This is a genomic window from Aeromonas sp. S16(2024) (assembly GCF_041403065.1).
GTDB lineage: Bacteria > Pseudomonadota > Gammaproteobacteria > Enterobacterales > Aeromonadaceae > Aeromonas.
In genome coordinates this window covers 1-54605 of record NZ_JBGLQX010000022.1, presented here as the reverse complement: position 1 = coordinate 54605, position 54605 = coordinate 1, and the positions used below count along the sequence as shown (strand labels likewise).

The 54605-nt window shown below is 61.4% G+C and carries 55 protein-coding genes and 6 tRNA genes (1 of these 61 running past the window's edge); 30 read left to right on the top strand and 31 right to left on the bottom strand.

Annotated features, from left to right (window positions below; all coding sequences use genetic code 11):
• Positions 1-431 carry the 3' portion of a DNA topoisomerase IV subunit B gene (gene parE / locus ACB030_RS16120; protein ID WP_205643058.1) on the top strand. 1465 nt of this gene lie to the left of the window's left edge, so 431 of the gene's 1896 nt are visible here — the last part of the coding sequence; its start codon lies off the left edge, out of view; it ends in the stop codon at positions 429-431.
• 81 nt (positions 432-512) lie between these two features.
• Positions 513-2804, top strand: a complete 2292-nt coding sequence (gene parC, locus ACB030_RS16115) for a DNA topoisomerase IV subunit A (protein ID WP_371161150.1) — start codon at positions 513-515, stop codon at positions 2802-2804.
• Between the two features lie 52 nt (positions 2805-2856).
• On the opposite strand, the gene ACB030_RS16110 is transcribed toward parC, so the two are convergent.
• Positions 2857-3267 carry an SH3 domain-containing protein gene (locus ACB030_RS16110; protein WP_371161190.1) on the bottom strand — a complete coding sequence of 137 codons (411 nt, stop codon included), beginning with the start codon at positions 3265-3267 and terminating at the stop codon, positions 2857-2859.
• Between the two features lie 438 nt (positions 3268-3705).
• On the bottom strand, positions 3706-4080 hold the full coding sequence (locus tag ACB030_RS16105; RefSeq protein WP_371161148.1) for a hypothetical protein: 375 nt from the start codon (positions 4078-4080) through the stop codon (positions 3706-3708).
• 298 nt (positions 4081-4378) lie between these two features.
• Between ACB030_RS16105 and ACB030_RS16100 the strand changes: the two genes are divergently transcribed.
• Positions 4379-4591, top strand: a complete 213-nt coding sequence (locus ACB030_RS16100; RefSeq protein ID WP_205643060.1) for a hypothetical protein — start codon at positions 4379-4381, stop codon at positions 4589-4591.
• A 120-nt stretch (positions 4592-4711) separates the two neighbouring features.
• On the opposite strand, the gene ACB030_RS16095 is transcribed toward ACB030_RS16100, so the two are convergent.
• The 8 genes from ACB030_RS16095 to ACB030_RS16060 all read right to left on the bottom strand — a co-directional run bounded on the left by ACB030_RS16095 (position 4712) and on the right by ACB030_RS16060 (position 9679).
• The gene (locus ACB030_RS16095; protein ID WP_371161146.1) at positions 4712-5497 is read right to left on the bottom strand and encodes a CPBP family intramembrane glutamic endopeptidase; all 786 of its coding nucleotides are present in this window, start codon (positions 5495-5497) and stop codon (positions 4712-4714) included.
• A 222-nt stretch (positions 5498-5719) separates the two neighbouring features.
• Positions 5720-6094 (bottom strand): hypothetical protein, encoded by a 375-nt coding sequence (locus tag ACB030_RS16090; RefSeq protein ID WP_371161144.1) that lies wholly within the window; start codon positions 6092-6094, stop codon positions 5720-5722.
• Positions 6095-6164: 70 nt separating this feature from the next.
• Positions 6165-6416, bottom strand: a complete 252-nt coding sequence (locus ACB030_RS16085) for a hypothetical protein (RefSeq protein WP_371161188.1) — start codon at positions 6414-6416, stop codon at positions 6165-6167.
• Between the two features lie 197 nt (positions 6417-6613).
• The gene (locus tag ACB030_RS16080) at positions 6614-6790 is read right to left on the bottom strand and encodes a glycine zipper 2TM domain-containing protein (protein ID WP_338888817.1); all 177 of its coding nucleotides are present in this window, start codon (positions 6788-6790) and stop codon (positions 6614-6616) included.
• Positions 6791-7168: 378 nt separating this feature from the next.
• Positions 7169-8071, bottom strand: a complete 903-nt coding sequence (locus ACB030_RS16075; protein ID WP_371161142.1) for a hypothetical protein — start codon at positions 8069-8071, stop codon at positions 7169-7171.
• Between the two features lie 10 nt (positions 8072-8081).
• On the bottom strand, positions 8082-8843 hold the full coding sequence (locus ACB030_RS16070) for a hypothetical protein (RefSeq protein WP_371161141.1): 762 nt from the start codon (positions 8841-8843) through the stop codon (positions 8082-8084).
• Positions 8844-8856: 13 nt separating this feature from the next.
• Positions 8857-9387, bottom strand: a complete 531-nt coding sequence (locus ACB030_RS16065; RefSeq protein WP_371161139.1) for a hypothetical protein — start codon at positions 9385-9387, stop codon at positions 8857-8859.
• Positions 9388-9394: 7 nt separating this feature from the next.
• A complete protein-coding gene (locus ACB030_RS16060; RefSeq protein ID WP_025325592.1) occupies positions 9395-9679 on the bottom strand; it encodes a DnaJ domain-containing protein in 285 nt (94 codons plus the stop codon).
• 348 nt (positions 9680-10027) lie between these two features.
• Between ACB030_RS16060 and ACB030_RS16055 the strand changes: the two genes are divergently transcribed.
• Positions 10028-10447 (top strand): EF-hand domain-containing protein, encoded by a 420-nt coding sequence (locus ACB030_RS16055; protein WP_371161137.1) that lies wholly within the window; start codon positions 10028-10030, stop codon positions 10445-10447.
• A gap of 79 nt (positions 10448-10526) precedes the next feature.
• On the opposite strand, the gene ACB030_RS16050 is transcribed toward ACB030_RS16055, so the two are convergent.
• Genes ACB030_RS16050 through ACB030_RS16035 form a run of 4 tightly spaced genes read right to left on the bottom strand, consistent with a single transcriptional unit; the run spans position 10527 to position 14256 of the window.
• Positions 10527-11054, bottom strand: coding sequence for a protein disulfide oxidoreductase (locus tag ACB030_RS16050; RefSeq protein ID WP_371161135.1), 528 nt, complete (start codon positions 11052-11054; stop codon positions 10527-10529).
• 3 nt (positions 11055-11057) lie between these two features.
• Complete coding sequence (locus tag ACB030_RS16045) at positions 11058-11789, bottom strand: DsbA family protein (protein WP_371161133.1); 732 nt, start codon at positions 11787-11789, stop codon at positions 11058-11060.
• Positions 11786-13828 (bottom strand): protein-disulfide reductase DsbD family protein, encoded by a 2043-nt coding sequence (locus ACB030_RS16040; protein WP_371161131.1) that lies wholly within the window; start codon positions 13826-13828, stop codon positions 11786-11788. The genes ACB030_RS16045 and ACB030_RS16040 overlap by 4 nt, the downstream gene beginning before the upstream one ends.
• 50 nt (positions 13829-13878) lie before the next feature.
• Positions 13879-14256: a hypothetical protein gene (locus ACB030_RS16035; protein ID WP_371161129.1), complete on the bottom strand. Its 378-nt coding sequence runs from the start codon at positions 14254-14256 to the stop codon at positions 13879-13881.
• Positions 14257-14432: 176 nt separating this feature from the next.
• On the opposite strand from ACB030_RS16035, the gene ACB030_RS16030 reads away from it, so the two are divergent.
• From ACB030_RS16030 to pspG, 4 genes are all read left to right on the top strand, one after another.
• Complete coding sequence (locus ACB030_RS16030) at positions 14433-15161, top strand: 1-acylglycerol-3-phosphate O-acyltransferase (RefSeq protein WP_139438739.1); 729 nt, start codon at positions 14433-14435, stop codon at positions 15159-15161.
• 207 nt (positions 15162-15368) lie between these two features.
• On the top strand, positions 15369-16031 hold the full coding sequence (pspA, locus tag ACB030_RS16025) for a phage shock protein PspA (RefSeq protein WP_163147997.1): 663 nt from the start codon (positions 15369-15371) through the stop codon (positions 16029-16031).
• Positions 16032-16033: 2 nt separating this feature from the next.
• The gene (locus ACB030_RS16020; RefSeq protein WP_042649985.1) at positions 16034-16240 is read left to right on the top strand and encodes a PspC domain-containing protein; all 207 of its coding nucleotides are present in this window, start codon (positions 16034-16036) and stop codon (positions 16238-16240) included.
• 48 nt (positions 16241-16288) lie between these two features.
• On the top strand, positions 16289-16507 hold the full coding sequence (gene pspG / locus ACB030_RS16015) for an envelope stress response protein PspG (RefSeq protein WP_005331057.1): 219 nt from the start codon (positions 16289-16291) through the stop codon (positions 16505-16507).
• A 70-nt stretch (positions 16508-16577) separates the two neighbouring features.
• On the opposite strand, the gene ACB030_RS16010 is transcribed toward pspG, so the two are convergent.
• A complete protein-coding gene (locus ACB030_RS16010) occupies positions 16578-16922 on the bottom strand; it encodes a GIY-YIG nuclease family protein (protein ID WP_371161126.1) in 345 nt (114 codons plus the stop codon).
• Positions 16919-17812: an EamA family transporter RarD gene (rarD, locus tag ACB030_RS16005; RefSeq protein ID WP_319916848.1), complete on the bottom strand. Its 894-nt coding sequence runs from the start codon at positions 17810-17812 to the stop codon at positions 16919-16921. Before rarD ends, ACB030_RS16010 begins: the two co-directional genes overlap by 4 nt.
• A 101-nt stretch (positions 17813-17913) precedes the next feature.
• On the opposite strand from rarD, the gene ACB030_RS16000 reads away from it, so the two are divergent.
• Positions 17914-18495 (top strand): uracil-DNA glycosylase family protein, encoded by a 582-nt coding sequence (locus ACB030_RS16000; protein ID WP_371161123.1) that lies wholly within the window; start codon positions 17914-17916, stop codon positions 18493-18495.
• A gap of 1 nt (position 18496) precedes the next feature.
• Here ACB030_RS16000 and ACB030_RS15995 read toward each other — a convergent pair whose 3' ends face one another.
• Positions 18497-19354 (bottom strand): DMT family transporter, encoded by an 858-nt coding sequence (locus tag ACB030_RS15995; protein ID WP_371161121.1) that lies wholly within the window; start codon positions 19352-19354, stop codon positions 18497-18499.
• 91 nt (positions 19355-19445) lie between these two features.
• Here ACB030_RS15995 and ACB030_RS15990 point away from each other — a divergent pair, with 91 nt between their 5' ends.
• A complete protein-coding gene (locus tag ACB030_RS15990) occupies positions 19446-20336 on the top strand; it encodes a LysR substrate-binding domain-containing protein (RefSeq protein WP_025325605.1) in 891 nt (296 codons plus the stop codon).
• A 97-nt stretch (positions 20337-20433) separates the two neighbouring features.
• On the opposite strand, the gene znuB is transcribed toward ACB030_RS15990, so the two are convergent.
• Together znuB and znuC are read right to left on the bottom strand one after the other, a co-directional pair.
• Positions 20434-21213, bottom strand: a complete 780-nt coding sequence (gene znuB / locus ACB030_RS15985) for a zinc ABC transporter permease subunit ZnuB (protein ID WP_025325606.1) — start codon at positions 21211-21213, stop codon at positions 20434-20436.
• Positions 21214-21233: 20 nt separating this feature from the next.
• Positions 21234-21998 carry a zinc ABC transporter ATP-binding protein ZnuC gene (gene znuC / locus ACB030_RS15980; RefSeq protein ID WP_371161118.1) on the bottom strand — a complete coding sequence of 255 codons (765 nt, stop codon included), beginning with the start codon at positions 21996-21998 and terminating at the stop codon, positions 21234-21236.
• 94 nt (positions 21999-22092) lie between these two features.
• Between znuC and znuA the strand changes: the two genes are divergently transcribed.
• Both znuA and ACB030_RS15970 read left to right on the top strand, forming a co-directional pair.
• Positions 22093-23028: a zinc ABC transporter substrate-binding protein ZnuA gene (znuA, locus tag ACB030_RS15975; RefSeq protein WP_371161116.1), complete on the top strand. Its 936-nt coding sequence runs from the start codon at positions 22093-22095 to the stop codon at positions 23026-23028.
• A 76-nt stretch (positions 23029-23104) separates the two neighbouring features.
• A complete protein-coding gene (locus ACB030_RS15970) occupies positions 23105-23779 on the top strand; it encodes a transglutaminase-like cysteine peptidase (protein ID WP_371161114.1) in 675 nt (224 codons plus the stop codon).
• On the opposite strand, the gene ACB030_RS15965 is transcribed toward ACB030_RS15970, so the two are convergent.
• The gene (locus ACB030_RS15965; protein ID WP_371161112.1) at positions 23774-24715 is read right to left on the bottom strand and encodes a TAXI family TRAP transporter solute-binding subunit; all 942 of its coding nucleotides are present in this window, start codon (positions 24713-24715) and stop codon (positions 23774-23776) included. The genes ACB030_RS15970 and ACB030_RS15965 overlap by 6 nt on opposite strands.
• Positions 24712-26010, bottom strand: a complete 1299-nt coding sequence (locus ACB030_RS15960; RefSeq protein ID WP_371161110.1) for a LapD/MoxY N-terminal periplasmic domain-containing protein — start codon at positions 26008-26010, stop codon at positions 24712-24714. The genes ACB030_RS15965 and ACB030_RS15960 overlap by 4 nt, the downstream gene beginning before the upstream one ends.
• Positions 26011-26280: 270 nt before the next feature.
• Here ACB030_RS15960 and mepM point away from each other — a divergent pair, with 270 nt between their 5' ends.
• Positions 26281-27618, top strand: coding sequence for a murein DD-endopeptidase MepM (mepM, locus tag ACB030_RS15955; RefSeq protein WP_106885053.1), 1338 nt, complete (start codon positions 26281-26283; stop codon positions 27616-27618).
• 67 nt (positions 27619-27685) lie between these two features.
• On the opposite strand, the gene ACB030_RS15950 is transcribed toward mepM, so the two are convergent.
• The gene (locus tag ACB030_RS15950) at positions 27686-28630 is read right to left on the bottom strand and encodes a D-2-hydroxyacid dehydrogenase (RefSeq protein ID WP_342058654.1); all 945 of its coding nucleotides are present in this window, start codon (positions 28628-28630) and stop codon (positions 27686-27688) included.
• A gap of 161 nt (positions 28631-28791) precedes the next feature.
• Between ACB030_RS15950 and ACB030_RS15945 the strand changes: the two genes are divergently transcribed.
• Entirely contained in the window at positions 28792-29373 is a 582-nt protein-coding gene (locus tag ACB030_RS15945; protein ID WP_042649972.1) for a YjaG family protein, read from the top strand.
• Positions 29374-29421: 48 nt separating this feature from the next.
• On the opposite strand, the gene ACB030_RS15940 is transcribed toward ACB030_RS15945, so the two are convergent.
• A complete protein-coding gene (locus tag ACB030_RS15940) occupies positions 29422-29901 on the bottom strand; it encodes a MarR family winged helix-turn-helix transcriptional regulator (RefSeq protein WP_025325615.1) in 480 nt (159 codons plus the stop codon).
• A 163-nt stretch (positions 29902-30064) separates the two neighbouring features.
• Here ACB030_RS15940 and ACB030_RS15935 point away from each other — a divergent pair, with 163 nt between their 5' ends.
• Entirely contained in the window at positions 30065-30592 is a 528-nt protein-coding gene (locus ACB030_RS15935) for a hypothetical protein (RefSeq protein WP_371161107.1), read from the top strand.
• Between the two features lie 9 nt (positions 30593-30601).
• On the top strand, positions 30602-32200 hold the full coding sequence (locus ACB030_RS15930) for a BCCT family transporter (RefSeq protein WP_371161105.1): 1599 nt from the start codon (positions 30602-30604) through the stop codon (positions 32198-32200).
• Between the two features lie 70 nt (positions 32201-32270).
• Here the strand turns inward: ACB030_RS15930 and mutS are convergent, their stop codons facing one another.
• Entirely contained in the window at positions 32271-34841 is a 2571-nt protein-coding gene (gene mutS / locus ACB030_RS15925) for a DNA mismatch repair protein MutS (RefSeq protein WP_371161103.1), read from the bottom strand.
• 267 nt (positions 34842-35108) lie between these two features.
• Positions 35109-35516, bottom strand: a complete 408-nt coding sequence (locus tag ACB030_RS15920; protein WP_371161101.1) for a Spy/CpxP family protein refolding chaperone — start codon at positions 35514-35516, stop codon at positions 35109-35111.
• A gap of 242 nt (positions 35517-35758) precedes the next feature.
• On the opposite strand from ACB030_RS15920, the gene pncC reads away from it, so the two are divergent.
• The 12 genes from pncC to ACB030_RS15860 all read left to right on the top strand — a co-directional run bounded on the left by pncC (position 35759) and on the right by ACB030_RS15860 (position 43248).
• The gene (gene pncC / locus ACB030_RS15915; protein WP_307765340.1) at positions 35759-36250 is read left to right on the top strand and encodes a nicotinamide-nucleotide amidase; all 492 of its coding nucleotides are present in this window, start codon (positions 35759-35761) and stop codon (positions 36248-36250) included.
• Between the two features lie 80 nt (positions 36251-36330).
• The gene (gene recA / locus ACB030_RS15910) at positions 36331-37392 is read left to right on the top strand and encodes a recombinase RecA (RefSeq protein ID WP_106885048.1); all 1062 of its coding nucleotides are present in this window, start codon (positions 36331-36333) and stop codon (positions 37390-37392) included.
• A 40-nt stretch (positions 37393-37432) separates the two neighbouring features.
• Positions 37433-37933, top strand: a complete 501-nt coding sequence (locus tag ACB030_RS15905; RefSeq protein WP_371161186.1) for a regulatory protein RecX — start codon at positions 37433-37435, stop codon at positions 37931-37933.
• Positions 37934-38208: 275 nt separating this feature from the next.
• Entirely contained in the window at positions 38209-40833 is a 2625-nt protein-coding gene (alaS, locus tag ACB030_RS15900; protein WP_371161099.1) for an alanine--tRNA ligase, read from the top strand.
• A 16-nt stretch (positions 40834-40849) separates the two neighbouring features.
• Entirely contained in the window at positions 40850-42097 is a 1248-nt protein-coding gene (locus ACB030_RS15895) for an aspartate kinase (RefSeq protein ID WP_371161097.1), read from the top strand.
• A 93-nt stretch (positions 42098-42190) separates the two neighbouring features.
• Positions 42191-42379, top strand: coding sequence for a carbon storage regulator CsrA (gene csrA / locus ACB030_RS15890; protein ID WP_005315760.1), 189 nt, complete (start codon positions 42191-42193; stop codon positions 42377-42379).
• Positions 42380-42592: 213 nt separating this feature from the next.
• Positions 42593-42685: transfer RNA gene (locus ACB030_RS15885), tRNA-Ser, on the top strand.
• 4 nt (positions 42686-42689) lie between these two features.
• Positions 42690-42766: transfer RNA gene (locus tag ACB030_RS15880), tRNA-Arg, on the top strand.
• Positions 42767-42864: 98 nt separating this feature from the next.
• A tRNA-Arg gene (locus ACB030_RS15875) sits at positions 42865-42941 on the top strand.
• Between the two features lie 26 nt (positions 42942-42967).
• Positions 42968-43044: transfer RNA gene (locus ACB030_RS15870), tRNA-Arg, on the top strand.
• 25 nt (positions 43045-43069) lie between these two features.
• Positions 43070-43146 (top strand) — tRNA-Arg (locus tag ACB030_RS15865).
• A gap of 25 nt (positions 43147-43171) precedes the next feature.
• Positions 43172-43248 (top strand) — tRNA-Arg (locus ACB030_RS15860).
• A 380-nt stretch (positions 43249-43628) separates the two neighbouring features.
• Here the strand turns inward: ACB030_RS15860 and pbpG are convergent.
• From pbpG to pepA, 6 genes are all read right to left on the bottom strand, one after another.
• The gene (gene pbpG / locus ACB030_RS15855; RefSeq protein ID WP_371161094.1) at positions 43629-44456 is read right to left on the bottom strand and encodes a D-alanyl-D-alanine endopeptidase; all 828 of its coding nucleotides are present in this window, start codon (positions 44454-44456) and stop codon (positions 43629-43631) included.
• Between the two features lie 136 nt (positions 44457-44592).
• Entirely contained in the window at positions 44593-45258 is a 666-nt protein-coding gene (locus ACB030_RS15850) for a DedA family protein (protein WP_371161092.1), read from the bottom strand.
• An 18-nt stretch (positions 45259-45276) separates the two neighbouring features.
• Positions 45277-46569 (bottom strand): hemolysin family protein, encoded by a 1293-nt coding sequence (locus tag ACB030_RS15845; RefSeq protein ID WP_371161090.1) that lies wholly within the window; start codon positions 46567-46569, stop codon positions 45277-45279.
• Between the two features lie 242 nt (positions 46570-46811).
• Positions 46812-49664, bottom strand: coding sequence for a valine--tRNA ligase (locus ACB030_RS15840; protein ID WP_371161088.1), 2853 nt, complete (start codon positions 49662-49664; stop codon positions 46812-46814).
• 69 nt (positions 49665-49733) lie between these two features.
• A complete protein-coding gene (locus tag ACB030_RS15835; protein WP_025325629.1) occupies positions 49734-50189 on the bottom strand; it encodes a DNA polymerase III subunit chi in 456 nt (151 codons plus the stop codon).
• A gap of 156 nt (positions 50190-50345) precedes the next feature.
• Entirely contained in the window at positions 50346-51857 is a 1512-nt protein-coding gene (gene pepA / locus ACB030_RS15830; RefSeq protein ID WP_025325630.1) for a leucyl aminopeptidase, read from the bottom strand.
• Between the two features lie 172 nt (positions 51858-52029).
• On the opposite strand from pepA, the gene lptF reads away from it, so the two are divergent.
• Together lptF and lptG are read left to right on the top strand one after the other, a co-directional pair.
• Complete coding sequence (gene lptF / locus ACB030_RS15825) at positions 52030-53142, top strand: LPS export ABC transporter permease LptF (RefSeq protein WP_371161085.1); 1113 nt, start codon at positions 52030-52032, stop codon at positions 53140-53142.
• A gap of 134 nt (positions 53143-53276) precedes the next feature.
• Positions 53277-54347 carry an LPS export ABC transporter permease LptG gene (lptG, locus tag ACB030_RS15820; RefSeq protein ID WP_371161083.1) on the top strand — a complete coding sequence of 357 codons (1071 nt, stop codon included), beginning with the start codon at positions 53277-53279 and terminating at the stop codon, positions 54345-54347.
• Positions 54348-54605 lie beyond the last annotated feature (258 nt).

Here is a 54605-nt window from a genome sequence, read left to right as displayed (position 1 = left end):
CGGATGCGGACTCGGACGGTCTGCACATCGCCACCCTGCTCTGCGCGTTGTTCGTGAAGCACTTCCGCGCGCTGGTCAATCAGGGCCACGTCTATGTGGCCATGCCGCCGCTCTACCGGATCGACATCGGCAAGGAGGTCTTCTATGCCCTGGACGAGGACGAGAAGAACGGCGTGCTGCAGCGAGTCGAGGCGGAGAAGAAGAAGGGCAAGGTGATGGTGACCCGATTCAAGGGTCTGGGTGAGATGAACCCGAAACAGCTGCGGGAAACCACCATGGATCCCAACACCCGCCGCCTGGTGCAGCTCACCATGGGCGAGCTGGAGGAGGGGGACGAGACCCTGCAACTGATGGACATGCTGCTGGCCAAGAAACGCGCCCCGGATCGCCGCGAGTGGCTGGAAGAGAAGGGCAACCTCGCCATCATCTAAGCCGTCGACTGGCCCGCGCGGGCCAGCAAGTATCAGCCGGAGTCGCCCAGGGGCGGCTCCCGAACCGAAAGAGATAATCACATGAGTGATGCTATCGAGCTCAGTCTGGACGGGGTAGAGCGCCAGCCAATGCGCACCTTTACCGAACAGGCTTACTTGAACTACTCCATGTACGTCATCATGGATCGGGCCCTGCCCCATATCGGCGACGGCCTCAAACCGGTGCAGCGGCGCATCATCTACGCCATGAGCGAGCTGGGGCTGTCGGCGCTGTCCAAGCACAAGAAGTCCGCCCGTACCGTGGGTGACGTGCTGGGTAAGTACCACCCCCACGGCGACAGCGCCTGTTATGAAGCCATGGTGCTGATGGCCCAGCCCTTCTCCTACCGCTACCCGCTGGTGGACGGTCAGGGCAACTGGGGGGCGCCGGACGATCCCAAATCCTTCGCCGCCATGCGTTATACCGAGGCGCGGCTGTCTCGCTTCTCCGAGCTGCTGCTCTCCGAGCTGGGTCAGGGCACGGTGGAGTGGACGCCGAACTTCGACGGCACCATGAAGGAACCCGTGGTGCTGCCCGCCCGCCTGCCCCACATACTGCTCAACGGGGTGACCGGTATCGCGGTGGGGATGGCGACCGACATCCCGCCCCACAACGCGCGGGAAGTGGCCCTTGCCTGTGCCGAGCTGCTGGACAACCCCAATGCGGGGCTGGATGTGCTGATGACGCACATTCAGGGGCCGGACTACCCGACCAACGCCGAGATCATCACGCCGCGGGACGACATCCGCAAAATCTACGAGACCGGCAAGGGCTCCATCAAGCAGCGGGCGGTGTGGAACGAGGAGGATGGTGACATCGTCATCACGGCGCTGCCCCATCAGGCCTCAGGCGCCAAGATCATGGAGCAGATCGCCGCCCAGATGGTGGCCAAGAAGCTGCCCATGGTCACCGACCTGCGGGATGAATCTGACCACGAAAACCCGACCCGTCTGGTGATCATTCCCCGCTCCAGCCGGGTGGATGTGGAGGGGCTGATGGCCCACCTGTTCGCTACCACGGATCTGGAGAAGAACTATCGCGTCAACCTCAACATACTGGGGCTGGACAACCGCCCCCAGGTGAAGACCCTCAAGATGATTCTCTCCGAGTGGATCATTTTCCGCCGCGAGACGGTGCGCCGTCGCCTGCAGTATCGCCTCGACAAGGTGCTGGCCCGCCTGCACATCCTCGAAGGTTTGCTGGTCGCCTACCTCAACATCGACGAGGTGATCGAGATCATCCGCACCGAGGATGAACCGGGCAAGGTGATGGTGGAGCGCTTCAACATCAGCGAGACCCAGGCCGAGGCGATCCTCGAGCTCAAACTGCGCCATCTGGCCAAGCTGGAAGAGTTCAAGCTGCGTGCCGAGCAGGAAGAGCTGGCCGAGGAGCGCGACAAGCTCGAACTCATTCTGGGCTCGGAGCGTCGCCTCAACACCCTGCTCAAGAAAGAGCTCTTGGCGGATGCCGAGAAGTACGGCGACGATCGCCGCACCCCGCTGGTGGAGCGCGCCACCGCCGTGGCCCTGACCGAGAAGGAGCTGACCCCGAGCGAGCCGGTCACCGTGATCCTGTCTGACAAGGGCTGGGTGCGTGCCGCCAAGGGCCACGACGTGGACGTGGAAGGCCTCTCCTACAAGGCGGGGGATGGCTATCTGGCCCACGCCTGCGGCCGCAGCAACCAGCAGGCGGTGTTCCTATCCAGCCTGGGCCGCACCTATTCCCTGGAGGCGCATACCCTGCCCTCCGCCCGCAGTCAGGGGGAGCCGCTCACCGGCCGCTTCGCCCTGGGGGCGGGGGAAGAGGTGCGCCATCTGGTGATGGGCAACGAAGGGGAGCCGTATCTGATCGCCAGCGACGCCGGTTACGGCTTCGTCTGCAAATATGACGACCTGATTGGCAAGAACAAGAACGGCAAGGCGCTGCTCACCGTGCCGGAAGGGGGCCTGGTGATGGCGCCCCAGAAGATTGGCTCGCCGGAGACAGATCTTTGCATGGCCATCTCCAACGAGGGGCGCATGCTGCTGTTCCCGCTCAGCACCCTGCCGGTGCTCGGCAAGGGCAAGGGCAACAAGCTGATCAGCATTCCGTCGGCTCGCGTGAAGGCGCGGGAGGAGTTTATGGTGATGGCCGCCATTATCCCGCAGGGGCAATATGTCACCCTGTTTGCCGGCAAGCGCAAGCTGACCCTCAAGCCGTCTGACCTTGACTACTACCGCGGCGAGCGCGGCCGCCGCGGCGCCAAGCTGCCCCGCGGCTTGCAACGGGTGGACAGGATAGAGATTGAACCCGTGGCCGGTGAGACGGTTGCCGGGGAAAATCAGGAAGGGTAAAGGCCAACTGCCAACAGAAAGGAGCGATCAAATCGCTCCTTTCTTTTCTAAATCAGGTGACAGGAGAGAAAGACAGGTATTCATCTTTGACCCATCCATAAATTCCTCTCTTACTGACATAGGCCCACTTTCCTTCCACTTTATATAGCAAAACGAAATCACCCTTTATAAGTCGTGTCGCTATATATGATGACGTGTTTGGCTTTGCACGAACATTTAATTTCGAGGGGATAACGTATCTGACAAGTACATTACTTGACTTCAAAGTTGTCTCTTTTCTTTCATAAACCTTTGGTGTCGATGAGGTAGATGAGGCCGATGGGGTTGCCAGTTTGTAGCTATACGTGTTTATACGGCATGTTTTGCTCCATGAAATACATGAGTTTCCGCATGGCTGTCCCTTTTTGCAGTTTTTGGCGTGAGCCGGGATGATCAATAAAATAAACAATGACAGTAATAACACAGTTATTTTAATTGCCACTTTTATTCGCACCTAAATAAGATCTCTCATCGGGCATCGCACGACAATTTTTATTACAAAATTAAGAGATTAAAGAATTAATATATATTACTGCAGGCTAACATAACCAAGTGAGGCTCTTCGTGATCTAAGTCTATTTTATGTCTAGCGTCATATGGTTCTTGAAAACCGAGTGGATAAATATAAAAGAAGTCCAAGCTACATCCCCCCTCATCCCCAACCCTTCTCCCGCGAGGGGAGAAGGGAGTGCTGGTCGTAGCTATACAGGCTGGCGGCGACATAAGGGGGGATGCGTGGTTTAGATGAAGACAGCAAGAGCACTAGAGTGGTGCGATATGTTCCCTCTCCCCTTGGGAGAGGGCAGGGTGAGGGGAGGTAACTGTTGGGTGCAATTAACAAGGTGAATTGCGCCGCCGCATCTTAGTTATTGAAATTCCACTCGATGGGCAGCTCAAGATCGAAAACAAGCTGCTTCCCCTCGAGGGTAAATGCCACACTGGTCTGGTGCTGATCGTATTCGTCGATAAGACGGCAGCTCTCGGCGAAGTTGGATTCGTAGTTGAGGCGGGTGCTGCCCCTGGTGCGAGTCTCGTCGAGCTCCACCCCCAGCACCCGCAGCGGGTCTTTCTGGCTCAGCTTGACGCGGCTGTCCCCCACATCTACCAGCCGCTCCAGCAGGGGGAAGAAGTCCTGCTTGTGGGCCTCGATGGCGTAAGCAATGGCCTGCTTCAGCTCGGTGCGGCTGGCAAGGGGGCCTGCCAGCGTATAGCGGGTCTGTATTCTTCCCAGGGTCATGATCTGCTCCTCTCGGGTGTTGCCTGTGGCGGGATGGTTCGGCCTTGCTGGTACCCGTTACGCCCGGCAGCGACTCGGGCCCTCGGGTGGGCAATACGGCCATTGTGCACCAGCTGATTAGCGAAGCGTAATCAGACGCGCGCGAAAACCGGCTGCAGCTGTCTTGCTGGCAACCCCTCTTTTCCTTTTTCCAATCGCCACGGTGCCAATGGCGTGGACGATTACGCTGCGCTAATCGACCCTACTCGCCCCCGCTCGCTAAGCTTGAAAGGAACAGCACAGTGCCAGGAGGCCAAACATGGAAACGAAGAAAGCCATAGGGCTTATCGAGGCCCACGGGGCCTTTCACGGGGATCACTACAGCTTCAACAGCGACGAGTTCGTGCAGTGGTGCGAGCAGGATGCCCACCAGACCCTCAGCCTGGAGCAGGCGAATCACGAGCTCGCCCCCTTCTGCATCCGGGTCGGCTATGCAGAGCCGAGCAGGTCGTGGCGTTACTATCTCACCTGATCCCCACCTGACGCAGGCAAAGGCGAGGCAAGGGTCTCGCCTTTTCTATGGGCGGGGTAATGGAAAAAGGAGCCGTCAGGGCTCCTTTCTTGTGATCATGGCCCGGCCTTATATGCCGGTCTAGGCACCATGCAGCAGCACCATGCCGGTAAACAGAAGCCAGTCATTGATGATGTGCGCGCCGGTCGATACCCAGATGTTTTTGGTGATGATGTAACCACTTAGCAGCACGATGCGGGCCGTGCCGATCACCAGAAAACATTGCAGAAAATTCCAGTCATAAGTGGGCAGGTGCATGGCCCCGAAGATAAGGGCAGTGGATAGCCAGGCTATGATGATGGCGGACTTGCGGCTCAGGCTGAGCTTTGTGTGACAAAACCAGAGGATGGCCAGAAAAGGCAGGATGGAGACCACCTCCTCGCCAAAGAGCTGAGGGGCCGTTTTTAAATAGAAGAGGATGCGCGCCGTATTGGGGGCCTCTGCCAGCATGGCGCTGACCGGGTTGTCACTCATCTTGAACAGCTGCTGCAGCACCAGGGCAACGGCGACCGAGACCAGAATGTTGACGACGGCGATCGCCAGCATCAAGAGGAAATCCCGCCCCGTCGGCGTTCGAAACAGCGCTCGCCATGCCTTACCCGCCACCATGGCAAGCACGGCCAGGGGGATGAGAGGGAACAGGATGGCGGATACAAAGCCGCCCGCCGTGGTTTTATAAAATGCAAGGTGCGCCGTCAGCACGGCGAAACCCAGCACCACCCCCAGCAGGATCAGCACCCAGCTGCGGCCAGACAAGGCATTCGGGGGCTGGTGATAAAAGGGGAAGTCTCCGGCACTTTTACGCTCGAAGCCAAAGCTATCGCCGTCGTTCAATACCGGCCTTGCTGCAGATTGGTGCTCACCCATGCTGACCCCCGATAGTTCATTCAGTTGGCATGGAGTCAACCCTACACCAAGTGGGGCACCTGGGTAGCCACGCCAGCCTCTTTATTTAACTGCCATCCATCAAGCCGTTATCTCGGAGCTCCCGCCTTCTTGGCCATCGTTTCATTCAGCCCCTGGCACAGCCCCATCGATTTCACCCGGGTTGCCGGAGCCATGCGCTGCGCTTATCGCACCGCCGAAGTATTAATTATTGAAATTCCAGGGGATGGGCAGCTCAAGGTCGAAGACAAGCTCGCCCCCTTCCAGGCGAAAGGGCAGGCTGATCTGGTGCTGCTCATATTCGTCGACGATGAGGCAGCACTCGAAGAAGTTGGATTCGTAGCTGAGCTGGGCCTTGCCTGTGGCGCCTTCGGCGTCGAGCACTATGCCAAGCACTCGCGGCGGGTGCTCCTGGCTGAGGTTGACCGCGGGATTGCCCTCATCCACCAGCCGCTCCAGCAGGGGGAAGAAGTCCTGCTTGTGGTGCTCTATTGCCCGGGCTATGGCTTGCTCCCACTCGGCCTGAGTGGCAAAGGGGCCCGCCAGCTTATATCGGGTCTGGATCCGCTCCTGGGTCATCCTGGTCTCCTTCTCGCGTGTGCCCGTTCCGGGCCTGTCGGTAAACCTTATCAGATGCGGGTGCAGAGCATCAGGCGGGGATCCGGTCATTCTTCACCAGGGCCCGGCGGATGTTCTTGCACATCTTGCCGAAGCGGTTGAGCTCGTCGAAGCTGGGCGCAATGCCGCGCTGGATCTGGTATTGCCAGTAGCAGAGGTCCGTATCCACCAGCTCCATCAGCTTCTTGGGGCAGCCGATGCAGCCGTTGTCCGGCCCGCATTTGAAGGTATCTGGCTGATAAAGCGGGAATTCTTGTTTCACTGCGTCGATGATCTGCTGCATGGCGGTGATGCGGTCGGGTTTTCTGCTCACTGCGCTCCCCTGCGGTCGGTATGGGGGGGGGCCATTATATCCCTGACAAAATGTGGGCCAATGACGCTGAGGAGGTAGTTGGCGCCACCCAGCCGGCATTGGGGTCATGAGGCCAGGCAGAACAGCGCCCGACGGATCGGGCGCTGGATGAGAAGGTAGGGGGAGACCTATTTCTTGATCTCGTGGCCGATGACGCCACCGACGACGGCCCCACCTATGGTGCCAGCCGCGCTGCCTCCGGTCAGGACGGAGCCGCCGACGGCACCTATGCCGGCACCCACAGCGGTACTCTTGCCCTGTTGCGACATGCCGGAGCAGGCGGCCAGCCCAATCAGCAGGGCCATTGCCGCCACTCCTCGTGCCAAACCATGGAGCTTGTTCATGGGGTTACCTCTTGATGTTGTGCAATGCGTCTGGGGTATGCGGCAAGCCATCCCGGTGGGGTTGCCGATCTCGACCCGGACCCCCGACGCATCAGCCCGGATAGTGGTTGGTTCAGGTGGCGCCGGGGCGCAGGGGATGACGCGCCAGGGGCCGGATATCGGTTGGGCGCGACCTGCGCCTGTTCGTGATGGGCCATCTTCCCTCACCCCGGCAGGGGCGTCTGTACGCTAGCGCTTATAGGGGCACTTTTTATTGGCGGCGCCTGTGCGGGGGCCCAGAGATGACAACGCCCGGCGAGCCGGGCGTTGGGGGACAAGTTCTCAAGGCAGGCAACCGCCCTAGAAGTCGTGGTAGAGGGGCCAGCCGAGCAGGGGGTGCCTGAGGCCGGCGCGCATCTCGATGTTGTCGAGCTTCTCCGGCGAGGCGTTCTCCCTTTGCTGCTGCTGGTACTGGCGCACAAACCCCAGGGTGTGCAGCAGGTTGGGCACGAAGCCCGGGCTCAGCTCCAGGCGGAGGGCATCGGCCATGTCGGCGGGCAGCTCGGCGAGCATGAGGGCAAGCTGGGTGGTCAGATGCGCGGTGTCGTACCAGGCCTCGTCGAGCTCAATCTCCCGCGCCAGCCGGCGCTTGAGATCCTGCTTCACCTTGAGGGGGGCGGCGCCGCTGCCCTTGCCGCACAGGATGCGGTAGAGCAGGGCCTCGGCCAGCTTGTCCTCCATGGTGGGGTGATCGCTCTCGCAGGCGAAGAAGTGCTGATCGATGAGCCCCATCAGGCGGACCTTGTTGTGCTCGGCCAACGCCTTCTCGTACTCCTGCCACCCTTGCCACTCCTCCACATCGGGAGGGCTCGAGATCTTGTCCAGCAGACGGGCATCCACGTCGCCATAGAGGCTGTTGCCGGTCTGTTTGGGGCTGACGGAGATCAGCATGGACCAGCCCTTCTGGAACGGCTTGATGGGCCCTTCCGGCGCCTGCAGCAGGGCCAGGGCCCGGGCCGTGTCGCGCCCGGAGAGCTCCTGCAATCCTAAGCTCACCACGCCGATGACGTCGTGGGCGGCCTGCTCCAGCAGATGCATCTTGTACTTGTTGTAGTACTTGTCGGCGAATTTCAGGCTCATCAGCACCGCCTTGCCCTTGATGGCGGCAAGTTGCTGGGCGCTCAGCAGTTCACGCTCGGCGCCAAAGCGCAGCACCTGGGTGAGGAAGGGGCCTTCGTTGGCCTCGCGGATGACTAGTTGCATAGGGCTCTCCTCAATCCAGGAAGCTGAACATGTCGTCCACTTCGTCGTACTCGTCGCTGACCTGGTTCTTCTCCTTGGCCTGCATCACCAGCTCGTTGGCGAACTTGTTGATGATCCCCTCCCAGGTGGCGTTCTCGCTGCGCAGCAGCGACTTGATGGCTTTCTCCACCTCGGGGGCCTGCTCGCGAATGAGCATCAAGAGGCTTCTCGGGTCATCCAGCGGATAGTCGTGGGTGCCCTCGGCCTGTTGGCGTTCGCTGTAGCGCAGGGACTCCTCGAGATCTTCCTCCTCGGCGTGCAGCACGTCGCCAAAGCCCTCGTCGTCCTCGTAGCGATCGCCACGGTAGAACTCGATGAAGGGGATGGCGAGGTAGAAGAGCCCGGCGGGATCGTCGGCGATGCACTCCAGGATCTCGCGCTGCTTGGCCTCGCTGTCCTGGGTGCGGATCAGGTAGTTGAGGAAGTCGAAGGTGTGCTGCTGCAGCTCCTCGGCATTGTTCTTGATGGCCTCCTCCCAGTAGAGAGGCTGCTGGCAGACGATGTCGCGGATCCGCTCCGGGGTCATCAGCTCGGAGATGATGGACGGGAAGGAGATGTCGTGCTGGCCGTTGATCTGGGTCAGGGTGACGATATCAATGTTTTCAATGACTTCGGCCAACTGCTCGTCGGACATTGTCTTGGCGATCAGCTCGAATTTTTCGCTGGCCTGCTTGGGCTCGATCACGGCCAGCTCTTTGATCTCGATGGCGGTAATTTCTATCAGACTGTTCATGCTTTGCCTCAAATTAGAAACGCACTTCGTCGTACATGTCCTGATCGTCTTCCTCGCCATCACCGCCATGATAGTCGGCGTCGGCATCTTCCCCGTCTTCGTCATTTTCGTCGCGTAGCTCGTAGTCGTCATCGGCACGACGGCCACCGCGGGGCAGGGGGTTGTCCAGCAGGTAGAGCACGGCGCAGGCTTCGATCAGCTGATCTTCGCTCTGGGCCCGCACCGCCTTGACCAGCGGCAGATCGGCGTTGTTGAACGCCACCGACACCTTGAACTCGTCCCATGAGGGTTGTACGCCGTCGGCGAGCCACCTGGCCCACTGCGGCTTCGCCTTGGGCGGGAACTGCACCCGGCCATAGAGGGCGAGCGGCAGGTATTCGGGCATGAACTCCAGCATGCTGATGTCGGCCAGCAGCAGGGCCTTCATCTTGCCGGTGAACTGCTCGAGTGCCTTGGGCTGATCCTGATCCCGGTAGGATTCGATGTTCTCGCTGGCATCACTTTGCAGCGCCTTGAGTCGAGCCTGGTCCCATTTTTTTTGCATAGCGCCCTCAGGGGTAGAATTGGTCCCACATCTCCTGCATGGCAGCAGCGGGATCGGTCACGATGACGTTGTTGAAATCCTTGATAAAAGCGGCTCTCGCCTTGGGATCGGAAAGCACTTCGTAGGCCTTCTTCACCTGATGCAGCTTGATGGCTGCCTGCTCTTTCTCTTCTTCGCTCGCCCCGTGCAACTTGTCGGGGTGGTACTGGTTCGAGAGCCGTCGATAGGCTTTCTTGATGTCGTTTTCGCTGGCGTTGGACTTGACGCCCAGCACCCGAAAGTAGTTGTTCATGGCAGATCCTGCATCACTGGCATCATCAGAGTCACAATGCTGGCGCCTGATGGGGCTTGGGGGAACCAGGCACGGTAAAAACCCGTCATTTTAACGGAAACCACCGGCCACCGCCATGAATAGGACGCGATATGAGGGCGATCCGGGACGAACGGGGATCCCGAACGTCATTAAGCGGCTTGCCAGCCCGTCTGGCATGGGGACTACACTGACAGAGGGTATCCGTGACGGGCGACAGTGCGCTCATGCAGGTACCAAATCGCCGGGCGTGCATGTGACAAGGGACCTGCCCTGGCGATCCTCATCAGGCCTCGACAAGATCGCGGCCATCAAAAGGAATTCACCGCCATGTTCAAACGTTATCTTCTGCCTCTGGCACTGCTGGGCGGTGTCGCCATCGCCGCCGATGAGAGCCTCGATGAGCCCTTGATGTTTATCAAGGGGGATGTCACCAAGGCCCAGTTCATGGAGAGAGCCGAGCAGCGCTTCGCCCGGCAAGACAGCAACGGCGATGGCACCCTGTCGGTCGCCGAGAGAGAGGCCGCCATGGCCAAGATGCAAGAGGCGATGAAGCAATCGGGCAAGGCCATGCCGGGCAAGATGGGCAACATGAGGCCGATGCAGGATACGACCAAGGCGCAGTTCATGGAACGCCATGAGGCCGTCTTCACCAAGATGGACAAGAATGGCGACGGCGTGATCGACGAGGCCGAACGGGCCAGCGTCAAGGCCCGGGTCGGCCAGGGAATGATGTCACCGGCGCAATAGGGGGCGAATCAGCAAGGACGGCCTTCAGATAAAAAAAGAGCCCGGTCGTCATACCGGGCTCTGCTCATTGTGATGGGGCTCAGGCCTGCCAGTTGGCCCACAGCAACCGCAACTGCAAGCCCCAGCGACTGCTCCAGCCCGTGGTGCTGCTCACCACCTTGCCCTCCTTGATGATGAGGAAGCTGGGGGTGACGCTCACCTGCCAGCGGGCGGCAAGCGCCCCCTGCTCATCGTTGTAAGTCGGGAAGGTCAGCCCCTTCCTGGCCATGCCCTGCTGCAACCTGGCGTCGTCGCCGGAGCGCAGCGCCACCGTCAGCACATTGCCGCCGTCTTGCCAGAGCTGCTCCACTGTCGGAGTGGTAAAGCGGCAGACGGCGCACCAGCTGGCCCAGTAGTAGACCAGCAAGGGCTTGTCCCGGCTCATGGCCTGCAGGTCGGCCTGGGTGCCATCTTGCAGGGTCAGCACAGGCAGCGGGCTCCCCTCCGGCAGCGCCGGGCTGCGCCACAGATCTAGCACAGTCGAGATGACCAGGGCAAACAGCAGCAGCCAGAGCGCCTCCTTGCCCCAGCGTCGCCAGCGGGGTCGCGTTTTTACCGTCTCTGACATGGCTTACCCCTGCCTGGCCAGTTCGGCTTGCACGATTTGCTCCAGCTCTTCATAGGGGATAGCGCCCGACACCAGCTGGTTTCCGATCAATGTGGCCGGTGTCCCTTGCACGCCAAGCAGGGTACCGATGCGCAGGCTATTGCGCAGCTCCTCGGTGGCCTTGGCTTCGGGTTTGAGCGCCACATTGCCGGTGGCCGCCAGCGCCTTGTTGATGTCCGCCTCGGTCAGCATGCCCTGCTTGCTCATCAGCTTGTCGTGCAGGGCGAGGAAGCGGGCCGGATCCTGCTGCCACAGGGTCAGGCTGTACTGGGCCGCCTTGGCGGAGGTCTGCCCTTTAAATGGCAGCAGCTTGATTACCAGTCCGACATCATTTGGGTAGGCCTTCAGCAGCCTGGCCAGATGGGGATCGAACTGCTTGCAGTAGGGGCAGTTGTAGTCGGTGAAGGACACCAGGGTCAGCTTGGGGTTCTTGGCCCCCAGGCGCGGGCTGGTAGGGCTGTTGAACAGCACCTCTTTGTTGCCCTTGATGAAGTCGCCGAGCTGGGCCGCCTGATCCGCGGCGTTCTGTTTCTCCCAGGATTCGGCCGCCTCATCCAGGATCTTCGGGTTCTGGACCAGGGTCTCGCGAATGAGCTCCTTGATGCGGGCCTCCTGTTCCGGAGTGAAGGGGGCGGCGTGCAGGGCCGGGGTCAAGAGTGTGCCCAGCAGGGTCAGGGCGAGCAGGGTCGGTTTCATTTGGTTTCTCCTTGAAAGGGGGCAATGCCGGCTTGCGCCAGGGTGGCAAGCAGGGTCGATCGGTCCAGCAGGGGGGAGAGGATCTCGCCATCCGTCAGGCCGGGCCCGTAGATCTGGTTGAAGGGAATGGCCACGCTGCCGCGCTGGCGCAGGAAGCTGGCGATGCCGTCGGAGGGGCGGCTCCAGTCCCCGCGCAGGGCCACCACATCGGGAGCGCTCAGGGCCTGTTGCACATCATCGCGCAGCAGTACGTTGAATTTGTTGGCCTTGCAGGTGATGCACCAGTCGGCGGTCACATCGACGAAGACTCGCTTGTTCTGGGCCAGTGCTAGTTCGATGGCCTGCTCCGAGAGCGGCTGCCAGTCGACCCTGTCCTGCTGGGGCTTGCCGTCCAGGGTGAAGGCGCCGCCGAGCAGCAGAGCCCCGCCCAGCAGGCAGCCCAGCGCCAGCCCCAGAGTCAGCGCGCGTATGCCGTGGCGCCAGACGACGGCCAGCAGCAGGGCCGTCAGCATCAGCGCCATCAGGATCAGCATCCAGAAGGGGCCGACGTGGTTGCCGAGCAGGCTGAGTAGCCAGAGGCTGGAGCCCAGCATCATCAGGCCGAGCAGGGTGCGCAGGCGCCCCATCCAGCGGCCCGGCTTCGGCAACCAGAGCGCCAGGCGGGGGAAGGCGGCGATCAGCAGCCAGGGCAGGCTCATGCCGACACCGAGCGCAGTAAAGATGAGCCAGAGCTGGCCGAGCGGCGCCCCGAGGGCAAAGGCGACCGCAGTGCCGAGGAAGGGAGCCGAGCAGGGGGTGGCCAGCAGGGTGGCGAAGCAACCCTGCAGGAAGTGACCCCCCAGCCCCTGACCGCCGCTGGTGGCCAGGCGGGTATTGAGGTTGCTCGGCAGCCGCAGCTCGAACAGCCCCAGCAGGTTGGCGCAAAACAGCGCCGTCACCACCACCATGAAGCCGATAAACCAGACACTCTGGAACTGGATGCCCCAGCCGACCGCTCCCTGGGTGGCGCGCAGCAGGGTGCTCATCAGCGCCAGCGCCCAGAAGGAGACCAGGATGCCGGCACTGGCCGCTAGGAATTGCAGGCGCACCGGGCGGCGCTCCCGGCTCTCGAGCTGCAGCACGGATCCCAGCTTGAGGGCCAGCACCGGCAGCACGCAGGGCATCAGGTTGAGGATGAGGCCCCCCAGCAGCGCGGCTCCCAGCAGCCAGAGCAGCGACTGGCCGCCGCTCGGCAGGGTCAGGGGCTCACCAATGCGGACCTCGCTCTGCCAGGCCTGCTCGCCGCTTGCCAGCACCAACCCGAGTGGCTGGGTTCGGATATCGGGGGCATCCCCCTGCCAGCCGTCGCTGACCGGAATGCGGGCGATCAGGGTGTTGCCCTGTACCTCCAGGCTGGGCTCGCCAAATTCTGCCCCTTCCAGGCGCTGGAGGAAGACCTGGGGATCCTGCCAACCCTGGGGGTTGTCGGCGGTCAGCTGCAGCTGGTTCTGCCGGTAGCCCGCCTTGAGGGTGACAGTACCCGGCATGGCCTGTGGCAGCGTGCTCATCGCCTTCGCATAGGCAAGGTCGAACCCGTCAGGGGCAGCGCCATCCAGCGCCAGGGTGAAGGGGTAGTCGGTCAGGATGCAGACGTTGCTGCAGGTCGAGAGGCGCAGGGTGCCCGTCAGTGCTTCGCCGCCGCGGCGGGTGAGGCTGATGGGAAGGCTGACGTCCCCCTGATAGCCCTGGGTCGAGATGCCGCTGACGTCAAATCTCTCCGGCACGGGCCAGTGCCACTGCGCCGTCGGCTCGGGCTTATCCCAGAGGATCTCGGGGGCTATGCCACCTTCCCCCGGGTTCTGCCAATAGGTTTTCCAGCCGGATTCAAGCTGCAGGCTGAGCAGCACCCGGGGGGCGGCGGGATCCCGGGTGTCAGCTTGCAGCCGCACCTTGGCGTGATCGTTCTGGGGGCTGGTGAGCCAGCCGGTGTCGCTGGCCAATCCCATGGATTGCCACAGCAGACCGCTCAGCAACAGGGCGGTCTTGATGATGTTTGACATGTGTTTGTCTCTTGAAAATGAAAGTCAGGGTGGAGAAAACCGCCGCAGACTCATTCCCGCCAGACGCAGAGGGTGAGGTGCAGTCGCCGCTCGGGAGGCGAGATGTTGATGGGCGGAGGAAGCGCAGGGGCGCGGCGCGACAGGGGCGCCAGCAGGGCAATCACGAAGGCGATGGCAAAGAAGATCTGCTCGGCGCAGAGCAGGCTGGCGGCACTGAGCCACTTGCCGTTGAGCTGGCAACTGCTGGGCTGGGGCGTCGCGGCTTGCCCCTCGTCGGCATCGGCGCTGGACGAGGAGAGGGGGAGCATCTGGCAGCTCAGTGCCTGGTCGAGCTGTGCCAGCCTGGCCAGCGGCTGGGCCGCACAGTTGATCACCAGGATGCAGACCAGCAGCAGGAGTCTTGTCGCCACGCGTTGTCGCAAAATCATGCTCGTCCTACCCTGTTGAATGGTGCATATCCTATCGATCAATGGTGGCGTGAGCAAGCCAGCGGGATTCGATACGACCACATGCTCCCTCTGGGGTGGTCGGTTCTGTCTGGCGAACGCTTGTTCGCTAAAAGGGGGACCAGTATACTGCGCCGAGTCAAATTCCGAGGTGTTCGATGCTCAAACTTGCCCGTGTGCTGCTGCTTACCCTGCTGCTCATCTTCTGGTTCGTGTTTGGTCTGTTGCTCTGTCTGGTGCGTCCGCGCCACCCCAACAACGTCTATGTTTTCGCCCGCATGTACCATGCCGTCTGCCCGCTCATCGGGCTCAAGGTCCGGGTCACCATTCCGGACGAGGTCAAGTCGGTGGGGCCTGCCGTCTATGTCTGCAATCACCAGAGCAACTTCGACATCTTCACAGTGACCGGTGCCGTGCGCCCCGGCGTGGTGGCGGTGGGCAAGAAGAGCCTGCTGTGGCTGCCCTTCTTCGGCCTCATCTTCTGGCTCTCCGGCAACGTGCTGATCGACAGATCCAACCGCTCCCGCGCCATCGGCACCATAGGCCAGGTGGTGGATCGCATCAAGCACCACGGCACCTCCATCTGGATGTTCCCGGAAGGGACCCGCTCCCAGGGCCGCGGTCTGCTGCCGTTCAAGGCCGGCGCCTTCCACACCGCCGTCCAGGCCGAAGTGCCCGTGGTGCCCATCGTCTGCTCCAGCTATTTCGGTCAGGTGGACCTGAACCGCTGGGACAACGGCGAGGTGCTGCTGGAGATGCTGCCCCCCCTGTGCAGCAAGGAGCACGGCGCCGCCGGCATCCGGGATCTGTCGGATACCTGCCGGGCCAGGATGGAAGCCAAGCTGGCGGAGCTGGATGGCAAGCTGGGCCATCGCCCGGCCGCCTGAGGCTGAGCCCAACTTCATGAAGGGAGCCGCTGGCTCCCTTTTTATTGGTTAAAATCACCACATCATTGGCAATTCTCGCCAACTCATGGCCTTGAGATGGCAATGTCGAGTCTCCATCTATCTGTAAAACAACAATAAATTATCTTGGCACGGCTCTTGTAATGCCATGGGAAGAGAGTGACATCCCCATTAACAAGGAGCCAGACCATGAGCGTATTCAGCCGCCTGACCGACGTGATCAATGCCAACCTGCACAGCCTGCTCGACAAGAGTGAAGAGCCGGAGAAGATGCTGCGTCTGATGATCGAAGAGATGGAGCAGGTGCAGATCGAGATGAGAACCCAGGCCGCCCGCGTCATCGCCGAACAGAAACAGCTGGAGCGCCATCAGCAGGCGCTGCGCCACCAGATCCAGGAGTGGTCTGCCAAGGCCGAGCTCGCCATCCAGAAGGGACGTGAGGATCTGGCCCGTGCCGCCCTCACGGAGAAGCTGGCAGAGGTCAAGAAGTGCGAGCAACTGGAGCAGGACAAGGCCCGGGTGGCCGAGGTGCTGGCCCAGCTCACCGCCGACAGCGAGCGGCTGGCGACCAAGCTGACCGAGGCCCGCGAGAAGCAGAAGATGCTGACCCTGCGCGAACAGACAGCCCATAGCCGGATCCGTGCCCGCGCCCAGGTGGACAACCAGCGCATGCATGAGTTGATGGCCCGCTTCGACGGCTTTCAGGGCCGGGTCGATCAGCTGGAAGCCCAGCTGGAGGCGGCGACCCTGGGGCAGAATCCCTCCCTGGAGGCCCAGTTCCGCGAGCTGGAGTTGAACGACGAGATTGAGCGCGAGCTGGCTCGCCTGAAAAGCCGTAAGGCGGAGGCATAACCATGAGCCCCTGGCCCAAAGATCTGGCCCATCGCAAGCTGACCGGGGTCTGTGCCGGTCTGGCCAGGGGGCTTGGGATCTCGAGGGTGACGGTGCGGGTGCTGGCCTTGCTGGCGCTTATCCTGATGCCGCCCCTGGCCCTGGCCCTCTATCTGCTGGCGGTGCTGGTGATGCCGCCCCGTCGTGAATTGAAACGCTGGCTGGATTGATCCCCGGATCAGACCCGCTGGCCACTGCAAGCCTGTGAGGAGCACAACATGCTGGAATTTATCGTCTTGATGCTGGTGCTGGTGACCATGGCGCTGACCGGTTTTACCGTGCTGGCCATGCTGCTGGTGAGCGGGGTCTTCGTGCTGTTTGGCGCCCTGGCCGGCATGTTTGCCCTCATCATCAAGCTGGCGCCCTGGCTGCTGCTGGTGCTGGCGGTGTGCTGGTTGCTCAGCAACAGGCGCAAGCAGTCGAACACCTACCGTTAAGCCTCCCTGCTATCGGATCCTTCCTTGGCCGCTGCTCCCAGCGGCCTTTTTTATGGCGGGAGCGACTGGTTCAGGGGGACGGATCGATGGGGGCTGTATCGGCGCTCAGCCAGGGTTGGCTCCAGTCGTGCCAGAGTCCGGGGTCGAGCACCAGGCGCTCCTTGAATGCCTTGCTCTGCTGCTTGAGGCGATACTCGAGGCGCAGCGCCTCGCCCTTGTCCGCCACCCTCTGGCGCCACACCAGGGCCAGCGGCCCCTTGCCACGCAGGGCGCGGGCACCCTTGCCGCTCTGGTGCTGGCGCAGGCGCCGCTCGGGATCCGTGCTGATCCCCGCATAGAGCGAGCCCGCACCGGTGCGCACCAGATAGATAAACCAGTTAGATGCAGGCTTATCGGTACAGACGTCCGTCGTCATGACTCTTTCCACTGGACCCGGCCGCGCCTGAGCAGGTGCAGGGGCAGCAGGCTCACCAGCAGGCCGGCCCAGACGAAGGCGAAGCCCACCGATTTCACCGGATCCGGGATCTCCCCAAACCAGAAGATGGCGAGCAGGAAGGCGAGGCTCGGCTCTATGTATTGCAGCAGCCCCACAGTGCTCATGCGGGTGCGTGCCACTGCGTAGCAGAACAGCCCCACCGGCAGCAGGGTCGCGGGGGCGCTGCCCATCAGCAGCAGCTTGTCGGCCCAGTCACCGGCCATGAACTGGCTCATGCCGTGCAGGCCCAACCAGGCGAGGATCAGCAGGGCGACCGGAAGCTGGGCCAGGGACTCGAGGTAGAGGCTGACACCGGCATCGTGGCGCACCTTCTTCTTGATGAGGCCGTAGAAGGCGAAGTTGGCCCCCATGATGAGGGAGAACCAGGGCAGCTCGCCGTAGGAGAACAGCATGTAGGCCAGCCCCGCCAGGGCCAGGGCGACCGCCAGATGCTTCTGGGGGGTGAGCCGCTCCTTGAGGAAGAGCACGGCGAAGGCGATGTTGAACAGCGGCGTCATGAAGAAGGCGAGGCTGGTGGCCAGCACCTGGCCCGTGGTCAGGCACCAGGTGAACATGCACCAGCTGATGGACATGACGGGGCCCGCCAGCAGGATGAGACCGAGCTGGCGGGGTTCGCTGCGCAGGCGTGCCCAGGGGACCCGCACGCCGAGCAGCAGGAAGAGGCCGCCCAGCAGGACAACAGACCAGAGCACCCGGTGGGAGAGCAGCTCCCACATGTTGATCTCGGGCATGAACTGGTAATAGAGGGGCAGCATGCCCCAGAGCACGAAGGAAAGGGCCGCACTGCCGGGGCCCAGCCAGTTCTTCATCGCTTTCCGTTTATTAAATTAAACAAATGTGGCCGCATGATAAGTATCTGCCGCCGGTTCCACAAGCGGGATCCTGCCGGAAACTCTGTTACCATCAGGCCATGAACCGACTAGACCTGCTGTTTGAACAGATCCGGGCCTGCCGCCTGTGCGAGGCCCACCTGCCGCTCGGGCCCAGGCCGGTGATCCGCGGCAGCGAGCGCGCTCGCCTGCTGATCATCGGTCAGGCGCCCGGTACCCGTGTCCATGCCAGCGGCATCCCCTGGGACGATCCATCCGGTGATCGGCTGCGCCACTGGCTCGGGGTGGACAAGCCCACCTTCTATGACGAGTCCCGCATCGCCATCATGCCCATGGGGCTCTGCTACCCCGGTAAGGGCAAGTCGGGGGATCTGCCGCCGCGCCCAGAATGTGCCCCCACCTGGCACGACAAGGTGCTGATGCTGTTGCCCAACATAGAGTTGACCCTGCTTATCGGCCAGTACGCCCAGCGCCACTATCTGCGGGAGGCGGGCAAGGAGTCCCTTACCGAGACGGTACGCAACTGGGCTGACTATGGTCCCGGCTGGCTGCCGTTGCCGCACCCATCCCCACGCAACACCTTCTGGCTCAGGAAGAACCCCTGGTTCGAGCAGGCCGTGATCCCCCATCTGCAGCAGCGGGTTGCCACCTTGCTGCTTTGATTCAGAGCGCCGGCTCTGCCAGCGGTTTTGACTTGCCGCGCGCCATGGCGACCAGCGGCAAGATGATGCACAGGCACCCCAGCAGCAGCGGCAGACCCGGTTGTTCGTCGAACAGCCAGACCCCGATGGCGACCGCCATCAGCAGGCCCGTGTACTCCGCCGAGGCTATCTTGCTCGCCTCCGCCTTGCGATAGGCCACCACACACAAGCCCGCATAGACCATGATCAGCGCCGAGGAGCCGAAGGCGGGCCACCACATCTGCCACTGCCAGTTCCCCCCTTCCCACCAGGCCAGCGCCAGTATGAAGGGCATGCTCAGCACGTTGGTGAAGAACAGGGTCTGGGCGATGGGCTGCTTGAGCGGGATCCGCTTGATCAGCAGGTTGTTGACCGCCATGGAGAGCGCCACCCCGAGCGCGGCCAGGGCGGCCCAGTTCACCTCGGTCGGGCGCAGCACTATCAGCACACCGATGAAACCCACTAGGGCCGTCAGCACCTTCTGGCGCGACAGCGCCTCTCCTGCCAGCCAGACCGCGAGCGGCACCATCAGCAGCGGGGCCGCATAGAAGAGGGCGTTGGCGGTGGCCAGCGGCAAGCGGGTGAGGGCGACCACCATCAGGCAGACGCCGATCGCCCAGATGTGGGCCCGCAGCAGGTGCCACTTGATGGCCACCGGCGGGTTGCGCCGCCAGGACCAGAGCAGCCAGGGCGCCAGCAGGAGGGCGGCGGAGAGCTGGCGGAAGAAGACGAACTGGAACACGGGCTGGCTCGGCTCCAGCACCTTGACCAGTGCATCGGAGAAGACCGCCACCATGTTGCCCAGCACCAGATAGAGGATGCCAATCCCGACTGCGTTCATACCACCTCCCACGTTAGATGAGGGAAGGGTAGTCTGACGCCTGTTATCCAGTAAAATGATAAAAAATCACCATCCATGAGAATTTTGGATAATGAAACTGCCTCCCCTGCGCGCCGTTCAATACTTCGAGGCGGTTGCCCGCCTGCTCAGCTTCTCCCGTGCGGCCCTGGAGCTCAATGTCAGCCAGAGCGCGGTCAGCCACCAGATCCGCCTGCTTGAGGACTTTCTGGGGGAGCGGCTGCTGCTGCGCCAGGGGCGACTGCTGTCACTGACCGCCCAGGGGGAGAGCTATTTCGAGGGGATCTCCGCCGGGCTCGGCCAGATAGCCCAAAGCAGCGAACAGCTGCGCGGCGGCGGCGAGATGCGGCTGCGGCTAGCGGTCTACAGCTCGTTTGCGGTGAAGTGGCTGATCCCCAGGCTGGCCGGGCTGCGCCAGCTCTACCCCGAGCTGGATCTGAGCCTCGAGATGGTGGCGGAAGATCCCGAGCTGTCCGATCGGGTGGCGGACTGTTTCATTACCGTCTCCCCCCACGGGCGCGGCTATTGCCACGATCTCATCTATCGGGAGCGGCTCTTTCCGGTCTGCAGCCGTCGCCTGCTGCAGCAGGTGGAGGGGGAGTGGCCTGCCGCCATCTGGCAGTTGCCGCTGCTCTCGGTGCAATCCATCTACAAGGCGCGGGGGGAGGATTGGCAGCGCTGGGCCAAGGCGGGGGGGCTGGTGATTCCGGACGAGGCGCGGATGCACCACTTCAGCCATGTGCTGCTGGCGATGGAGGCGGCGGCCTGGGATCAGGGGGTGGCGTTCGTGAACGATTACATGCTGCGACCGGACGATCCCCAGCTGGTGGCCTTGCCGGTGCACCAGCTTGAGACGGGAGATGCCTTCTACTTCACCTGCAAGCGCTCCCGGGCCCATGAGCCCGCCATCAGCCGGCTGCGCCAGTGGCTGATGATGGAGACGCGCCAGAGCATGCCGCTCTAGCCGGTGGGCTGCCGGCTCAGGATAAACAGGGGGCAGGGGATGAACGAGGAGGCGAGATTGGGAGTGGCCTGACAGCTGGGATCAGGCCACTCCAGGATCAGGCTTTCTTGAACTGGCTCAGGATAAAGAGGCTGGTGGCGCAGACCACGACCGAGGGGCCTGCGGGGGTGTCCTGGTACCAGGAGAGGGTCAGGCCCCCCAGCACGGCGAGACAGCCGATCAGGGCCGCGAAGCCGGCCATCTGCTCCGGCGTCTGGCTGAAGCGGCGGGCGGTGGCGGCGGGAATGATCAGGAGCGAGGTGATGATCAGCGCCCCGACAAATTTCATGGCCACGGCGATCACCAGGCCTATCAGCAGCATCAACACGCAGCGCAGCACATCGACCCGTACTCCCTCCACCCGCGCCAGCTCTTCCGAGATGGTCATGGAGAGCAGGGGATCCCACAGCCGCCACAGGGTAAGCAGCACCAGGGCGCCGCCGCCGTAGATCCAGAGCAGATCCATGGGTTGTACCGAGAGCAGGTCACCGAACAGATAGGCCATCAGATCCACCCGCACGTTGTCCATGAAGCTTAAGGTGACCAGGCCCAGCGACAAGGCGCTGTGGGCCAGGATGCCGAGCAGGGTATCGGTCGCCACCTGCTGGTTGCGGCTCATGATCACCAGCAGCATGGCCATGGCGAGGCAGCAGACCACCACCGCCAGGGTGAGATCCACCTGCAGCAGTATGCCGAGGGCGATGCCGAACAGGCAGGCGTGGGAGAGGGTGTCGCCAAAGTAGGCCATCTTGCGCCACACCACGAAGCTGCCGAGGGGCCCGGCCAGCAGGGCGATGCCGAGGCCGGCCGCGAGGGCGTATAACAGAAAGCTGTCCACTTGAATGTCCTTAACTGCGCTTATGGATTGCGAGACGGCAGGCGGATGACGGGGACCTGCTGCTCATGATGATGGTGTTCGCCGTCGCAGTGATGATGGTGGGTATAGACCGCCAGCACCTCCCGCTCCGGGCGTCCGAACAGGCGGGCAAATTCGGGGTGGCGCGCCACGCTCTCCGGCTCGCCGTGGCAGCAGACATGGCGATTGAGGCAGATCACCTCGTGGGTGCTGGCCATCACCAGGTGCAGATCGTGGGAGACCATCAGCACGGCGCAGTTGAACTCGGCCGCCAGCTGGCTGATGAGGGCGTAAAGCTCTATCTGGCCCGTGATATCCACGCCTTGAACCGGTTCGTCCAGCACCAGCAGCTCGGGCTTGACCAGCAGGGCACGGGCCAGCAGCACCCGCTGCATCTCGCCGCCGGAGAGTTTCTGCATCCGGTTGTCCAGAAGATCCTGGGCGCCGACCCGCTCCAGCGCTTCCTCGATGGAGAGGCGGCTGTTCTTGCCGAGCTGCAGGAAGCGGCGCACCGTCAGCGGCAGGGTGGGGTCCAGATAGAGGCGCTGGGGGACATAGCCGACCCGCAGATCGCGACGACGAATGATCTTGCCGGAGTCCGGGTTGAGCAGGCCCAGCACCAGCTTGCTCAGGGTGCTCTTGCCCGCCCCGTTGGGGCCGACCAGCGTGGTGATTTTGCCTTTGTTCAGGGTAAAGGAGACCTTGTCGAGCACGGATCGTCCGTCAAACGACAGACAGACCTCTTTCAGCTCCACCAGTTGGGTCATGACAGCTCCGGGGTTTACAGCCTGTGAGAGTTATAATATAACAGCGACGTTGGTTTGTTATATTATCACACACTCACTCCCTGACGAGACCTCTATGCGAATTCTTACTCTGATCACTGCGCTGCTGGCGGTGAGCCTGCCTGTCCGCGCCCTCGAGGTGCTGACCACCATCAAGCCCCTTGGTTTCATCGCGGCGGCCATCACCGATGGTGTGAGCGAGCCGAAAGTGCTGCTGCCGACCGGCGCCTCTCCCCACGACTTCTCCCTGCGACCTTCCGATATTCGCAGCATCAACGACGCCGATCTGGTGGTCTGGGTCGGCCCCGAGCTGGAAGGTTTCATGGCCAAGCCGCTGGCCGAGCATCCCCACAAGCTGACCCTGACCCAGGTCCCGGGGATGCCGCTGTTCAACTACGCGACTCAGGGCAGCCAGGATCCCGCTCATCATGACGACCACGACCACGACCACGACCATGAGCACGATGACCACGATGAAGGTCATGAGGGGCATCACCACGAGGGGGTGGATCCTCATATCTGGCTGGGGCCGACCCAGGCCAAGGTGATTGCCAAGGCGATCGCGACCGAGCTTGGCAAGCAGGATCCGGCCAATCAGGCCCGTTATGCCGCCAACCTCGCCGCATTCGATGCCAAGGTGGACGCCAAGGACAAGGTGATCGCCGAACAGATGAAGGCGGTGAACCAGAAGGGCTATTTCGTGTTTCACGAGGCCTATGGTTACTGGGAGCGTCACTACGGCATGAGCTCCAAGGGCCACTTCACCGTGAGCCCGGAGCGTCGCCCCGGCGCCAAGACCCTGGTGGAGATCCGCAAGGCGCTTGAAGAGAAACAGGCGAGCTGCATCTATGCCGAGCCGCAATTCTCGCCGGCGGTGATCGAATCGGTCGCCCGCAACACAGGCGCCAAGGTGTTGCTGCTGGATGAAGTGGGTGAGCAGGTGTCGCTTGGTCCCGATGCTTATCCGCACTTCATGCAACAGCTGGCCGACGCCTTCGCCCAGTGCCGTTGAGTCATCCAAGACTCGCCCTATGGGGTGGCTGCGGCCAACTATACTGACCTCCAGCGTCTGATATGGAGTGTCAGTTATGAAATGGTTGTTTGTCCCCACCTGCACCCTGGCACTGCTCTGTGCCAGTGTGCAGGCCACCCGCCTGTCCGAACACATTGCCAGCCCCGAGCTGAAGGCAAAAATGCAGGAAGTCTATGGCGCCAGGGCCATCCAGCGCGCCGAGGCCTTTTCGCGCCTGCTCGCGCCCAGAGCGGGCACCACGGATCAGCAGAAGCTGGAACTGGTCAACAACTACTTCAACAATCTGACCTACAGCGAGGATCCCAGGCTTTGGGGGGACGAGGACTACTGGGCCAATCCGCTGGAGTTCATCGGCGCCAGAGGGGGTGACTGCGAGGATTACAGCATCTCCAAGTACTACACCCTGATGGAGCTCGGCGTTGACGAGAAGAAACTGCGGCTGGCCTATGTGAAGGCGATCCGCTACAACCAGTTTCACATGGTGACGCTCTATTTCCCGACGACCAAGTCCGACCCTCTGGTGCTGGACAACATCAATGGTCGCATCCTGCCCGGCAGCCAGCGCAATGACCTGCAACCCGTGTACAGCTTCGATGCCAAGAGCATCTGGGTCATGAAGTCACGCCGTGAGGGGACCCTGGCCGGCAGTGCCGATCGCCTGACCCAGTGGAAGTCGATGCAGAGCCGCTTCTCCAGCGAGCATCTGCGCTCCCCCCGCCGCCAGTTATAGCTTGCCTGCGGCTTTCAACTCCTCGAAATACCTTGCTGCCCCCGGGTGCTGCGTGACGCTGAGCACTGGGCCTATCTTGTTGCGCGCCTTGTGGAACAGGTTGGCATAGCCATAGGTCTGCTCGTTGAAACTGGTCTGCTGGCTCAGCATGGCCTTGGTCAGGCGATAGGCGTCTTCATCCGGCGTGGCGGCATTGGTCACCAGGGTGGCGGCGATGGCAAAGGTGGGGGTGGCTTTCAGGTTGCCGGGATAGATGCGGGCCGGTACCTGACTGCGCTGGTAGTATTTGACGCCTTGCAGCAGTTGATCCCGGATCGCGCCCTCGATGGCCATGAAACGGATGGCGCAGCGCTTGGATGTCTCCAGCACGATCCGGTTCGGGTGCCCCATCACCAACCCATAGGCATCGATCTGTTTGCTGCACAATGCTTCGGACAGATTGGCCACGCTCTTCAGATCGAGATCCTGCTCCTTTGCCCCCAACAGGTTGAACAGTGCCAGCGCCGTCTGGCGAGTGCCCGAACTCTTCAGCCCCATGTCGATGGGGGCCAGCTTGAGTTGCTCCAGGGTGGTGATGTCACCATCGGCACGCACCACTATGGTGAAAGGCTCAGCATGGGTGGCAAAGAGGGTTCTCAATTCGGGCTGGGGTTGCTTGGCAAATGGTCCCGTGCCTTGGCTGGCCTGATAGAGCCAGTCAGACTGGACGAGGGCGTAGGGGATGTCTCCGGCTTGCAGCTGCCGCAGATTCTCGATGGAGCCCGAACTGGCCTGCGGTTTGCATTGCAGTGTGGGGTCGCTCTTGTGAGCTAGTCGGCAGAACTCCTTGATGACCTGGTAATAGATCCCCTGTTCTCCTCCCGTGCCAATGGTCACGGATACTGCGTGCAGACTGGGCTGCCACAACAGGGCAAGCAATAGGATGGGGAGTTTCATGATGCCTCCTGGCTGGCATAGCCATCGATGCCCCAGCTGCGCAGGGTATCCACGTCGTTGATGTCGCCGGCTTCTGCCAGCAGGGTATAGCCGGAGGCATGCAGACACTGGGAAAGCAGGTTCCAGTAAAGGGGGGCCTGGGTCAGCTGGCAACTGATGAAGACCGGCTTGATGGGGTCTAGCTTTGTCAGGTTGTCGTTGTTCATGGGCACATTGCTGAATGCCATCTCGACCCCCTGGACCTGAAGCGCACTCAGACGCTCCTCGGCCAGGGGAGGGAAGCTTGCCAGATCCCAGCGCCAGTCCAGGGTCTTGCCCCTGGCACTGGCCAGGGAGGGAGCGAACTGTGCCCAGTCGGGATGATTGAGCAGGCTGAGGGGGAGCTGTAGCCCTTCCGTCTTCTGGGTCAGCCAGTCGTTGAGCAGCGCCCGGATCTCGTCCGGCGAGCTGTCCGTGGTGGGGGGAGTCTGGGGCAGCAGCCGGCTGTAGAGCCGGATGTTTCCCTGGGTGGAGAAAAAGTGTTGCAGGTACATGCCGTTGGCGATGTCGGTCAGTCCCGCGAGTTTCTGATGGGCCTGCAGGCTGTCATGTTTGCCGAGCTGGGTGATCTTGAGTCTTTGCTGCAACAGATCCCGCTTGCGCTCGGAGACCAACTGGTTGATGGAGGTCACGACCTCCTGCAACTCGCGAAGCCAGGGGGTTGGCAGATTGCCGCTGAACTGGCGTCTGCGGATCTGCACCAACTGCTGGCTGACTTGTTCGAGGGGACGCAGCAGGCGACGACATACCCAGGTGATCACCAGGGTGAAGACCAGCAGACCCGCGAGCAGTGCCAGCCCGGTGCGGCTGATGGCGTTCCAGAGGTGTTGGTAGGCGTATCCCTCATGGCCTTCGAGGGTGAGGGTGCCCAGAATGCGCCAGCCATCGGTGAGCTCCTGCTCGATCTTGACCGGTGGCATGTGGACGACAGCGGGCAGCCAGCTGGGGATGTTCTGCTGGGCCGTGTGGAAGACTTTCTGGAACAGCAACTGGCCATCCGGATCCAGCAAGACCACCGAGCTGACGAAGCCGCCATCGAACATGGCGTTGACTATGGTTTCCGCCAGCACCTTGTCCTCGTTGAGCAGGGTGCCTTGCAGCACCAGGCCGAGGGCCGTGATGGCCGTCTCCAGGTTGGCCGACATCTGATCGAGGATGGATTGCCGTACCGTGGTGATCTCCAGCATGAGCAGCAGGATGGCACCAAGGGTGAACAGGATCAGGATGATTACATTTAACAATCTTGCCAATGACATACCCACTCCCTGGAAATGTTTTTGCAACATCTGACAGCCCGGGGGTGAACGCAACCGGACTTGGTTCTTAAAAATAGAAAAAAATGGCTGAAAAAGGCGATCATTTCTGCCCATGCGGGAAGGTTATGCATAAAATGTGAGTTTCGTGCATATCGCGATGAACTTTTTGTAAGTATTTAGGTCTAAAACCCAGATATTCGGTTTTCATAATAAAAAATCATAAAGACAGACCCACAACTACCACCCTTAGATCTAATAACAGGATAGCGGATGAAACGTCTCCGTCCCTTGGTAGCACAGGCTGCCAACTGGGAACCCCCGGTTCCCCGCAAACATTTTTACGCCATGCTATTGCTCACGGCCATGACGCTGTCTGCGGTAGCCGTATTGCCGGCTCCAGGTGACATCCTTGAGCGGCCATTGCGTCTGGAGTTGCCCATTGCCACCACTGGCACCGCAACCAACGAAGACAATACGGATTTTAACGACATCCCGGATCATGAACTGGTGGAAGCCGCGGCGCCGGAAGATGACATTCCGGCCGATGCCACGCCCCAGTGGCAGGATTACCGGGTACGCAACGGCGAGAACCTGACCACCATCTTCAACAATCTCGGCCTCTCCACCACCACCCTCTACAAGGTGCTGGATGCGGATGCCAAGAACAATCTGGCCCGCCTCAAGCCCGGCCAGACCATAGAGTTGCTGATCGATCAGGACAACATACTGCAGCAGCTGAAGATCCGCCTGAACATCAAGCAGACCCTGGTGTTGGAGCGTACCGACGACACTTACAGCGCCAACATGCTCAATGAAGAGGTGCAGTGGCAGCAGAAGAGTTATGACGGCGTCATCAATGGCAGCTTCTACGTCAGCGCCCGCAATGCGGGGATCCCGGCCAACCACATCCAGAAGATTGCCAACCTGTTCCAGTGGCGCCTGAATTTCGCCAAGGATCTGCAAAGAGGCGACAAGTTCAAGGTGTTGGTGAGACAGGAGACGGTCGAGGGCAAGAGCACCGGCAACACCCAGCTGCTGGGGGTGGAGGTGTTCAGCCAGGGCAAGACGGTATCGGCCTGGCTGTCGGAGGATGGCAACTATTATGACGGTCAGGCGAACAGCCTGGAGCGCGGCTTCCGCCGTTATCCGACCCATAGTCGCTATCGGGTCAGCTCCAACTTCAACCCGGCCCGACGCCACCCCATTACCGGCCAGGTTCGCCCCCATGAGGGGACTGACTTCGCCCTGCCGGTGGGGACGCCCGTGATGGCGACCGGCGACGGTGTCGTGCTCAAGGCGACCCGCCACCCCCTCGCGGGCACCTATGTGGTGATCAAGCACGGCCGCACCCTGATGACTCGCTATCTGCACCTGAGCAAGTTGCTGGTCAAACCCGGCCAGAAGGTGAAGATGGGGGACAAGATAGCGCTCTCCGGCAACACGGGTCGCTCTACCGGTGCCCATCTGCACTACGAGGTGCGGGTCAACAACCGTCCGGTGGATCCCATGAAGGTCAAGCTGCCGATGGCGGAGCCGCTCTCCGGCAAGGACAAGCGCCAGTTCCTTGCCAAGGTGAAGAGCTATCGCAAGGAGATGGAGGCGGGTTGATCCCCCCTCTGCGGATACAAAAAAGGCCCCGCCAATCTGGCGGGGCCTTTTTGCTGCTGGCCTGGACTCAGTAACCCTTGTCGAAGTCGATACGGCCATCGAGTTGCTGGCCGTCGATGAAGCGGATGTAGTTGCGAATGAAGATCTGGGCCACATCTTCCGGGAAGCTATAGGCGCTGTTGTGGGGAGTGATGATGAGATTGGGCTGATGCCAGAGCGGGCTGTCGGCGGGCAGGGGCTCCTGCTCGAACACATCCAGCACCGCAGTGCCCAGCTTGCCGCCGCGCAATGCCGCCAGCAGATCCCCTTCATGGACCGCATTGCCCCGGCCAACGTTGAAGAAGATGGCCCCCGGCTTGCAGTGGTTGAAGCGATCGGTGGTGAACAGATGGCGGGTCTCGCGGGTTGCCGGCAGCACGCTGACGATGGCGTCGGCCTGAGCCAGCATCTTGTTCAGCGTCGGCAACTGATACACCTGATCGAAGCCCGCGCGCTCATTGCCACTGTGGCTGATGCCGAGCACCCGCATGCCGAAGTGCTTGGCGGTGTGGGCTATGTGCTGGCCTATGCTGCCGGTGCCCAGGATCAGCATGGTGCGTCCCTTGAGCCCCTGATAGGGATGGCTCTGCCACAGTCGCTGCTGCTGCTGTTCGCGGTAGAGCGGCAACTGGCGCGACAGGTTGAGCAGGTGGCCGAACACGTACTCGCTCATCAACGGCCCGAAGATGCCGCGCACATTGGTGAGCAGGTAATCGCGGCGACAACTGGCATCCAGCAGCACGTCGACCCCGGCGTAGGTGGACTGGAGCCAGCTCAGCCTGTCGGCTTTGGCCAGCAGGGGCTTGGCCCGTGCCGGTTCGGCCATCAGGATGTGGGCATCACCGATCAGCTTCTCGGCGTCGCTCTGGTTGTCGGCCCGCAGTATGTGCAGATGGGGAAGGCGGGCGGCCTTGAGCAGGCGCTCATAGTGGTTGTTGTCTTGGCTGAGCAGAAGCAGGGTACGTTGGCTCATACTCTTGTTCCTTATCATGTTTGCGGCACGGCGGAGGAGGTGTCTGTCCTCATCTTACCCCAGTTGATCGGGCAAGATAGTCGACCAGGGCGCTTTTTCGTTTTCGCCACGCCCCTCGTGGGCTACAATCTGCCCCACATTTTGCAAAGGATCCGACTCCAGTGTTTGGTGACAAGTTTTATAAGCGACTGGCCGAGCTGCAGCCTTGGCAGCAGACCGTCTACACCCTCGCGCTGGCAGAGCGCATGTACCCCAACTATGCGCTGTTTACCCAGGCCTCCGGCTTCGGGGATGCGAAGGCATTTCGCCACGCGTTGGATCAGATGTGGAATTACCTGACGGTGAAGGGTTCCCGCGTCAATCTTGGGGCGATCCTGGAGGCGTTCGAGGTTTATATTCCCGAGCCTGGCAAATTTGAGTCTTACGGCGCCTATCCGGCGCTGGATGCCTGCGTGGCCCTGGGCTGCGCCTATAACTCGGTGATCTGCCGGGTGGGGGAAGAGGCCAACGATGCCAGCCATGCTTCGGTCGGTACAGTGGCCGGTTTCATCGAGATGCTGGAAGAGCGGGATCTCAGTGACGAAGAGCTCTACGAGCATGAGTACATGGAAGCCGAGCTGGAGTTCCAGGTCGAGTTGCTCAAGCGGGTCGCCCATGAGCGCGACAGCGATCGCATCCTGGCTATCCGCACCTTTGCGGCCCAGGACGGCGTCTCCAACATAGGCATCAGCCTGGAAGAGTGATCTCCCCCCACGCCTCCCATAAAAAAAGCTCCCATCCGGGAGCTTTTTTTATGCCCGCTCTTCGGTGAGCGGCCTGACGCTCAGCACGGGAGCCGCATCTATGCCGTCGGCATTCATCATGGCCGAGATCCGTTGCAGGGAGGAGAGCAGCAGTCCCTGCTCCCAGTTTTCCAGGGCCTGGAAGCGCTGGATGAAGCTCTCCTGCAGCGGGGTGGGGGCCTGGGCGAGCAGGGCGCGACCCGCGTCAGTCAGTGTCGCATGCACCTTGCGCTTGTCGGTTTCGCTGCGGATGCGTTGCACCAGCTGGCGGCTCTCCAGCCTGTCCATGATGGTGGTCGCGGTGGCCTGGCTCATGTTGGTGTGATCGGCGAGCTGGCGCATGGAGATCTGGCCAAGCTCGTTGATCCCCTTGAGCAGCAGGAGCTGCGGCGACGTCAGCCCGGCCTCCTTGATCAGGCGTTTGGAGTGCATGTCGATGGCACGGATGATCTGGCGCAGAGCAATCAGCACTTCATCATGTTTTTCCATGGAGTCGGGGTCATCGCAGGGCAGTGGAGAGGCGCAAAATTCTCCGCCTAATCCACAGCAAGGTCAATATGGTTTTTGGTGTAATCATTTCTGCTCTAATGAATTTTATGTTAGGTTATTGGACAATTGCCGCATTTAAACCCGATATTTGAGGAGTGACATCATGTATGACGACCTGGATATCAAGTCCCTGGTTGCCGACCTTCGCGTGGTCAGGGTCCGCTATGAACTGCCAGATACCTCGGCTTTCGTGCGTTATCAACCCGCCTATGACGAGGATCCCAACAACCTGCAAGTCCATCACTACGATGGTGAGCTGCCACTCTCCTGCAGTGACACAGGTTCTTTCAGTCTAAAGGAGTTGGTGAACGAATTGCGCTACGCCTATGTGCTGGTGCATCTCTTCCCCGACGAGAGCGCCATGAACTTCTACCTGGCCGGTCTGGACAATGGCCTGGCCCAGCTCGAGTTCATCGGCGGCTCCTATGACTTCAACCGGCTCTGGATCACCAGCGGGGTCTCCAGTCTGGGGGTGCCCATGGCCATCTTCCTCGGCAAGCGCCACGCCGTGAACGGCCAGCCTTCGGTCACCCTGGTGGATCACCGCGAGCGGGTGGCGGGTCGACTGGTCTATCGCGCCATCGGTGGTGCGGGGGATCACGTGGGTGAAGATTTTTTCAACAATGACTAAGGAGGCCAGATGAGAGCAACCAAAGGGCTTTTGAAAGGCCTCAATCCCACCATGGCCATGACGGCCCTCACCGTCGTGACCCTGTTCCTGCTGTTCGGGGTGTTTGACCCGGATACCGCGGGAACCTGGTTCACCGGCGCCAAGGACACCATCATTGCTGGCTTCAAGTGGTACTACATTCTGGTGGTTGCCCTGTTCCTGTTCTTCGCCGTCTACCTGATGTTCAGCCGTTTTGGCAGCATTCGACTGGGCGACGACGACCAGGTACCGGAGTTCGGCTACTTCGCCTGGTTCTCCATGTTGTTCAGCGCCGGCATGGGCATAGGCCTGGTGTTCTGGAGCATCGCCGAGCCCATGTATCATCTGCAGGGCAACCCCTTCGTCACCGAAGGGATGACGCCGGAAGCGGCCCAGATCGCCATGCGTCTCACCTTCTTCCACTGGGGTCTGCACCCCTGGGCCATCTATGTGATCGTCGGCCTGTCGCTGGCCTTCTTCAGCTATCGCCGCAAGTTGCCGCTGGCCATTCGCTCCGTGCTCTACCCCATTCTCGGCGAGCGGATCTACGGCTTCTGGGGCCATGCCGCCGACGTGCTGGCGGTGTTCGGTACCGTATTCGGGGTGGCCACCTCCCTGGGGCTTGGCGTCTCCCAGATGAACACCGGCCTGAACCAGATGTTCGGCATGGAAGTCTCCCAGCACAGCCAGCTCTGGCTCATCGGCGGCATCAGTCTGATCGCCACCCTGTCGGCCATCTCAGGCGTGGGGCGCGGGGTGAAGATCCTCTCCGAGCTTAACATCTGGCTGAGCGTGTTCGTGCTGGGTCTCTTCCTGGTGCTGGGGCCCACCACCTATATCCTCAACGCCTATGTGCAGAACATCGGTGATTACCTGCAAAACATCGTCAAACTGAGCTTCTGGACCAACACCGAGGCGAACGGCACCTCGGCCTGGCAATCGAGCTGGACCGCCTTCTACTGGGGCTGGTGGATAGCCTGGGCCCCCTTCGTCGGCATGTTCATCGCCCGCATCTCCAAGGGGCGCACCATTCGCGAGTTCGTGCTCGGCGTGCTGCTGGTGCCCTCCTTGCTCGGCATGTTCTGGCTCACCGTGTTCGGCGGTACCGCCATGCATCTGGAGCTGTTTGGCGGCGGTGGCGTGGTGGCGGCAGTCAACCAGGACGTGACCCTGGCGCTCTACAAGACGGTGGAGCTGCTTCACTGGGAGACCTTCGGCTGGATTGCGAAAGGGGTGTTGACCCTGCTCATCTGCACCTACTTCATCACCTCCAGCGACTCGGGCACGCTGGTGATTACGACGCTGCTCTCCATCGGCGATCAGGATCCCCCCGTGCTGCACCGCGCCATCTGGGGGCTGGGTCAGGGGCTGGTGGCGGCCATCCTGTTGGTTTCCGGCGGCCTGGCGGCCCTGCAGGCGGCCAGCATCATAGCCGCGCTGCCCTTCTCGCTGATCATGCTGGCCATGTGCTATTCGCTGATGCAGGGGCTCAAGCAGGAGAGCCAGCACCAGTTCGAATACCGGCAGAAGCTCAAGCGCCATCCCGGCTCGGTCAATCTGAGCCTGCTGGATCGCATAGGTCCGGGTTGATGGCAGGTTAAGGCAAACGAAAGGGGAACCTCGCGGTTCCCCTTTTTCATGCCTGAGCGGCGGCCGGTGCTTACAGCATCTGCTTGAGGCGATAGAGCAGGTCCAGCGCCTGGCGGGGCGTCAGCTCGTCCGGACGTACCGCTGCCAGCTCTTCCACCACCGGATGGGGTTGCGGGGCGAGAGTCACCGGAGCTGGGCGGCTTTCACCAGCGGCCACCGGGGTGGCGCTCTCCAGCTCGTGCAGTTTGTGGCGGGCCTGCTGGATCACCGATTTCGGTACTCCCGCCAGCGCCGCTACCTGCAGGCCATAGGAGCGGCTGGCCGCCCCCTCCTGCACCGCGTGCATAAAGGCGATGGTGTCACCGTGCTCAACGGCATCCAGATGGACGTTGGCCAGCCCGCTCATCAGCTCCGGCAGCCGGGTCAGCTCGAAGTAGTGGGTGGCGAACAGGGTGTAGGCGCCAATCTTGCTCGCCAGCTGTTCGGCGCAGGCCCAGGCCAGCGAGAGGCCGTCGTAGGTGCTGGTGCCGCGGCCAATCTCGTCCATCAACACCAGACTGCGGGCGGTGGCGTTGTTGAGGATGTTGGCGGTCTCGGTCATCTCCACCATAAAGGTGGAACGGCCGGAGGCGAGATCGTCCGACGCCCCGATACGGGTGAAGATGCGGTCGATAGGGCCGATGCGGGCGCTGTCGGCGGGCACGAAGGCGCCGATATGGGCCAGCAGCACGATGAGCGCGGTCTGGCGCATGTAGGTGGATTTACCGCCCATGTTGGGACCTGTGATGATCAGCATCCGCCGTTCCCGCTCCAGCCGGATGGGGTTGGCGATAAAGGGATCGCTCATCACCTGCTCCACCACCGGATGGCGGCCCGCCTCGATCAGGATCTGATCCTCGTCGATGAGCGTCGGGCAGCGGTAGTCGAGGGTCTCGGCCCGCTCCGCCAGATTGGCCAGCACGTCCAGCTCTGCCAGCGCGGCCGCGGACTCCTGCAGATCGCCGAGATGGGGCAGCAGGGTGTCGAGCAGCTCCTCGTAGAGCCGTTTTTCCAGCGCCAGCGCCTGGGCCTGGGCGGTGAGCACCTTGTCCTCGTATTTTTTGAGCTCGTCGATGATGTAGCGTTCGTTGTTCTTGAGGGTCTGGCGGCGGATGTAGTGGGCTGGCACCAGATGGCTGTTGGCGCGGCTCACCTCGATATAGAAGCCGTGCACCTTGTTGTAACCCACCTTGAGGGTGTTGATGCCGGTCAGCAGCTTCTCCCGCTCCTCGATGCGGGCGAGGCTGGCAGTGGCGCCGTTGGCCAGATCCCGCAGCTCGTCCAGCTCCTGATTGAAGCCGTCACGGATGACGCCGCCATCGCGGATAAGCACAGGTGGTACCTCCATCACCGCGCGCTCCAGCAGGTCGAGCAGCTCGGGGAAGGTGCTGGCACGCTCGGCCAGCTGCTGCACCGCTTCGTGCTCGTTGCCTGCCAGCAAGCGCTGCAACTCGGGCAACTGGGCGAAGGCCTGACGCAGGCGGGTGAGATCGCGGGGCCGGGCCGAACGCAGGGCGAGGCGGGCCAGCACCCGCTCCACATCGCCCACCTGACGCAGCAGGTTGCCCAACTCATCGTAGAGGTTCTGCTCGATGAGCTCCTTGATGGTGCTCTGGCGACCTTTGAGGATCACCCGATCGCGGATCGGCTGGTGGATCCAGCGCTTGAGCAGACGGCTGCCCATGGGGGTGGCGGTGCGATCCAGCACTTCGGCCAGGGTATTTTCATAGCCGCCCGCCAGATTCTGGGTTAGCTCCAGGTTGCGGCGGGTGGCGGCATCCATGATGACGGCGTGATCGGGCTGCTCGAGGCGCACGCTGCGGATGTGGGGCAGGGCGGTGCGCTGGGTGTCTTTGACGTACTGCATCAGGCAACCGGCGGCGCACAGGGCGGTCTCGCTCTGCTCGACGCCGAAGCCCACCAGATCCTGGGTGCCGAACTGCTGGCACAAGAGCTTGCGGGCGGTGCCGAGCTCAAACTCCCACTCCGGGCGGCGACGCAGGCCGCGGCGCCCCTCGACGTGGTGCAGGAACTCGAAAGACTCGGGATAGAGCAGCTCCGCCGGATTGGTGCGTTGCAGCTCTGCTAGTAAAGTCTCTTCTTTCTCGAACTGGTTGATGAAGAAGCGGCCGGAGCCTATGTCCATGGTGCCGTAGCCGAAGCGGCGGCCATCGTGGTAGACGGCGGCGATCAGGTTGTCCTGTCGCTCGCTGAGCAGCGCCTCGTCGGACACGGTGCCCGGGGTGATGATGCGGATCACCTTGCGCTCCACCGGCCCCTTGCTGGTGGCGGGATCCCCTACCTGCTCGCAGATGGCGGCGGACTCGCCGAGCTGCACCAGCTTGGCCAGATAGCCCTCGATGGCGTGATAGGGCACTCCTGCCATCGGGATGGGGCTGCCCGCGGACTGGCCGCGCTTGGTCAGGGAGATGTCGAGCAGTTGGGACGCCTTGCGGGCATCGTCGTAGAACAGTTCGTAGAAGTCGCCCATCCGGTAGAACAGCAGGATCTCCGGGTTCTCGGCCTTGAGGCCAAGGTACTGCTGCATCATGGGGGTGTGGGCGCTCAGGTTGGCGCTGGTGGCTTGGTGCTGTGCTGTCATGTTCTATTCCAGAAGGTGCTCTTGCGGGCAAGCGTCTGCCGTAATGGGTCTGAATCTGGTGGCCATTCTACATGGTCGGGCCGAGATGGTGAGGGGTTATCTCGCGTTGGGGAAGGCTGTCCTGGGGGTTCACTGGCCTGGGAGGGAAGTGGCAAGCCGTGTCGGGAGGGCGGGAGCGGGGAGTTGTGTGCGAGGCGTGCCGGGGGGGAGGGGCAAGATCCCCGCCATCAGCGCGGGGATTGGCATCACAGAAACGGGAGCCGTCTCTCAATACATGGCTTCGTTGCCACTGAGCATCTCGTGCAGCTTGGTTTTCTGCTCCGGGGTCAGCACCTTGCTGACTTCGAACAGGTAATGGGCACGGTAGTAGCGGGCCTCGGCCTGTACGTTGCTGATGGTCTGCAACTGCTTCCTGGCGGCTGCCTCGTCCCACTTGCCGGTCTTGATCATGTTGATGATGACATCCTGACCGATGGCGTCGAGCTTGACCGCGCCGAGCTCCTTGGCCGCCTGCTCACGCAGGCTCTTGATCTGCTCGACCTGTGCGGTGGAGAGGTTCAGCTCTTGCGCCAGTGTGGTTTCGCTCTGCAGCTCCGGGGTGCTCTCGGCGGCGAAGGTGTTGGTGGCAAAACAGATCGCCAGGGCAGTCATGGCGACTTTAAATTGATGCTTCATCTGCTTTCTCCAGTATCCAAAAAGATAGAAACCGCATAGATGGCGGTGCCTGCTGATTATAGGAAGCCCCCATGTACTGGAGCTTAAGCGCGGGCGACTTGTCGCTTTGGTGCGGGAATGTCCGGCAGGACCATGCCGGTCGGTCGCTGACGCAGCCGGTCCCGGGTCGGTTGCTCGCGATTCGGGGCGACTGCATAATGACCCCCATGTTTCCCCCGCAAGGGGCCAGAGAGGACATGATGATGGGGCTTGAGGCAGAGATCGACCGTTTATCCCGGGAGCTCGGCGAGGCATTGCAGGCACGAGGCTGGCTCGCCGCCACGGCGGAGTCCTGTACCGGGGGCGGCGTTGCCACGGCCATCACGGATATTGCGGGCAGCTCAGGCTGGTTCGACCGCGGCTTTGTCACCTACACCAACGAGGCCAAACAGCAGATGCTGGGGGTGAGCATCGACAGCCTGCTGCGCCATGGCGCCGTCAGCGAGGCCGTGGTGCTGGAGATGGCAAGAGGGTGCCTGGCCCGTTCCGATGCGGGGATCTGCGTCGCCATCAGCGGCATCGCAGGGCCCGGTGGCGGCAGTGATGACAAGCCGGTCGGCACCGTCTGGTTTGCCTGGGCGGATCGCACTGGCCGCCATCAATCCCTGCTCGCCCGCTTCGATGGCGACCGCCATCAGGTGCGCCAGCAGGCGGTCAGGCAGGCCTTGTCCGGACTGCTGGCCCTGCTCAGATAAATTGGGCTTGATACTGTATGCATAAACAGTATACTTAGCCCAACTTCACTTCTACATCACGATTCCCAGCGGAGATTGGCATGGATCAGAACAAACAGAAGGCACTGGCGGCTGCGCTGGGCCAGATCGAAAAGCAGTTTGGCAAAGGCTCCATCATGCGTCTGGGCGACAGCAAGACCATGGACATCGAAGCCATCTCCACCGGCTCCCTCTCCCTGGACGTGGCGCTGGGTATCGGCGGTCTGCCGTGCGGTCGTATCGTCGAGATCTACGGCCCGGAATCGTCAGGTAAAACCACCCTCACCCTGCAGGTGATTGCGGAAGCCCAGAAGAAAGGCAAGACCTGTGCCTTCGTCGATGCGGAACACGCCCTCGACCCCATCTATGCCGCCAAGTTGGGGGTCAACGTCGACGACCTGCTGATCTCCCAGCCGGATACCGGTGAACAGGCCCTGGAGATCTGCGACATGCTGGTGCGCTCCAACGCCGTTGACGTCATCATCGTCGACTCGGTGGCAGCCCTGACGCCGAAAGCGGAAATCGAAGGCGAGATGGGTGATTCCCACGTCGGCCTGCAGGCCCGTCTGATGTCCCAGGCCCTGCGCAAGCTGACCGCCAACATCAAGAACGCCAACTGCCTGTGCATCTTCATCAACCAGATCCGGATGAAGATCGGCGTCATGTTCGGCAGCCCCGAGACCACCACAGGTGGTAACGCGCTCAAGTTCTACGCCTCGGTACGTCTGGATATACGTCGCATCGGCGCCATCAAGGACGGCGACGAAGTGGTCGGTAACGAGACCCGCGTCAAGGTCGTCAAGAACAAGGTGGCCCCGCCCTTCAAGCAGGCCGAGTTCCAGATCTTCTACGGTGCCGGCATCTCCAAAGAGGGCGAGCTGGTGGATCTGGGGGTCAAGCACAAGCTGATCGACAAGGCCGGTGCCTGGTACAGCTACAACGGCGAGAAGATAGGTCAGGGCAAGGCCAACGTGATGAAGCTGTTCGCCGAGAACAAGGTGATGGCCGCCGAGGTGGAAGCCCGCCTGCGGGAGCTGCTGCTCTCCGGTGCCGTGCCGGTCGAGAAGCCGGTGGCCGCGGTCGCCGAAGAGTTTGAAGATGAAAGCGAACAAGAGTTCGAATAAGGAATAAGGAAGGCCGGGTTGATACTCGGCCTTGTCATTTATGGTCGATGAATCCTCCCCCAAACCCGCTGAACTCTCCTTTGAAGAGCTGTTTGCCGCCGCCCGTGCCTTTGCCATGCGCAGTCTGGCTCGTCGCGAGAGCGCAGAGTCTGAGCTGGCCAACCGACTGCGCCAGCAAGGCTTCAATGAAGAGGTGATCGAGGCGGTTGTCGAGTATTGCCGGGGCTACAACTGGGTCAATGACGAACGTTACGGCGCCATGGCGGTACGGGCCGGTGCGGCCAAGGGCCATGGCCCCATCAAGATCCGCTTCGATCTGCGCCGCAAGGGGCTGGACGATACGCAGATAGACGCCGCATTCGACCAGCCGGAGCTGGACTGGTTCGAGCTGGCGTTCGCCCTGCTGGTGCGGCGTGCCAGCGTCGCCGATCTGGCGGACTTCAAGCTGCGGATGAAATGGCTCAAGTATCTGCTTGGGCGGGGCTTTACCCAGGATCAGGCGCGTTACGCCATCTCGACCCTGCAGCAGGGAGAGGAATAAAGGGCCGGTGCTGGTCATGGCGCCATGCATGTTCCTGCGACGCGTGAAGATAAGAGATGACTTTTCCCTGTTTTATCCTGTTTCTGATGGCCGCAGCACCATGATCCGCCACCCAGCCGACTCCCCTTTCAGCCTGCTCCTGTACGGCGTCCTGCCGCCGCCCCGTCCATTGGGGGCTTTTTCACCCGTGACGGGCCCGCGCGTTTTACTTTACCCCGCAGAAAACTTACATTATTGCGATTAAAAGTCCGTATCCGAATCAAGCAGGATTTTCCATGTATATGTCCACGTCAGAGTTACGCGCAGCGTTTCTCGAGTATTTCCGCTCCCAGGGGCACCAGGTTGTCTCCTCCAGCTCGCTGGTGCCGCACAACGATCCGACCTTGCTGTTCACCAACGCAGGGATGAACCAGTTCAAGGACGTGTTCCTTGGCGCAGAGAAGCGTGCCTACAACCGCGCGACCACGGCCCAGCGCTGTGTGCGGGCCGGCGGCAAGCACAATGACCTGGAAAACGTCGGCTATACCGCTCGTCACCACACCTTCTTCGAGATGCTGGGCAACTTCAGCTTCGGTGACTACTTCAAGCAGGACGCCATCCGTTTTGCCTGGGAATTCCTGACCGGTACCCTCAAGCTGCCCAAAGAGCGCCTGCTGGTGACCGTCTATGAAACGGACGACGAAGCTTTCAATATCTGGGCAAACGAGATCGGCGTGCCGGTCGAGCGCATCGTGCGTATCGGCGACAACAAGGGTGCCGCCTTTGCCTCAGATAACTTCTGGCAGATGGGTGATACCGGTCCCTGCGGCCCCTGCACCGAGATCTTCTACGACCACGGCGATCACATCCAGGGTGGCCCTCCCGGCTCACCGGAGGAAGACGGCGACCGTTTCATCGAGATCTGGAATGTGGTCTTCATGCAGTTCAACCGTCAGGCTGACGGTACCATGGAGCCGCTGCCCCGTCCGTCCGTGGACACCGGCATGGGCCTGGAGCGCATCTCCGCCATCATGCAGGGCGTGCACTCCAACTACGAGATCGACATCTTCCAGGCGCTGATCAAGAAGGCCGCCGAGATCGTCGGCACCGAGGATCTGAGCAATCAGTCCCTGCGCGTCATCGCCGACCATATCCGCTCCTGCGCCTTCCTGGTGGCTGACGGCGTCATGCCCTCCAACGAAGGCCGTGGCTATGTGCTGCGTCGCATCATCCGTCGCGCCGTGCGTCACGGTCGCAAGCTGGGTGCCACCGACGTCTTCTTCTACAAGCTGGCTGCCGAACTGGCTGTCCAGATGAAGGATGTAGCTGCCGAACTCATCGCCCAGCTGCCGCTGGTCGAGCGCGTGCTGCGCATCGAGGAGGAGCAGTTCGTCCGTACCCTGGACCGCGGCCTGCTGCTGCTCGAAGAGGTGCTGGCTAACCTGGGCGATGCCAAGGTCATTCCGGGTGAAGTGGTGTTCAAGCTGTATGACACCTATGGCTTCCCGGCGGACCTGACCGCCGATGTGGTACGCGAGCGCGAGATCGGTATCGACGAGGAGGGCTTCAAGGTCGAGATGGAGAAGCAGCGCGCCCGTGCGAAAGAGGCCTCCAGCTTCGGTGTGAACTACAACGAGGTATTGAAACTCGATTTCGAGACCCCGTTTACCGGTTACAAGCAGCTGAGCCAGAAAACCAGCGTCGTTGGCATCTACAAGGATGGCGTCGAAGTGAATGGCCTCATCGCCGGTGAAGAAGCCGTAGTGGTGCTGGCCGAGACTCCCTTCTACGCCGAGTCCGGTGGTCAGGTGGGTGATTGCGGTGTGCTCAAGGTGGATGACGGCATCTTCGCCGTGACCGATACCCAGAAAGCGGGCAAGGCGATCATTCACAAGGGTTATCTGGAGCTGGGCACCCTGGAGAAAGGCGCCCTGGTCGAAGCCGTGGTCGATGGCGAGCGTCGTCAGGCTGTGGCCCTGAACCACTCTGTGACTCACCTGCTGCACGCAGCCCTGCGCCAGGCGCTGGGGGATCACGTGACTCAGAAAGGGTCTCTGGTGGGAGCCGAGCGCATGCGCTTTGACTTCTCCCACTTCGAAGGCCTGACCATGGCGACCATTCGCCGGGTCGAGGAGCTGGTCAACGCCCAGATCCGTGCCAACCACGATGTCGTCACCCAGGTGATGGATCTGGAAGCGGCCAAGTCTGCCGGCGCCATGGCGCTGTTTGGCGAGAAATATGAAGATGACGTGCGTGTCGTGCGCATGGGCGACTACTCCACCGAGCTGTGCGGCGGTACTCACGCCAAGCGCACCGGTGACATCGGCTTCTTCAAGATCATCGCCGAGAGCGGCATCGCCGCCGGGGTGCGCCGCATCGAAGCGGTGACCGGCAAGGGTGCCATCGATTTCATGCACCAGATGGGTGAGCAGATCGAAGAGGCTGCGGCTCTGGTGAAGGGGGATCAGTTCTCCATCGCCGATAAAGTGCGCCAGATACTGGACAAGTCCAAGATGATGGAGCGCGAGCTGGAGCAGCTCAAGGCCAAGCTGGCCGCCCAGGCTGGTAGCGACCTGTTGAGCCAGGTGATCGAGATCAATGGCCAGAAGGTGTTGATAGCGGCGCTGGAAGGGGCCGATCCCAAGTCACTGCGTGGCATGCTGGATGAACTGAAAAACCGGATGAAGTCCGGTGTCGTGCTGCTGGCAACCAGCAGCGATGACAAGGTCAACCTGATCGCCGGTGTGACCAGCGATTTGACCGGCAAGGTCAAGGCCGGTGAGCTGGTCAATCTGGTGGCCCAGCAAGTGGGTGGCAAGGGTGGTGGTCGTCCTGACATGGCTCAGGCGGGTGGCACTCAGCCAGAAGCTGTGCCTGCGGCACTGCAATCCGTTCACTCCTGGCTGGAAGAGCGCCTGTAAACGGGCGAGGTGATCTGTGGCACTCTATGTACAGAAGTACGGCGGCACCTCGGTCGGCACACTGGAGCGGATCGAGGCGGTGGCTGATCGCGTTCAGCTGAGCCGCGCCCAGGGACACGATGTGGTGGTGGTCGTGTCCGCCATGTCAGGCGAAACAAACCGGTTGCTGGGCATGGCCCAGCAGCTGGATCCGGATGCCAACCGGCGCGAGATGGATGTGCTGGTCTCGACCGGTGAACAGGTCACCATAGCGCTGCTGGCCATCGCGTTGAACAAACGGGGTTGTCCTGCGGTCTCAATGACCGGTGATCAGGTTCGCATCCACACCGATTCCGCCCATGGCAAGGCGCGCATCACCCGGATCGACACCGAGCAGGTTCAGGCCGAGCTGGGGGCGGGCAAGGTAGTGGTGATCGCCGGCTTCCAGGGCCGTGATGAGCACAACGCCATCACCACCCTGGGGCGAGGTGGTTCGGACACCACGGCGGTTGCCGTGGCGGCGGCCATCAAGGCCGATGAATGCCAGATCTTTACCGATGTGGATGGGGTCTATACCACGGATCCGCGCATCGAGCCCAAGGCACGCCGCCTCTCCACCATCACCTTCGAGGAGATGCTGGAGATGGCGAGTCTGGGGGCCAAGGTGCTGCAGATCCGTTCGGTGGAATTCGCGGGCAAGTACCGCGTACCGCTGCGGGTGCTGTCGAGTTTCGTCGACGGAGAGGGAACCTTAATCACATATGGAGGTGAGAGGATGGAAGCACCCCTGGTATCCGGCATTGCGTTCAATCGCAACGAGGCCAGCCTGACCATTCTGGGTGTGCCGGACAGGCCCACAGTTGCGGCGCAGATCCTGAATCCGATCAGCGATGCCAACATAGATGTCGACATGATAGTGCAGAACACCATGGGGGATGGCACCGCCGACTTTACCTTCACGGTGAATCGCGATGACTATCGCCGGGCTCGCGCCCTGCTGGAGGAGACCGCCACCGAGCTGGGGGCCGCCTGCGTGCAGGGCAACGGGGAGATCGCCAAGGTCTCCATCGTCGGGGTCGGCATGTGGAATCATCCCGGGGTCGCGCGCACCATGTTCAAGGTATTGGGCGAGGAGGGGATCAACATGCAGTTGATCTCCACCTCTGAAATCAAGATATCCGTGGTGATTGACGAGAAGTACCTGGAGCTGGCCGTGCGTTCGTTGCACTCAGCGTTCGGGCTGGATAATGAGCCTCATGAGCAGCCCTTGGGGAACAATCCCTGATTGATTTAGTTTCAACCATTTACCATATCGGTATCTTTGTAAGATAATGGCGCATATCGATATAAATACAAAACAGGATACAGGAGCAAGCGAATGCTTATTTTGACTCGTCGTGTAGGGGAAACCCTGATGATCGGTGACGAAGTGACAGTCACCGTACTGGGCGTTAAGGGTAACCAGGTTCGTATCGGTGTGAACGCACCCAAAGAGGTCTCCGTGCACCGCGAAGAGATCTACATGCGGATACAGGCCGAGAAAGTACCGGGCCAACCGAATTTCTAAGCCATTCCATTGGCAGCCTCAAGGCGACATCTCAGGTGTCGCCTTTTGTTTTTCCGGGCCCTGCAAATCGGCTTGCGAGGCGCGGAACCAGGGGGTAAGTGTCGATATTGCTTGAATATTCCACGCTTTGACCAAATGCTGAGCGAACACGCTGTTTTCTCCAAAAAAGTGTTTGACTAAAAATCCCTGTGAAGTATTATCAGCCCCGCAAACGGAGAGGTGGCCGAGAGGCTGAAGGCGCTCCCCTGCTAAGGGAGTATGCGGCTTATACCCGCATCGGGGGTTCGAATCCCCCCTTCTCCGCCATTTTGCGCCCGTAGCTCAGCTGGATAGAGTACCTGGCTACGAACCAGGTGGTCAGAGGTTCGAATCCTCTCGGGCGCACCATATTCGACTCACGATGAGTCATGTATCGACCGTCAGCAGGTCGGTACGCTAGAAAAGGCTTACTGTTGAGTAAGCTTTTTTTATCGCTTTAAATCAGGGCGCCCGTAGCTCAGCTGGATAGAGTACCTGGCTACGAACCAGGTGGTCAGAGGTTCGAATCCTCTCGGGCGCACCATTTAAAGTGAAATCAATGATTTATGAGCGCCCGTAGCTCAGCTGGATAGAGTACCTGGCTACGAACCAGGTGGTCAGAGGTTCGAATCCTCTCGGGCGCACCATTTTAGCAGTACCAAAAGTTTGTGAGCGCCCGTAGCTCAGCTGGATAGAGTACCTGGCTACGAACCAGGTGGTCAGAGGTTCGAATCCTCTCGGGCGCACCATTTTAGCAGTACCAAAAGTTGATGAGCGCCCGTAGCTCAGCTGGATAGAGTACCTGGCTACGAACCAGGTGGTCAGAGGTTCGAATCCTCTCGGGCGCACCATACAGACAGCCTCGACGTCAGTCGGGGCTGTTTTTTTATGGACGCTATTCCCCCGGCTGTGGGGCTCTGCTGCCCTGATGGCGGTTGATGTGCCGCCGCATTGAACGATGCTTGCCGTTCCCGCCACACCACTCTCCGTCGTCGTCCTATCTTCCCCCTGCTCCCTATCGGGCCCTGCTACTCGGCGTCTTGCCATCCCCACCCTATGTCACCTTCAGCGACACACAGGCGCTGCTGCAGGTGAGCTCTGTGCCCGCTGACATCACGAGGGCGGCATGGACCCGGGCTCTGGACGTTAAACGCCCTGGTGGCCGGCAGAAGCCTTTGGCGGGCAACAAAAAAGGATGCCGAGGCATCCTTTTTTGTCTTCGTGGAGAGAGTCAGCTTTTCAGCCATTTGCGAATGCGGTTGGCATCGCCGATCGGGGTACGTTTGCCCACCGAGTTGAGCAGCACTATGGCGAGCTCCTGGCGGTCCGGCTTGGCGCGCATCAACAGGCAGCGGCCCGCCTCGTCGGTGTAGCCGGTCTTGGAGAGGCGCACGTCCCAGTCCGGGTTCTTCACCAGGGGGTTGGTGTTGTTGAACATCAGGCTGTAGGCCGGCGTGCTGAAGCGCATCTCCTTGCTGGTGTCCTGGCTGAACTGGCGGATCAGCGGCTGGCGATAGGCGGCGGCAATGAGCTTTGCCAGATCCCGGGCGGTGGAGACGTTGCGGGTCGACAGGCCGGTGGAGTCGTAGAATCGGCTGTTTCGCATGCCGAGTTGCCTGGCCTTGTTGTTCATGGCACGAATGAAGGCCGAGCGGCCACCCGGATAGTGGCGGGCGAGGGCAGAGGCCATGCGATTCTCGGAGGACATCAGCGCCAGATGCAGGGCATCGCGACGGCTCACCTTGGTGCCGAAACGGACCCGGGAGTAGGTGTGCTTGATGTTGTCCCTGTCGTTCTGATCTATGGTCAGGGTCTGATTGAGGTTCTGGCGGGAATCGAGCACCACCAGTGCCGTCATCAGCTTGGTGAGGGAGGCGATGGGGCGGACCTGGGCTGGGTTCTTCTGATAGAGGGTCTTGCCCGTGTTGATGTCCATGACCAGGGCACTGCCCGACTTGATCTGCAGTTTGGCCGGGTTGGGCGCCGCCAGGGCTGCCTGAGCGCCGAGCAGTCCCATCAATCCACATACCAGCGCGATTGCGCGAATCCGACACCCCATACAACCGACTCCATCCACAGCGAAAAAAGGGGCTAGATTCACTCATTTTTGCCCTCGCTTTACAAGAGCGGGAGGGCGGAATTCGTCACTATTTCCATAAAAAAGGGCCGCCTGCCGGCGACCCTTGTGATTTGTCTCAATCCCTGGAGACGTGGACCTTGCGTTTGCTCAGCCAGCGCCAGATCAGCGCTATCAAGCCGCCGACCAGCAGTACCAGCGGCAGGCAGAGGATGATGCTGAGGAACTGGGACTCGTACTGCGCGGCCAGCTTGGTGTGGCTCAGGTAGTAACCCAGCCCGACCAGGGGGCAGATCCACATGATGGAGCTGATGAGGTTCACCACCAGGAAGCGGCCCTGGGGTATCTCGTTGGCACCGACTATGTAGGGGTAGGCGGTGCGCACGAAGGCGATGTAGCGGGCGGTGATGAGCGTGATGATGCCGTACTTGTTGAGCAGGTAGTGCACCTTCTCCTTGTGCTTCTCATCCAGGTGGGACATCAGCCTGTGGTACATCTGGGTGTGGCCGAGGAAGCGCCCCTGCATGTAGCCGAGCCAGGTGCCGACGAAGGTGGCCAGGATCAGCAGCGGGATGACAGCGAGCGGCAGTACCCCCTGATAGATGAGCACGCCGGTCAGGATCAGCAGGGTGTCACCGGGCAGGAAAGCGGTCGGGATGAAGCCATTTTCCAGCACCAGGAAGGTCAGCAGGACGATATAGACCATGAAGACCATGTTGGGGTCGGACAGGGTCGCCAGATCCTGATTAATGAAGGCGTGAGCCAGGTGGTAAAACTGCTCCATACATGCAAACTCCGCAGGTTAGCTGGGTTGGTCGGTCAGGGGCATGGCAAGCACCTTGTCGATGCGCAGGCCGTCCATATCCACGATTTCCAGTTGCCACTGTTCCAGGGTGACCAGGTCTCCGGTCTGGGGAAGGCGGCCAAGGAGCAGCATGATAAGCCCTCCGAGGGTGTGATAGTGATGTTTTTCTTCTTCCGGCAGGCGAACCAGTTCCAGACAGTCCTTCAATTCCGGCAGCGGGATCAGGCCGTCGAGCAGCCAGCTGCCATCGGCACGCTGGAAGGCCCAGTTGTCCTCTCCGTCTTCCTGCTGGAAGTCGCCCGCCAGGGTCTCCAGCAGATCCTGCTGGGTGACCAGCCCCTGCAGCTCGCCGTATTCATCCACCACCAGCACCATGTGCTCGGCGTGGGCGCGGAAGTGGTTGAGCAGCTCCAGGCCGTTGAGGGTCTCCGGCAACAGGCTGCCGTCCTGGGTCAGGGCCGCCAGATCGATGGGCTCCCCCTTGATGTAGGCGTGCAGCACCTTGCTGACGTTGAGGATGCCCACCAGATCAGAGAGGCTGCCGTCACAGACCGGGAAGAAGCTGTGGCGATACTCCACCAGGCGCTGCAGGTTGGTCTCCAGCGGCAGGGAGAGATCCAGATAGCGGATGTCGCTGCGGGGCACCATCAGGGAGGAGAGGCTGCGTTCGTCGAGGCGGAACACGTTCCGCAACATGGTGTGTTCGTGGTCCTCGATCACGCCGGCTTCGGAGCCCTCTACCAGCATGGCGTGGATCTCCTCCTGGGTGACGTTGTTGCTGTTGTTCTGATCGACCCGCAGCAGGCGCAGGCTGGCATTGGTGGAGGCGGACAGCAGCCAGACGAAGGGACGGGTCAGGGTTGCCAGCCAGAGCATGGGGCGGGCCACCAGGCAGGCAATGCGCTCGGCACTGAGCTGACCCAGGCGCTTGGGCACCAGTTCCCCCACCACGATGGAGAGATAGGTCACCAGCACGACGACGACCACGGTAGCGAGCAGACTGCTGCTCTTGGGGGAGAGGCCCCACTCCTGCAACCACTGCGCGAAGGGCTGGGCAAGCAGGGACTCGCCATAGATGCCGTTGAGCAGGCCTATGCTGGTGATGCCGATCTGGACGGCGGAGAGGAAATGGGTCGGATTCTCCCCCAGCTTGAGGGCGATGGCGGCAGAGCGGCTTCCCTCGCTGGCCATCTTGCTGAGACGGGCCTTGCGTGCGGTGACGATGGCGATTTCCGACATGGCGAAGACGCCATTGAGCAAAATCAATCCAAGCAGGATCAATATTTCCATACTGCAGCAGCACTCCCGGTAGAAAAGATCGCTGGCAGTGTAATGAATTTGCGGGCGCAGCGCTTGTGAAAGGAGGTGATTTGGCCCGTGAATTTTTCAATTTCTCCCGCTGAAAGGGGGCATGTGTCCCTCACGGCGGCGTCGTCATGCTGGCAGCAGCACGATACCAGCGGGCTTGCCATCCGGGGGCGGAAAATGAAAAGCCCCCGATAGACGGGGGCTTTTTGCGCTCGGAGGGGCACTTAGAGGGCGGCGATCTCGGCCTGCTGGGCTTCCAGCTTGGTCAGCTGGAGACGGTAATCTTCCAGCTTCTCGCGCTCCTTGGCGATGACGGCTTCCGGCGCCTTGGCGACGAAGGCCTCGTTGCCGAGCTTGCCTTCGATGCGACCGCACTCGCCGACCAGCCTGGCGACCTCTTTGGCCAGACGGGCCAGTTCGGCCTCCTTGTCGATGAGGCCCGCCATCGGGATCATCAGCTCGGTGGCACCGATCAGCTTCTTCACCGACAGGGGGGCGACTTCACCTTCGCCAAGCACGCGGATGGACTCCAGACGGGCCAGGGACTTGAGGAAGGCCTCGTTGTCACCGGCGCGCAGGCTATCCTTGGCATCGCACTTGAGCAGCACGTTGAGGGCCACGCTCGGCGCCACATTCATCTCGGCGCGGATGTTGCGGATGCTGACGATGAACTCCTTCACCCACTCCTGATCCGCCATGGCGGCTTCGTCTACCTTGGCGGCATCGAACTCCGGGAAGGCCTGCAGCATGATGGTGTCGGCGTTGACACCGGTCAGCGGGGCCACCGACTTCCAGATGGTCTCGGTGATGAAGGGGATGATCGGGTGTGCCAGACGCAGGAGGGTCTCCAGCACGGTGACCAGCGTATGACGGGTAGCGCGCTGCTCGGCCTCCGAGCCCTTGCCCAGCACCGGCTTGGTCAGCTCCAGATACCAGTCGCAGAACTGGTTCCAGATAAATTCGTACAAGACGCCGGCCGCGATATCGAAGCGGTAGGTATCGAGGGCGGTGCGGAAGTCGCGGATGGCCACCTGCAGCTGGGACTGGATCCAGCGATCCGCCAGACTGAACTGCATCTCGCCGCCGTGCAGACCGCAATCCTGATCCTCGGTGTTCATCAGCACATAGCGGGAGGCGTTCCACAGCTTGTTGCAGAAGTTGTTGTAGCCATCCAGGCGCTTCATGTCCCAGTTGATGTCACGACCGGTAGAGGCCAGCGCCGCCAGGGTGAAGCGCAGGGCGTCGGTACCGTGTGCCTCGATCCCTTCCGGGAACTGCTTGGCGGTACGCTTGCCGATCTTCTCGGCCATCTGCGGCTGCATCATGTTGCCGGTGCGCTTCTCCAGCAGATCTTCCAGGGAGATGCCGTCGATCATGTCGAGGGGATCCAGCACGTTGCCCTTGGACTTGGACATCTTCTGCCCTTCTTCGTCACGGATAAGGCCCGTGATGTAGACGGTCTTGAACGGGACTTGCGGCTGGCCGTTCTCGTCCTTGATGAAGTGCATGGTCATCATGATCATCCGGGCAATCCAGAAGAAGATGATGTCGAAGCCGCTCATCAGCACGTCGGTCGGGTGGAAGGTCTTGAGCGCCTCTGTGTTGTTCGGCCAGCCCAGGGTGGAGAAGGTCCACAGGGCGGAGCTGAACCAGGTGTCGAGCACGTCTTCGTCCTGACGCAGTGTGGTCACGGACGGGATGCTGTGCTTGGCACGCACTTCTGCCTCGTCACGACCCACGTAGACATTGCCGGCATCGTCATACCAGGCCGGGATGCGGTGACCCCACCACAGCTGACGGGAGACGCACCAGTCCTGAATGTCGCGCATCCAGGAGAAGTACATGTTCTCGTACTGCTTCGGCACGAACTGGATGCGGCCATCTTCCACCGCTTCGATGGCGGTCTTGGCCATGGGTGCCACGCGCACGTACCACTGGTCGGTCAGCATGGGCTCGATGGGCACGCCACCGCGATCGCCGTAGGGCTGTTGCAGCACGTGATCCTTGATCTCGGCCAGCAGGCCCAGCTCGTCCAGCTTGGCGACGATGGCCTTGCGGGCGGCGAAGCGCTCCATGCCAGCAAACTCGGCCGGCAGGGCTGCATCGTAGGCGGTGCAGGCGTTGCCGTTGGTGTCGACCACTTCGGCCTCGGCGCGCACGTGGGCGTCCAGGGTGAAGATGTTGATCATCGGCAGGTTGTGGCGCTTACCCACTTCGTTGTCGTTGAAGTCGTGAGCCGGGGTGATCTTCACGCAGCCGGTGCCCTTCTCCATGTCGGCGTGTTCGTCGGCGACGATGGGGATCAGACGGTTCACCAGCGGCAGCAGTATGTGCTGGCCGATCAGCGCCTTGTAGCGCGGGTCTTCCGGGTTCACGGCCACGGCGGTATCGCCCAGCATGGTCTCCGGACGGGTGGTGGCGACGATCAGGTGATCCTGACCCTCGGCGGTCTTGGCGCCGTTGGCCAGCGGATAGCGCAGGTGCCACATGTGGCCCTTGATCTCGCGGTTTTCCACTTCCAGATCGGAGATGGCGGTGTTGAGTTTCGGATCCCAGTTCACCAGACGCTTGCCGCGGTACATCAGACCATCTTCGTAGAGACGGACGAACACTTCCTGGACGGCGGCGGAGAGGCCTTCATCCATGGTGAAGCGCTCGCGCTCCCAATCCACGGAGTCGCCCAGACGGCGCATCTGGCGGGTGATGGTGCCACCGGACTCTTCCTTCCACTGCCAGATCTTGTCGATGAAGGCATCACGGCCGTAGTCGTGACGGGTCTTGCCCTCTTCGGCGGCGATCTTGCGCTCAACCACCATCTGGGTGGCGATACCGGCGTGGTCGGTACCCGCCTGCCACAGGGTGTTCTTGCCCTGCATGCGGTTGTAGCGGATCAGGGTGTCCATCAGAGTCTGCTGGAAGGCGTGACCCATGTGCAGGCTGCCGGTGACGTTCGGCGGCGGGATCATGATGCAGAAGGAGTCTTTGCTGGTGTCGCCGTGGGGCTTGAAGTAACCCTGGGCTTCCCAGTGCTGATAGAGCGCCTGTTCGATGGCGTTGTGATTAAAAGTCTTTTCCATGGTCTCGCCGTATTCTGGATGGATGGATGGAGTCTGGTGTTGGGTCGTCGTGGATCGAAGGTGGCGCAGTCAGGGCTGCGCCGGATCCGGTGCGGCAAGGACGGGCTGATCCCTCATCTCGAGGGTGTGGCCCGCCTGGCGATAGTGCTTATAGCGCTCGCGGGCTTGCTGCTTTTGCGTTTCGTCAGTGGGGACAAAATCTACCACTTGAGCGAAGTGTCCTGCAAACAAAGGTGTCTGCTCGGCCAGGTTGATGAGGCGGGCATAGCGCCGCTTCGGTGGCTGATGGCCTATCTCCACCGGGGCCTGGCCGCTCTCCCCCTGCAACTGGTGCGGCACGAAACGGTCCGGTGGCAGTTGCCACAGCAGTTCGTCCAGGCGCAGGGCCTGGGCCTCGTCGTTGCAAAACAGATAGAGGTGGCCGGCACTCCAGCCATCGGCTGCCAGCTGGCAGGCGAGGCGTTCGACCGCAGACGCCTGAGCGTCGTCCGGCTCACTCATCAGGTAAAAGGTCACTTGGCTCATCAGGTTGGTCCCGTTTGGCTGTGACGGACAGCGATTGGCCGTCTGCGGGGCGCCGTGCCAGGCACGGTCTTCCCGGATTCTCTCAATGAAACAAGGAAGAGGCGAGCCTCTTCCTTGTGGTACCACTCCCCTGATGCGGGCATCCGAAGAGAGGGGTTACTCCTTCTCTTCGACGTCCGCCACGCCGGCCCGATTGAGCAGGAACTGGGTGAGCAGCGGCACGGGGCGACCGGTGGAGCCCTTGTCCTTGCCGCTCTTCCAGGCGGTCCCTGCGATGTCCAGGTGGGCCCAGTTGTACTTCTTGGTGAAGCGCGACAGGAAGGCGGCAGCCGTGATGGTGCCGGCCGGACGGCCGCCGATGTTGGCCATGTCCGCGAACGGACTCTCCAACTGCTCCTGATACTCGTCGAACAGGGGCAGACGCCAGGCGCGATCGCCGGCCTGCTCGGAGGCGTTCAGCAGCTCGTGGGCCAGGGGGTTGTGGTTCGCCAGCAGGCCCGAGGTGTGGTGACCCAGGGCGATGATGCAGGCGCCGGTCAGGGTCGCCACGTCGATCACGGTTTCGGGATCGTAGCGGTCCACATAGGTGAGGGCATCGCACAGCACCAGGCGACCCTCGGCGTCGGTGTTGAGCACCTCGACGGTCTGGCCGGACATGGTGGTGAGGATGTCACCGGGGCGATAGGCGTTGCCGCCCGGCATGTTCTCGCAGCCTGCCAGCACGCCGATGACGTTGATGGGCAGCTGCAACTGGGCCAGGGCGTGCATGGTGCCGAGCACGGAGGCGGCGCCGCCCATGTCGTACTTCATCTCGTCCATGCCGTCCGCCGGCTTGATGGAGATGCCGCCCGAATCGAAGGTCAGTCCCTTGCCCACCAGCACGATGGGCTTGGCGTCGGCGTTGCCCTTGTATTCGATGATGGCCATCATGGCTTCGTTCTCGGAGCCACGGGCCACCGCCAGATAGGAGTTCATGCCGAGTTCGGCCATCTCCTGCTCGCCGATCACCTTGGTGGTGATGTTGTCATAGGCATCCGCCAGACGGCGGGCCTGGGAGGCGAGGTAGGCCGGATTGCAGACGTTGGGCGGCATGTTCGCCACGTCGCGGCAGATGCGCACCCCTTTGGCCACGGCCAGGCCGTGAGTGATGGCGCGCTCGCCTATGGTCAGTTCCCGACGGGTCGGCACGTTGAATACCAGCTTGCGCAACGGACGGCGCGGCTCGGCCTTGTTGGTCTTGAACTGATCGAAGCTGTAGAGGCCCGCCTTGGTGGTTTCCACCGCCTGACGCACCTTCCAGTAGGTATCCCGCCCCTTGACGTGCAGCTCGGTCAGGAAGCAGACGGCTTCCATGGACCCGGTCTCGTTCAGGGTGGTGATGGTCTTGTTGATGATCTGCTTGTACTGGCGTTCGTCGAGTTCCCGCTCCTTGCCGCAACCGACCAGCAGTACGCGCTCGCTGAGCACGCCTGGTACTTGATGCAGCAACAGCATCTGGCCTGGTTTACCTTCCAGATCGCCGCGGCGCAGCAGCGAGCTGAGGTAGCCGTCGCTGATCTTGTCCAGCTGTTCGGCAACCGGAGAGAGGCGGCGAGGCTCAAAAACGCCGACCACGACGCAGGCGCTGCGTTGCTTCTCAGGACTGCCACTCTTTACACTGAACTCCATGGAATCTCCTACATCCTAAAGACAAAAGGCACCATTTATTGAATAATGCGGTGCTTGTTGGGGTATCAGAGGCGGAGCGAACAGCCACAGGCTCCGCAGTTCAAACTGGTAAAAATCCAATATAGGGCCCTATTTTTCAGGCATTCGACTAAAAACACAAGTTTACTTGGGAATGACTGTGATCGTTTTCCGATATTTGTTCAGGGAGACCCTGAAAACCCAGATGGCGGTGCTGTTCGTACTGCTGCTTATCTTCGTCAGCCAGCAATTTATCCAGATCATCGGCGACGCCGCCGATGGCGAGGTGCCGACGCGCCTGGTTTCCACCCTGCTGCTGCTCAACCTGCCGAATATGGCCCTGTTGATGCTGCCTATCAGTCTGTTTTTAGCCATTCTGTTTGCTCACGGTCGTTTGTATGCGGAAAGCGAGATGACGGTGATGCATGCGGTGGGCTTCAGCCACCGTTTCGTGATGGGCAGCGCCCTGCTGCTGGCCCTGCTGACGGCCGCCGTGGCGGCCTTCAACACCGGCTGGATAGCCCCCCAGGCCAAGGAGCGCGAGTACCAGGTGATCGACGAGTTCAAGGCCGATCCGGGTATCTCCTTCCTGCAGGCCGGCCGTTTCATGGAGCTCGACAAGGGGCGCCTGGTGGCCTACATCCAGGATCTGAACGACAAGGGTTCCGAGTTGCAGAAGATCTTCGTGCTGCAGCGGGCCGAAGGGGGCTCGCCCCCTTCCGTGGTGGTGGCCAACGAGGGGCAGGTGACGGCCGACAGCAATGGCTTGCAGTGGCTGACCCTGAAGGATGGCTCCCGCTACGAGGGTCAGTTCACCGGCAAGCAGTTCCAGGTCTCTGATTTCAGCGAATACAGCCTGGTGATCCGTCAGCAGGAGATGGAGCGATCCAATCGCAAGGCGGCGGCCAAGCCGACCCTGGAGTTGCTCGGCACCCAGGACAACCAGATGATGGCCGAGTTGCAGTGGCGCCTGTCGCTGCCCTTCTCCATCCTGGTGCTCACCTTCCTGGTGGTGCCGCTGGCCCGGGTCAACCCCCGCCAGGGGCGTTACGCCAAGCTGCTGCCGGCCATACTGCTCTATCTCTCCTATTTCCTGCTGCTCAGCGCCGCTCGCTCGGCCATCGACAGCGGGCGTCTGCCCCACTGGCCCGGCATGTTCCTGGTGCCGCTGATTTATCTGCTGCTGATCGGGGTGCCGCTCAACCTGCAGGGCACCAGTTGGTGGAATGGGGTCAAGGGCCACTTTTTCAAAGGCAAGTCAGCATGATGCTGCAACATAGGAGTTTCTGCTGATGTTCGGCATTCTCGATAGACATGACGGTCGGGTCATTTTGATGCCGATCTGGTGCACCGCATTGCAGGAGAAATCAGCATGAAGCTACAAGATAGGGGTCTCGGCTGATGTTTGGCATTCTCGATAGATATATCGGCCGGGTCATCTTCATGTCGATCCTGCTGTGCGAACTGACCCTGGTCGGGCTGGCAGCGCTCATCAAGTATGTGGAGCAGTTGAAAGCCGTGGGGGAGGGCAACTACGACATGCTCAATGCCCTCTACTTCGTGCTGCTCTCCATGCCCAAGGAGGCGGTGCTCTTCTTCCCGTTGGCGGCCTTGCTGGGTGGCCTCATCGGTCTCGGTCAGCTGGCGACCAGCTCGGAGCTGGTGGTGATGCAGGCAGCGGGCCGCTCCAAGATCAGCATCGTGATGGCGGCGCTCAAGACGGCTATCCCCCTGATGCTGTTGGTCGGTCTGATGGGCGAATACGTGGCCCCGGCCGCCAAGCGGATGGCGGATGACATCAAGGCGGGGGCCATGTCGGAAGGACGACTCACCGTCTCGGCCTACGGTGTCTGGGCGAGGGATGGCAACAACTTCGTCAACATCAACGGGGTGCGCAACGACGGAGCCCTGACCGGCATCACCCTGTATCGCTTCACTCCGTCCCGCAACCTGATCGACGTGGTCCAGGCGCAGGAAGGGGTGTTCGAGCAACATCACTGGCTGCTCAAGCAGGTGCACATCACCCGCTTCGACGATCCCAAGCAGATCCTGGACGAGAAACATGCCGAGATGGCGTGGCAGTCCGAGCTGACCCCCAAGCAGCTGGGGGTGGTGAGCATAGATCCCGAGAACCTGCCTATCTCGGGACTGCGGGACTACATCGGCTATCTGGATGCCAACAAGCAGGACGCCGGGCGCTACAAGCTGGAGATGTGGCGCAAGCTGCTGTCGCCGCTCTCTGTGGTGGCCATGATCTTGCTCGCCTCTTCCTTCATCTTCGGCCCGCTGCGCTCGGTGAGCATGGGGGCCCGGATGCTGATGGGGATCATGACCGGCTTCGCCGTCTATGTGAGCGATAGGGTATTCGGCCCCGTCAGCCTGGTGTATGCGGTACCGCCCATCCTCGCGGCCATCGCTCCCAGCCTGCTGTTTGGCGGCATCTCCTTCTACATCCTGAGCCGCAAGCAGTAGCGAGGGTGAAGTGCGGCGGTGCCAACCCTATGCTGGCGGCCATAGCCCCCAGCCTGCTGTTTGGCGGCATTTCCTTCTATATCCTGAGCTGCAAGCAGTGACGCTGACTGTTGTGTGAGACGACAAGAAACAAGAAGGGCACCCACTGGGCTGTCTCTTATACAAAAATCCCCAAGCATCGCTTGGGGATTTTTTTGAACTTATCTCCCATTGCGTGATCTGAACCTTTCATCACTCTCCCTCTGGTTCTAACATGCC

Bases quoted from the DNA above. Each gene is read 5' to 3' on its own strand.
- csrA (WP_005315760.1), top strand. From the start codon at position 42,191: ATGCTTATTTTGACTCGTCGTGTAGGGGAAACCCTGATGATCGGTGAC.
- ACB030_RS16035 (WP_371161129.1), bottom strand. From the start codon at position 14,256: ATGATTTTGCGACAACGCGTGGCGACAAGACTCCTGCTGCTGGTCTGC.
- ACB030_RS16090 (WP_371161144.1), bottom strand. From the start codon at position 6,094: ATGACCCAGGAGCGGATCCAGACCCGATATAAGCTGGCGGGCCCCTTT.
- pncC (WP_307765340.1), top strand. From the start codon at position 35,759: ATGGGGCTTGAGGCAGAGATCGACCGTTTATCCCGGGAGCTCGGCGAG.
- ACB030_RS16085 (WP_371161188.1), bottom strand. From the start codon at position 6,416: ATGCAGCAGATCATCGACGCAGTGAAACAAGAATTCCCGCTTTATCAG.
- ACB030_RS15990 (WP_025325605.1), top strand. From the start codon at position 19,446: ATGAAACTGCCTCCCCTGCGCGCCGTTCAATACTTCGAGGCGGTTGCC.
- recA (WP_106885048.1), top strand. From the start codon at position 36,331: ATGGATCAGAACAAACAGAAGGCACTGGCGGCTGCGCTGGGCCAGATC.
- pspA (WP_163147997.1), top strand. From the start codon at position 15,369: ATGAGCGTATTCAGCCGCCTGACCGACGTGATCAATGCCAACCTGCAC.
- ACB030_RS16010 (WP_371161126.1), bottom strand. From the start codon at position 16,922: ATGACGACGGACGTCTGTACCGATAAGCCTGCATCTAACTGGTTTATC.
- ACB030_RS16105 (WP_371161148.1), bottom strand. From the start codon at position 4,080: ATGACCCTGGGAAGAATACAGACCCGCTATACGCTGGCAGGCCCCCTT.
- lptG (WP_371161083.1), top strand. From the start codon at position 53,277: ATGTTTGGCATTCTCGATAGATATATCGGCCGGGTCATCTTCATGTCG.
- ACB030_RS15995 (WP_371161121.1), bottom strand. From the start codon at position 19,354: ATGAACGCAGTCGGGATTGGCATCCTCTATCTGGTGCTGGGCAACATG.
- ACB030_RS15850 (WP_371161092.1), bottom strand. From the start codon at position 45,258: ATGGAGCAGTTTTACCACCTGGCTCACGCCTTCATTAATCAGGATCTG.
- ACB030_RS15835 (WP_025325629.1), bottom strand. From the start codon at position 50,189: ATGAGCCAAGTGACCTTTTACCTGATGAGTGAGCCGGACGACGCTCAG.
- ACB030_RS15950 (WP_342058654.1), bottom strand. From the start codon at position 28,630: ATGAGCCAACGTACCCTGCTTCTGCTCAGCCAAGACAACAACCACTAT.
- ACB030_RS15965 (WP_371161112.1), bottom strand. From the start codon at position 24,715: ATGAAACTCCCCATCCTATTGCTTGCCCTGTTGTGGCAGCCCAGTCTG.
- ACB030_RS16075 (WP_371161142.1), bottom strand. From the start codon at position 8,071: ATGCAACTAGTCATCCGCGAGGCCAACGAAGGCCCCTTCCTCACCCAG.
- pepA (WP_025325630.1), bottom strand. From the start codon at position 51,857: ATGGAGTTCAGTGTAAAGAGTGGCAGTCCTGAGAAGCAACGCAGCGCC.
- ACB030_RS15935 (WP_371161107.1), top strand. From the start codon at position 30,065: ATGTATGACGACCTGGATATCAAGTCCCTGGTTGCCGACCTTCGCGTG.
- mepM (WP_106885053.1), top strand. From the start codon at position 26,281: ATGAAACGTCTCCGTCCCTTGGTAGCACAGGCTGCCAACTGGGAACCC.
- ACB030_RS16000 (WP_371161123.1), top strand. From the start codon at position 17,914: ATGAACCGACTAGACCTGCTGTTTGAACAGATCCGGGCCTGCCGCCTG.
- pbpG (WP_371161094.1), bottom strand. From the start codon at position 44,456: ATGGGGTGTCGGATTCGCGCAATCGCGCTGGTATGTGGATTGATGGGA.
- lptF (WP_371161085.1), top strand. From the start codon at position 52,030: ATGACTGTGATCGTTTTCCGATATTTGTTCAGGGAGACCCTGAAAACC.
- ACB030_RS16045 (WP_371161133.1), bottom strand. From the start codon at position 11,789: ATGAAACCGACCCTGCTCGCCCTGACCCTGCTGGGCACACTCTTGACC.
- parC (WP_371161150.1), top strand. From the start codon at position 513: ATGAGTGATGCTATCGAGCTCAGTCTGGACGGGGTAGAGCGCCAGCCA.
- ACB030_RS15960 (WP_371161110.1), bottom strand. From the start codon at position 26,010: ATGTCATTGGCAAGATTGTTAAATGTAATCATCCTGATCCTGTTCACC.
- ACB030_RS15930 (WP_371161105.1), top strand. From the start codon at position 30,602: ATGAGAGCAACCAAAGGGCTTTTGAAAGGCCTCAATCCCACCATGGCC.
- ACB030_RS16040 (WP_371161131.1), bottom strand. From the start codon at position 13,828: ATGTCAAACATCATCAAGACCGCCCTGTTGCTGAGCGGTCTGCTGTGG.
- ACB030_RS16055 (WP_371161137.1), top strand. From the start codon at position 10,028: ATGTTCAAACGTTATCTTCTGCCTCTGGCACTGCTGGGCGGTGTCGCC.
- ACB030_RS16030 (WP_139438739.1), top strand. From the start codon at position 14,433: ATGCTCAAACTTGCCCGTGTGCTGCTGCTTACCCTGCTGCTCATCTTC.
- ACB030_RS15940 (WP_025325615.1), bottom strand. From the start codon at position 29,901: ATGGAAAAACATGATGAAGTGCTGATTGCTCTGCGCCAGATCATCCGT.
- ACB030_RS16065 (WP_371161139.1), bottom strand. From the start codon at position 9,387: ATGCAAAAAAAATGGGACCAGGCTCGACTCAAGGCGCTGCAAAGTGAT.
- ACB030_RS15920 (WP_371161101.1), bottom strand. From the start codon at position 35,516: ATGAAGCATCAATTTAAAGTCGCCATGACTGCCCTGGCGATCTGTTTT.
- znuC (WP_371161118.1), bottom strand. From the start codon at position 21,998: ATGACCCAACTGGTGGAGCTGAAAGAGGTCTGTCTGTCGTTTGACGGA.
- pspG (WP_005331057.1), top strand. From the start codon at position 16,289: ATGCTGGAATTTATCGTCTTGATGCTGGTGCTGGTGACCATGGCGCTG.
- rarD (WP_319916848.1), bottom strand. From the start codon at position 17,812: ATGAAGAACTGGCTGGGCCCCGGCAGTGCGGCCCTTTCCTTCGTGCTC.
- ACB030_RS16020 (WP_042649985.1), top strand. From the start codon at position 16,034: ATGAGCCCCTGGCCCAAAGATCTGGCCCATCGCAAGCTGACCGGGGTC.
- ACB030_RS15840 (WP_371161088.1), bottom strand. From the start codon at position 49,664: ATGGAAAAGACTTTTAATCACAACGCCATCGAACAGGCGCTCTATCAG.
- ACB030_RS15845 (WP_371161090.1), bottom strand. From the start codon at position 46,569: ATGGAAATATTGATCCTGCTTGGATTGATTTTGCTCAATGGCGTCTTC.
- ACB030_RS16100 (WP_205643060.1), top strand. From the start codon at position 4,379: ATGGAAACGAAGAAAGCCATAGGGCTTATCGAGGCCCACGGGGCCTTT.
- ACB030_RS16060 (WP_025325592.1), bottom strand. From the start codon at position 9,679: ATGAACAACTACTTTCGGGTGCTGGGCGTCAAGTCCAACGCCAGCGAA.
- ACB030_RS16050 (WP_371161135.1), bottom strand. From the start codon at position 11,054: ATGTCAGAGACGGTAAAAACGCGACCCCGCTGGCGACGCTGGGGCAAG.
- ACB030_RS16095 (WP_371161146.1), bottom strand. From the start codon at position 5,497: ATGGGTGAGCACCAATCTGCAGCAAGGCCGGTATTGAACGACGGCGAT.
- ACB030_RS15905 (WP_371161186.1), top strand. From the start codon at position 37,433: ATGGTCGATGAATCCTCCCCCAAACCCGCTGAACTCTCCTTTGAAGAG.
- ACB030_RS15970 (WP_371161114.1), top strand. From the start codon at position 23,105: ATGAAATGGTTGTTTGTCCCCACCTGCACCCTGGCACTGCTCTGTGCC.
- ACB030_RS16080 (WP_338888817.1), bottom strand. From the start codon at position 6,790: ATGGCCCTGCTGATTGGGCTGGCCGCCTGCTCCGGCATGTCGCAACAG.
- alaS (WP_371161099.1), top strand. From the start codon at position 38,209: ATGTATATGTCCACGTCAGAGTTACGCGCAGCGTTTCTCGAGTATTTC.
- znuA (WP_371161116.1), top strand. From the start codon at position 22,093: ATGCGAATTCTTACTCTGATCACTGCGCTGCTGGCGGTGAGCCTGCCT.
- ACB030_RS16070 (WP_371161141.1), bottom strand. From the start codon at position 8,843: ATGAACAGTCTGATAGAAATTACCGCCATCGAGATCAAAGAGCTGGCC.
- mutS (WP_371161103.1), bottom strand. From the start codon at position 34,841: ATGACAGCACAGCACCAAGCCACCAGCGCCAACCTGAGCGCCCACACC.